Here is a 56357-nt window from a genome sequence, read left to right as displayed (position 1 = left end):
GCAGCACGCGCAGTATCGGCCTGACCGAGGCCGGCAAAATCTACTATCAGGGCTGCCGGCGCATGCTGCAGGAAGTCAGCGAAGTGCATGAGCAGCTGTACGCGTTTAACAATACCCCCGCCGGCACGCTGCGCATCGGCAGCTCATCCACCATGGCGCAAAACGTGCTGGCGAACATGACCGCCGAGATGATGAAAGAGTACCCTGGCCTGACGGTCAACCTGGTGACCGGCATTCCGGCACCGGATCTGATCACCGACGGGCTGGATCTGGTGATCCGCACCGGTGAGCTGCAGGACTCCAGCCTGTTCTCCCGCCGCCTGGGGCAGATGCCGATGGTGGTGTGCGCCGCCAAAAGCTACCTCAGCCAGCACGGCACGCCGCAGAAGCCGAGCGACATGGTCAACTTTTCCTGGCTGGAGTACAGCGTGCGGCCCGACAGCGAATTTGAACTGATGTCGCCGGAGGGCATCACCACGCGCATTTCCCCGCAGGGGCGCTTCGTCACCAACGACTCCTCCACCATGATCCGTTGGCTGAAAAACGGCGCCGGCATCGCCTACGCCCCGCTGATGTGGGTGATCGAAGAGATCAAGCGCGGCGAGATCGAGATCCTGTTCAAAAGCTACCATTCGGATCCGCGGCCGATCTACGCGCTCTATACCGAGAAGGACAAATTGCCGCTGAAGGTACAGGTGTGCATCAACTACCTAACCGACTATTTCGAACGCGTGGCGGCGGTCTATCAGGGCTATCGCTGAGCGGCGCTCAAATAGCGGTGCGCCAGCGCGCCCAGCAGCATCAGCGCCAACATGCCGAGACCCCACAGCAGCCAGACGGCGTAGCCCGCCCAGTTCAGCAGCAGAGGAAAATAGCTCGCCAGCCCACTGCCCAGCTGTTTCAGCCACGGCAGCCAGGCGTCCAGCACCGCCTGCGGCACCAGGCTCAGCGCGCCGTTCACCGGCAGCGATGCGCCGCCGGCCGCTTCCGCCAACGCCGGGAGCCAGGCCAGCACGCCGGCTACGCCCCAGGCCAGCAGCGTCCATAGCGCCATGGCGCCCAGCAGCAGCGCTAGCGTCCAACCGCCCCGGTTCACGGCACACCGCCGCCGCACTGCGGGCAAAAGCGGCTGCCCGGCGGCAGCGGCGCGGCGCACTGGCCGCAGGTGGCGCTCAGCGCGGCAAACGGCTGACCGCAGCGGTGGCAATAACGCGCGCCCGATTTATTCACCGCCTGGCATTCCGGACACTGCGGCCCCGGCTCGCCATGCTGGTTATAGCGGTTGCCATGATGCCCGCCGCCGTGGCCCGCGCGCTGATGACCGCGGTTAATACCGCCTTGCCCCAACAACCTTTTCAGTAAGCTCATCCCGCCTCTCCTCTGTGCATTGACGCTGAAGCTCACTGTAAACCCTGGAGTAACCTCTAGGGTAAAGCCCCGCGAGCAGGCTTTACGTTTCATTACATCGTAAAAGTGGCAAGGCTTTGATGCCGTTAACAAAAGCACCATCGGCATTATCCCACGCCGCCGCGCTGCGTTATGCTGCGGGAACCTCTCCCTGCATCAGGAATAACCATGAAAAAAATCATACTGGACTGTGACCCGGGGCATGACGACGCCATCGCCCTGCTGCTGGCCTGGGGCAATCCGCAGATCGACCTGCTGGCGGTCACCACCGTGGTGGGCAATCAGACGCTGGACAAAGTGACGCGCAACGCGCTGGCGGTGGCGCGCATCGCCAATATCACCGGTGTGCCCTTCGCCGCCGGCTGCCCGCGCCCGCTGGTGCGCAATATCGAAGTGGCGCCCGATATCCACGGCGATTCCGGCCTCGATGGCCCGGTGCTGCCGGAACCTCACCTGCAGCTGGACTCGCGCCACGCGGTGGATCTGATCATCGATACGGTGATGGCCCACCCGCCCGGCAGCGTGACGCTGGTGCCGACCGGCGGCCTGACCAATATCGCCATGGCGGTGCGCAAAGAGCCGCGCATTGCCGAGCGGGTCAAGGAAGTGGTGCTGATGGGCGGCGGCTACCATGTGGGCAACTGGAGCGCGGTGGCGGAGTTCAATATCAAAATCGATCCCGAGGCGGCGCACATCGTGTTCAACGAAAAATGGCCGCTGACCATGGTCGGGCTGGATCTTACCCACCAGGCTTTGGCCACGCCGGCAGTCTGCGCGCGTATCGCCGCCCTCGGCACCCGGCCGGCCGCCTTCGTCGGCGAACTGCTGGCATTCTTTGGCCGTATGTACCAACAGGCGCAGGGCTTCAGCGCCCCGCCGGTACACGATCCTTGCGCCGTCGCCTACGTGATCGATCCGAGCGTGATGACGGTGCGCAAAGCGCCGGTGGATATCGAACTCACCGGCACCCTGACGTTGGGCATGACGGTCGCGGATTTCCGCGCGCCGCCGCCGCCGGACTGCCACACTCAGGTGGCGGTCAAACTGGATCAGGATAAATTCTGGGATCTGGTGGTGGATGCGCTGGAACGGATTGGCGAAGTGGAGTGAGGTCTGTGAAGCGTGGATTAACGCGCTTTTACAGGCGCGTTAATCCGTCTTGCGGCACGGCAACAGGGATAGGGGGATCATCACCCCTTTATTTCCACAGTAACAGAACAATCTTAATAAAATGGATTTAAATAAAATTTAAAAACAACCAATAAAAAACAAGAAGAATCTTAATGAAAATAAATACAGGTTCAATAAAGAAAATATAAAATAAAAATAAAAAACAGCGGTAAATAAAACCACGATCGCCGTGCCGTCATTGGCAACAACGATTTAACAAGAAAATGCTTATCTCATTGGCTACATCGCCTGTCGGCCCAGGCGTTCGTTGTCGTACACACGGCGTTTTACTACATACAAAAAATCCCAATGTTTTGATTTTAATACAAAAATAAAATAAAGGATCAAAAATTGACTGGAGCAAGATGAATTTGAGAAAATGACAACCCTGTTTTTTCAAACAAATAAAACACCCTTTGCAGGCAACTGAAATACGGCTTACCCCTTTTTATATAAACCGTCCCCGCGCTCACAGGGGAAAAACTTATTTATCGCTTCAACAGGAAGTCTTTTCAATTTCCATAAAAAATTTTAGGTATTGAAGCTTCAGCGAATTTAAACACCAGGATAAGGATAGGGAATCCTAATAATATGCATTCAATGATCGATATCGAAACATGGCAGGTTCACCATGACCGATAAAACCGCCATTAACGCGCCGGCTATCGCCGTGCTGCCCCTGCTGCTGATCTGGATGGCGGCGATCCTGCCGTTTTATCACCCCAACATGGGCGGCGGCGGCCTGGCGCTGCCGCAAAACATTCTGGCCTGGAGCGCCATGGCGCTGACCACGCTGCTCGTGACCGCCAGCGTTTGCCTTGGCCGTACCCGTCTTTCGCTTACCCCCACGGCACGCCTGTTGCTGCTCGGCATCGCCGTATTGGCGCTGCCGCTGCTGTATACCCGCGCCGAGTGGCGCGAAGACGCCCTGTGGCGCAGCGCCGGTTTGCTCGGTGGCTGGCTGTTCTATGTCGCCTGCCTGCAGCTGCGCCTCACCACCCGGCAACGCGATCTGTTGCTGTACGGCCTGCTGTTCGCCGTAAGCGTTCAGGCATTGCTGGCGGCGCTGCAACTGTTCGCCCCCGCGCTAGCCTGGGTGGCCCCCAACGGCCACCGGGTCTATGGCGTCTTCCAACAGCCGAACGTGCTGGGCAGCTTTATCGCCACCGGGCTGGCTTTGGCGCTCTGGCTGCTGCTTGCCCCCCTCTCCACGCCGACGCGGCGGCGGCAGCTCCCGCTGCTCGCCCTACTGGCCGCTTTCTCCGCCCTGCTGGTGCTGATCCAGTCACGCGCCGCCTGGCTGGGCGGCGCCTTGGCGGCGGCGCTGCTGCTGTGGCGCTTTGCCCGCCAGCGCCCGGCCGCAAGCTGCTGGGCCGGCGGCGCGCTGCTGTTGGGCGTGGCGATCGGCACCACGGTGTTGTTCACCGGTTTCGGCCTGGATGGCCGCGCGGGTCTGATCGGTCGGGAGCTTTCCAATAGTGCGCGCCTCACCATGCTGCATGACGTCGGCGCCATGATCCTGGCCAAACCGCTGCTGGGCTGGGGCTACGGCGGCTTTGAATACAGCTTCGCGCACTTCCGCCTACAGGCAATGCCCTGGCGAGAAGTGCTGGAAGTCGCCGGGCATCCGCACAATGAAATCCTGCTGTGGTGGGTTGAGGGCGGCCTGCCGGCGCTGGCGGGGATCGTTATCGTCCTCGTCGCCGGCGCGCTGCTGCTGAAACGCGCCTGGCAACGGGATCGCGAGCAACCGGCCGGTGCCCGCGTCGGCCTGTTCCTGGTGCTGCTGCCGATGCTGGTGCACACCCAGTTGGAATACCCTTTCTATCTGTCTACGCCGCACTGGCTGGTGTTTCTGCTGTTGCTGGCGCTGCTGGACGGCCAAACCGGCGAGCCGCGCCCCCTGCCGTTCGCTAAAGCCCTGAGCCTGCCGGTGGCGATGGCGGCAGTCGGCGTGTTGGCGATGGCGGTCTTCACCTGGCAAGGGCGCATGGCGCTCACCCAATCGGAGCGCACCATGCTGGCCACCATCGACAGCATCGAGCAGATGCCGCCGCCGGCCGCCTGGATCTACCGGGAGCGCAAAACGTTCGACGAGCAATCTCACGCGCTGCTGGTCTATAACCAAACGCGTGATGATGCCCTGTTGACCGGCTATCGGCAGTGGGCCAACGCCTATCTGCAACGCCGCATCGATGCCAACGTCTACGCCACGCTAATCATGATCTTGCGCTATCAGGGGGCTCAGGCGGAAGCCGACGCTCGCCTGCGGGAGGCCGCTTTCCTGTTTGCGCGGGATGCGCGATTCAGATAGGAAGAATAAGGTGAGAGCGCATCGCTCTCACCTGCCGTCTTGAGATTAACGCGGCAAAATCGCGCACGTTTTATCCAACAGCGATTCTACCGAGGCGCGGTTGCCGACGTCCCAGCCGCGCTTCGAGGCCAGCAAGATAAAACCCCGTTGGCCGGCAAACGTGGTCGGGACGACGGCCACGCCATACTCCGCCAGCTGCGGCGGCGACAGATGAAAATAATCCGCAAGATCCCTAATCGGGTAGATGCCCATCGCGGCCGGCTGCATCACGCGGCGGGCATAGTAGGTGTGGCGCAGCAGCTTATCCGGCAAGGGGCGCCATTGTTCCTGTATGTAGGGGCGTTCCGCCTGCAGCTGGCGCCGCACATCCTCGCGCAGACAGGTCAGGTGAATGTGCAATTGGTTCTGGCTGCGGCCGTAAGCGGAGTTGATCGCCATGCCCAGCCTGTCGTCCGGCACCGGCCCGCCATACTCGGCGGCCAGCCGGTAACGCATCAGCCATGCATAGCCAAAATAGTCCGTTCGTTCTCCGGCCAGCAGCAGCGGGCTTTCAATGCCGGAAAGCGGCGCCGTCGGCACCAGAATGAAATGATAGGGATAACGCGGGTTTTGCAGCACGCTAAAGCCCTGCGCTTTCCCCTGCGGCATATAAATCTGCTCACACGGGGCCGGATCTCGCTTTTGCTGATAGTTGGCCATGCAGAGCTTATCGACCACGCCCCACAGCGCATCGGAACGGGCGCAGCCCGTCAGGGACAAAACGCCCAGTAACAGCAGCCAACGCTGGATAGAGACACCAAAGCACGCCATCGTCATCTTTCTCGGCATCATCGCCGCACAGCACTCTTTGCGCGGGCGAGAAAAAACGCAACATGGGGAATGAACAAGGAGCCAGCGCGTGGCCCCTTGAGGAAAGATTACGCCGTGCCGCCGACGGTCAGCGTATCCAGTTTCAGCGTCGGTTGGCCGACGCCCACCGGCACGCTCTGGCCTTCCTTGCCGCACACGCCCACGCCTTTATCAAGCGCCAGATCGTTGCCGACCATCGAGATCTGCTGCATCGCCTCGATGCCGGAGCCGATCAGCGTCGCCCCTTTCACCGGTTTGGTGATGCGGCCCTTCTCGATCAGGTAGGCTTCGGTGGTGGAGAACACGAACTTGCCGGAGGTGATGTCCACCTGGCCGCCGCCAAAGTTCGGCGCGTACAGGCCGTACTCGACGCTGGCGATGATCTCTTCCGGCGTCGATTGGCCCGCCAGCATGTAGGTATTGGTCATGCGCGGCATCGGCAGATGCGCGTAGGACTCGCGGCGGCCGTTGCCGGTCGGCGCGACGCCCATCAACCGCGCGTTGAGTTTGTCCTGCATGTAGCCTTTCAGCACGCCGTTTTCGATCAGCACGTTGTACTGGCCCGGTACGCCTTCGTCGTCGATCGCCAGCGAGCCGCGGCGCCCTTGCAGGGTGCCGTCATCCACCACGGTGCACAGCTCGGAAGCCACCAGCTCGCCCATATGGCCGCTGAACACCGAGGTGCCGCGCCGGTTGAAATCGCCTTCCAGGCCGTGGCCCACCGCCTCGTGCAGCAGCACCCCAGGCCAGCCGGCCCCCAGCACCACCGGCATATTGCCGGCCGGCGCCGCCACCGCTCCGAGATTGACCAGCGCCATGCGCACCGCTTCTTTGGCATAGGCATCGGCGCGCACGTCACCGTCGACGCTTTCCAGGAAATAGTCGTAACCGAAACGGCCGCCGCCGCCGCTGGAGCCGCGCTCACGCTTGCCGTCCTGCTCCACCAGCACGCTGACGGAGAGCCGCACCAGCGGGCGAACGTCCGCCGCCAGCGTGCCGTCGGTGGCAGCCACCAACACCTGCTCGTAAACGCCGGTGATGCTGGCGTTCACTTCCTGCACCCGCGCATCGGCGGCGCGCGCCACTTTATCGACGCGGTGCAACAGGGCGATTTTCTCTTCGCGCGGCAGGCTTTGCAGCGGATCGAGCAGCGGGTACAGCGCCCGGTAACCGATTTCGCCCAGGGTGTGCGCCCGCCCGTCGCCCTGCTCGCGCACGATGCTGCGCGCCGCCTGGGCGCTCTGCTGCAGCGCATTCAGGGTGATCTGATCGGCATAGGCGAAACCGGTCTTCTCGCCGCTGACGGCGCGCACGCCGACGCCCTGGTCGATATTGTAAGAGCCATCCTTGATGATGCCGTCCTCGATCACCCAGGCTTCGTGATAGCTGGACTGGAAATAGAGATCGGCGTAGTCGATACGGCGTTCTGCCAGTTGACCCAGTACCTGGTACAGGTCTTGATGACTCAGCTTGTTGGTAGCGAGTAACTGCTCACTGACAAACGTCAGGCTCATAATGGTTTCACTCTTGATTGGAGGATAACGTGTCAGACGGCGCCGTCAGCGACGTCTGGAATCGGTTGTGCTGCAGCACCGGCATCTGTTGCCGCAGGGGCTGCAGGCTTGTGGTGTCCACGCGCACCTTCAGCGCCGCCACGGCGTCCGGGTTCTCGGCCAGCACCTTGCCCCAGCCGTCGACAGCCAGCGTGTGGCCCCACGTGCGGCGGGTCGGCCCGTGGCGCCCCACCTGCGCCGGCGCCAGGATCATGCACTGGTTTTCGATCGCCCGGGCGCGCAGCAGGATTTCCCAATGCGCTTCACCGGTGACCCGGGTAAAGGCCGCCGGCACCGAAATCAGTTCAGCGCCCTGCGCCCGCAGCGCCTGGAACAGCGCGGGGAAGCGCAGATCGTAGCATATGGTCATGCCCAAACGCCCGACCGGCGTATCCACCACCGTCAGATGCTGCCCGTGCTGGTAGGTATCCGACTCGCGGTAGTGGGCGTGCGCGTCGTTGATGTCCACATCGAACATGTGCAGCTTGTCGTAGCGGGCGCGGATCTCGCCCTGATCGTCGAACAACAGGCTGCTGGTGGTGATAAGCTCCGGGTTTTCGCGGCTGATCAAGGGCATCGAGCCCACCAGCAACCACACGCCATAGCGGCGCGCCAGTTCGCGCACCGCGTTCTGCAGCGGGCCATCGCCCTGTTTTTCCGCCTGTTGGCGATAGGCTGCGGAGTTGGCGAACAGCAGCGCGTTCTCCGGCGTCATGACCAGTTTTACCCCGGCATTGAGCTGCTTGATCTGCTGTTCAATCTGGGCCAGGTTATCGCGCACCTGATCGCCACTGCACAACTGCAACAACGCAACGTTAGCATTCCTCATGACGCCTTATCCTCCTTTGCCTTACGAAGTACCTCATTGATCTTCGGCTGGTCGAGATCGCCGCTGATATGGTAACGAATCAGCGAAATCTTGCTCCACAGCGGCCCCAGCACCTGCGAGGCGGCGAACACCGCCGCGCCGACGATCGGGTTAACGACAAACGCAGTGGCCACGCCGACCGTCGCCGAAATCGCCGGCGCCACCACCGCTTCCATATCGATGCGGCGGCGCGCCAGATCGATCTGGCCACTCATGGCGATATCCGCCGCCAGGCCGTCGATCAATAGATTATCAGTATGCATTATGCCATCTTTCAGCCAGGCGGTGCTGCGGATGGAATCAAAGTAGAAGCCTTTACCGAAGGTATCGCTGAAATCGAACTGCAGCTTGCGCAGCAAGGCGTCGAAGCTGACCAGTCGCAGCAGCTGGCCGGCGCGGCCGCCGCCCATGCTGTCGATTTCTCCCTTGCCCATTTTGACCTGCAGCGCACCGCTCAGCGTATTGACCTGCGGCTGCCACGGCGCGCCGCGCCAGTACAAATCGAAGTCCACGTCGTAAGGCGCGCCTTTCAGCGGGATGGTGATGCCGAAGAAGGCGGCGGTTTCATCGATCTTGCCGCCGAGCAGCTTGCCTTTCAGCGAGCTGCGCTCTTCCTGCGCGTTCTGCTTCCACAGACCGGTGGCGCTCATGCGCCCTTTGCCGGTATCGACCAGGCCGTGATCCAGCGTCAGAGTATCGCCCCGATTGCTCAGATCCGCCTCGACCTTGCCGAGGTTCTGCCCCAGCACCCAGCACGACTTGCAGCGCAGCATCAGCGAAGGCCAGTCGCGGAAGCTGACTTTCTCCGGCGGCGGTGGCGGCGAACCCGCCGCGCTTTTCGTTTCGGCGAACTGCGGGTTGTAGTACAGGTAGTTGATATCGGCGCGCCACGGCCCGCGATCGGCCACCCGCAGGCTGCCGTCCACTTCATCGCTCTTGGCGCTCACCACGGTGGCGCCCAGCTGTTTTTCGGCCGACAGCGTCAGCTTATGCCAAGCCTGGCCGCCCAACAGCAGCTGCGGCGTGGTCAGCGCCACGGTGGTGGGGAAGCTGAAACCGCCCACCTGACCGCTGCCGCCGCCCTGTTTCAGCGCCGGCGCCAGCAGCGCCAGCCATTGCTCGCCGTCCAGCGCCGGCAGGTTCAGCGTCATCGACTTGCCGGCCGGCAGCGGTGGCGTGCCGCCACCGTTGGTTCGCCAGGCGGCGCGCGCCAGATTCACCTGTTTTTTGTCGAAGCTCCATTCACTGTTGAAGCGGTTCTGCTTGCCCGCACTGCCGGTCAACATGAAGCCGTTCAGACCGCCTTTGACCTTGACGTTCACCGGCAAGGCTTCGCCCGGCGCCTTGTCCAACGGCGAAGGTAAGTGACTGCTCACTTTCTTCAGATCTGCGTCAAGGCCGATATCGTAGCTGGCCGAGCCCTGATGCGGCAGCGTGATGGCCACCTGGCTCTGCCAGGGCGCACTGCCGCGGAGCGCATCGGCGGCCTCTTTCGGCAGGCCGGGGAACTTGCCCGGCTGCCAGTCGCCCTTCAGGCCGACGTTGACCTTGTAGTCACGCTCGCCTTCCTGAGTGGTGAAGTTGACCGCCACCGGCTGCCCGAACCAGGTGGCCGACAGGGGGTCGCTCTGCAGGTTGCCGTTGTCGAAGCGGAACTTGCCGCTGAGCTTTTGCAGTTCGCTGTCCAGCGGCTTGATCAGCAACGAGTTGTTGTTCAGCGCCACTTCACCGGTGGCTCTGACCTGCTCGCCGTCCAGGGGAATATCGAGATGTAAGCGCCCACTGACATCACCGCCAATCTGCAGCTGATCCAGCGCCGCCCCCAGCGAATCGTGCAGCGGCGTCTGCATGAAGTAGTCATGCACGTCGCTGCCCGCACCCGCGACTTCGGCGTCGATCAGCAGCCGCTCTTTCAGGTAATCGGGGATCACCGCGCTGATATTTTTGCCCGCCACCTTGCCCAGCCGGGTTTGCGGCGCATGCATCCACAATCCTTCGTTAGCGAAGTCGAGGTCGATCGCCAAATCGGTCAGCGCCGGCCAGCCCGGTTGGAACTGGAAAGTGGCGTGACGCAGCGGCACGAAGACTTCGAACTGCCCTTCGTTTTTACGGTACGGGAAGTGCTGCGGATCGCCGGAATAAATCAGCGTGGCGTTATCCACCTGGCCGCCCTGAATGGCGCCGCTCAGGTAGTCCACCAGATGCTTGCCCATCAGCGGTTCCGGGAAATAGCGCCAGGCCTCGGCGCCGTCATACAGGCGGATGCCCGCCAGGATATTCAGCCACGGATCGCCCTTGGCCGGCTGCTGATAACGGAAATCGCCGTTGACCCACAGCGACTTCGCCTTGACGTCCAGCCCCTGGCTCGCCAGCTCCCAGCCTTGATCGTTGTAACGCCAGGTCAGCGCGCCGCGCGCGCTGCTGATTTCAAGCGGCGCACGGAACATATCGCCGTAAGGCAAGGTGCTGCCTGCCAGCCCCAGCGTCAGGCGGCCGTTCTCCACCCCGCCGCTCAACGCGCCGGAGAAGTGGTTGACGCCGGGCAGCAGCTCCCAACGCTGCCAGCTGACATCGCGCCACAGCGCCTGGAAACGGCTCTTTTCCGGCTGCTTCAGCGGGATGTCCAGCGCCAGGGCCTCCATCGTCCCCTGCGGCTGCAGATCGTTCCAGCGATCGAGCACGTCCGGGCTGAGGAACGAGAAGGTCGGCAGCAGCGCCGACAGGCGCTCCAGCTGAAGGTTAGTCGCACGCACCCGCAGCTCTTCATTCTGCGCCGGCCCCATGAACTCGGTGTTTTCCGGCAGCCACAGGGCAGAAAGCGTGCCCTGCGGCCAGGCCTGGCCATCGGTGCTCAACCGCAGCTGCGGCACGTCGAGCTGCCAACCGGTGCCCTGGCGGCGCAGCGACAGCGCCAGATTGTCCACGTCCAGCCGGTGCTGCGCGGCGCCGGTATCCCAGTTGGCCGCCCCCTGCTTGAGCAAAGCATGGCCGCCGGCAATCTCGCCGTTCTGCACCTGCAGCCAGGCCGCCAGGCTGAAGTCGGCGCTTTCCAGCCCGGTGTTGGCGCGCAGCCAGCGGGTAAACCAGGGTTTCATGTCGATGTTATCGGCCTGCAGGTAGACCGTGCCGGTGTCCAACAGGCCCTGATTATCGCGCAGGTCCATGCGCAGCTGCACCACGCCGTGCTGGCCGTTCAGCGTCGACAGGCTGATCTGCCCCTCGGCGCGGTGGCGCTCGCGGCCGTTGAGCCAGGTCAGTTGGGGAATGTCGAATTCGGCGCGCGCGCCGGCAGGCGTCAGGAATGAGATACGGCTGTCGCGCAGATCGAAATGGTCGAGCTGGCGCAGCATCAGATCGCCGATTTTGCCCGGCTCAAGGCCTTCGCCCTGCCGGTCGCCGCCCAGCGTGGCGTTCAGATCGAGGCGGAATTGATAGAAGGTCAGATCGCGGAACTGCCAGCGCCAGTGCAGCAGCGATTGCCACACGTCCAGCGCCAGCGTCACGCGTTCGATATGCACATCGCTTTTGGGCAGCGTGGCGCTCAGGTTGCGCATTTCAAGCTGTGGGCCGAACGTTTCCCAGCTGCCCTGCAGGAAATCCATCTGCACGGGCACGCCGGACAGCTTCTCCACCTGCGCCAGCAGTTGGGGACGATAGTCGTTCAGCTTCGGCAGCATCAGGCGCAGCCCGCTGATCAGCAGCGCCACAATCACGATTAGGGTGGCGCCTGTTGCTAACAGAATCCCAGGCAGTCGCCTCACGCAGTTCTCCTTGCTCCGCTGCCTGGCAACGGGAATATCTATGCTCTGACGGGCCCGGCATGCCGGGCCCTTACGATGTCGGACGGGCTACATCATGACGACGTCGAACTGCTCCTGGCTGTACAACGGTTCGATCTGCACCTTCACCTGTTTGCCGACGAAGATCTCCACTTCGGCCAGCGCATGCGACTCTTCGCTCTTCAACGCTTCGCCGACCGCCGCGGAGGCGTACACCAGGAAGCGATCGGAATCGTAAGCATGGTGCACGCGCACAATCTCGCGCAAGATCTCGTAGCACACGGTTTCCACCGTTTTCACGGTGCCGCGCCCATTGCAAGTAGGACAATCGTGACAGAGCACATGTTCAATGCTTTCACGCGTGCGTTTACGCGTCATTTCAACTAAGCCTAGCTGAGAGAAGCCGTTGATCGTGGTTTTTACCCGATCTTTACTCAACGCCTGCTCCAGCGAGTGCAGCACCCGGCGGCGATGCTCTTCGTTGTTCATATCGATAAAGTCGATGATGATGATGCCGCCCAGGTTACGCAGCCGCAGCTGGCGCGCGATGGCCTGCGTCGCCTCGATGTTGGTATTGAAGATGGTTTCGTCGAGGTTGCGGTGGCCGACGAAGGCGCCGGTGTTGATGTCAACGGTGGTCATCGCCTCGGTCTGATCGATGATCAGATAGCCGCCGGACTTCAGCTCCACCTTGCGCTCCAGCGCGCGCTGGATCTCGTTTTCCACATCGTACAGATCGAAAATCGGCTGGCTGCCGGTATAGAGTTCGAGCTTGTTGGTGATGTCCGGAATGTACTCGCCGGTAAACTCCACCAGCAGATCGTGCGTCAGCCGCGAATCGACGCGGATGCGATCCAACGCCGCGCCGGCGAAATCGCGCAGGATGCGCTGCGCCAGCGCCAGCTCGCCGTACAGCTTGTATTTGGTCTGGTTGCGCTTCTTGCGCTCCATCACCTTGGTCCACAGGCGTTTGAGGAACGCGGCGTCCTGCGCCAGCTCTTCCTCGCCGATGCCTTCCGCCGCGGTGCGGATGATAAAACCGCCCAGCTCGTCGCAGTGCGGCGCAACGATGGCTTTCAGGCGCTCGCGCTCGGCTTCGCTTTCAATGCGCTGCGAAACGCCGACGTGCGCCGCGCCCGGCATGAAGACCAGATAGCGCGAAGGCAGCGTGATGTCGGTGGTCAGGCGCGCGCCCTTGGTGCCGAGCGGATCTTTCACCACCTGCACCATCAGGTCTTGCCCCTGGCGCACCAGCTCAGCGATGTCGCGCACGTGGAAGTTTTTCCGCTCGTCGCCGGCGACGCATTCGGTATGCGGCATGATGTCGGAGGCGTGCAGGAAGGCGGCCTTGTCCAGGCCGATGTCGACGAACGCCGCCTGCATCCCCGGCAGGACGCGGCTGACGCGCCCTTTATAGATATTGCCGACGATGCCGCGTTTGGATTCGCGTTCGATATGGATCTCTTGCAGAATGCCGCCATCGATATAGGCGACCCGCGTTTCAGACGGTGTGATATTAACCAGTAGCTCAGCTGTCATGCCTTCTCCTCAGAGCCGGTCGATAATGGCAGCGCCCATCAACCGGTTCTTACATCACGTAATGCGACAAAATTACTGAGCAGCTCATGTGTTTCGACCAGCGGCAGACCAACCACCGCGTGATAACTCCCGGTTATCGTTCTGACGAAACAACCACCCTTTCCTTGAATTCCATAGGCGCCCGCCTTATCCATCGGTTCGCCCGTAGCAATATAGTCGCGGATATCCTGTTGTGACAGGCTGCGGAACGTCACGTCGGTCACCACCAGCTGGCAGCGCACGTCGTGGCGATCGGCGATCGCCACCGCCGTCATCACCTGATGCTGCTTGCCGGACAGCGCCGCCAGCATTTCCGCCGCATGGGCTTCGTCGCGCGGCTTCTCCAGCACCCGGCCGTTGAGCACCACGATGGTGTCGGCGCCCAGCACCAGCCGATCTTCCTGCGCCAGCGCTACGCCGGCTTTGGCCTTGTCCTGCGCCAGGCGGCGCACATAGGCTTCGGCGGCTTCGCCTTCCCGGCGCTGCTCTTCGGTATGCGTCAGCAAAATGTCGAACGACACGCCGAGCAGGGTCAGCAGTTCACGTCGACGTGGGGAGCCGGAGGCCAGATAAAGCGAAGTCATTGAGATACCCTTACTGTACGGCGAACTGACGGCGGATTTTGCGCATCAACAGGAATAACCACGGCCACAAAATGCCGTTTACCACACTACTCCAGAACACCTCTGGGCGGAAAGAGACGTTGATCACTAAAAACTCAGCCCAGAACACCACCACGTCCATCGACAGCGACAGCAGCACGACGATCAGCGCCTGTTGCCACAGCGCCATATTGCGGAACAGTTGGAATTTGAACGCCACCAGATAGGCGATGATGCCCAGCGCCAGCGCGCGCACGCCCAGCGTAGAGCCGAGGATCAGATCCATGATCAACCCCAGCACGAAGCCGGTGCCGACGTTGACGCGGTGCGGCAAGGCCATCACCCAGTAGATCAGGATCAGCACCAGCCATGAGGGCCGGAACATGTAGATCTGCTCCGGCCACGGCATGATTTGCAGCACCAACGCCACCAGGAACGACAGCCAGATGATCCAGCGCCCGTGGCTGCGGTAGCTGTTCATGGCACCACTCCCGCCGCGGCAGGCTGAGCTTGGGGCTGGACAGAGGCCGGAGCCGCGGTTTGCGGCGCCACCCCGGTGGCCGGAGCCGGCAGCTGCGGCCCGACGGAGCCGGCAGGCGGCAGCACCTGCGGCATCATCTGCATCAGGCGTTCATTGGCCACGCGGTGCACTTCGTCCGGCGGCAGCGGCATGTCGCCGTTGCGATCGGCGCCCCACAGCAGCAGCAGGTAGCGCAAGCGCTGCAGACCGGCGGTCGGCCGCGCCTGAATCACGGTGTAAGCGCGCTGGTTATCGACCTTGACCGAGGAAACCACCGCCACCGGATAGCCTTCCGGGAAGCGGCCGCCGAGGCCGGAGGTGACCAGCACGTCGCCAACGCGGATGTCGGTGTTGTTCGGCAGGTGCTCCAGCTGCAGATCGTCGGCGCAGCCGCTGCCCGCGGCGATCACCCGAATGTCGTTGCGCAGCACCTGGATCGGCAGCGCGTGCGAGGCGTCGCAGATCAGCAGCACGCGGCTGGTGACTTTCGCCACCGCCACCACCTGGCCGACCACGCCCTTGTCGCTGATCACCGGCTGGCCTTCATAGACGCCGTTGTCCGACCCTTTGTCGATCACCACCTGATCGCTGTAAGGATCGGAGCCGGTGGAGATCACCTGGGTGACCATCTTGTGTTCGTCCTGGCGCAGCGGAGAACCCAGCAGCTCGCGCAAGCGGGCATTTTCCTGCTTGAATTGGCCAAGAAGAAGAATATCGCTGTTTTTCAGCAGCAGTTCCTGCCGCAGAGCGCGGTTTTCCAGCTCCAGCTGTTGGCGGGTGGCCAGCGTTTCTGACACGCTGTCCAAAACTTTACGCGGCCCATTGGCCAGAAAATAGAAAGGGCTGACTGCGGTGTCCATGTAGTTGCGTATCTTCACGAACGTGCCGAGCCGGCTGTCGGCAACGATCAGGCCAATGGCCGCAATCACCGCCAAAAAAAGTCGCAGTTGCAGGGAAGGCCCCCTGCTAAAAATCGGCTTCATAAATTATGCGAGTTCCTCGACAACAGAAAGAGGAACCGTACCCGATTCTCGCTGTGCGCATTCATCCGATACGATTCCTCCTTCCAGGGGCTGACTATTCTTCGCTGAACAAATCGCCGCCGTGCATGTCGATCATTTCCAACGCCTTGCCGCCGCCGCGCGCCACGCAGGTCAGCGGATCTTCCGCCACCACGACCGGGATGCCAGTTTCTTCCATCAGCAGGCGATCGAGGTTGCGCAGCAGCGCGCCGCCGCCGGTCAATACCATGCCGCGTTCGGAAATGTCGGAGGCCAATTCTGGCGGGCACTGCTCCAGCGCAACCATCACCGCGCTGACGATGCCGGTCAGCGGCTCTTGCAGGGCTTCGAGGATTTCATTGGAGTTCAGGGTAAAGCCGCGCGGTACGCCTTCGGCCAGGTTACGGCCGCGGACTTCGATTTCGCGCACTTCATCGCCCGGATAGGCAGAACCGATTTCGTGCTTGATGCGCTCGGCGGTCGCTTCGCCGATCAGCGAGCCGTAGTTGCGGCGCACATAATTGATGATGGCTTCATCGAAACGGTCGCCGCCGATGCGTACGGAAGAGGAGTACACCACGCCGTTCAGCGAGATCACCGCCACTTCAGTGGTACCGCCACCGATATCCACCACCATGGAACCGGTCGCTTCGGAGACCGGCAGACCAGCGCCGATCGCCGCCGCCATCGGCTCTTCAATCAGGAACACTTCACGCGCGCCGGCCCCTTGGGCGGACTCGCGGATAGCGCGGCGTTCAACCTGGGTCGCGCCGACCGGCACACAGACCAGCACGCGCGGGCTTGGGCGCATGAAACTGTTGCTGTGAACCTGTTTGATAAAGTGCTGCAGCATTTTTTCGGTCACGAAGAAATCGGCGATCACGCCGTCTTTCATCGGGCGAATAGCCGCGATGTTGCCGGGGGTGCGGCCCAGCATCTGTTTGGCGTCATGACCGACGGCCGCGACGCTCTTTGGGGAGCCGGCACGATCCTGACGAATGGCAACCACCGAAGGTTCATTCAGTACGATGCCTTGCCCTTTAACATAAATCAGGGTATTGGCGGTACCCAAGTCGATGGACAAGTCGTTGGAAAACATGCCACGAAATTTCTTAAACATAACGAAAGGATAATCCTGCAAGCTGGGGGCGGAAAATAAAATCCGCCTACTTTACCAACCACACGAAGCAGCGACAAGGCGCAAAAACGTTCTACTTCGGTGAAAAATAGTCTGTATTGTTTCTGCTCGAATGCACGGAAATTGGATGAGGCCTGAATTCCCTGAACAAAGGCTCAGTTTACCACCCTGTCAACGCACGAAACGGCGTAACACAGCTCATAAAATCTAACATATTCCCTGATTGCCGCCGATGGTAAGCACCTACCAACGCCAACCAGATAAAAGCTGACAAGAGCCTATCTCAAATAGGCGTCGTTGTCGCAGGCAGATTGGAGAAAACTCCAAAATGACGGGTGACATGGCCCAGATGGATCCGGCGCTCATTCTACGTCAATTTTTGTCCGGCAATCAGCTTAAACGCGATAACGACGTGAATATTTTTTACGCCCCGCGTCGATCGGTTCCGGCGGCGCGAAAAAGTCGCCCTGCCCGCCGTGGATCCCTCGCTCTTTCAGCGTCTGCCACTCGTTGCGCGTGCGTACGCCGGCGGCGAACACCTGCGCGCGCGTGCCCGCGCAGGCGCCGGTCAGGCTCTGCACGAACAGCTGGTTTTCGTCCCGCTTATCGATGCTCCGCACCAATCCCGGGTGGAGCTTGACGATCTCCACCTGCAGCGACTTGATATAGGACGTACTGACCACGGTTAAACCCGCTTTGGACACCGCGAGGCGGCAGCCCAGCCCTGACAACAGCCTCAGCACCGGACGCAAACGGTCGATATGTTGACACACATCTGCCTCCGCAAGTTCAATCAGAATTCGCCGACGTTGACTTTTTTCGCACTGCAGCAATGTATCACGCAGCCAGCGCTGGAAAGAGCGCTGCAAAATCGAGTCCACGCACAGCGGAAACGCCAGCGTTTCCTCGGGCCACTGCGTCAACAAGGGAATGATGCGGCTCACCTGTTGGCGATCGTAACTTTCCGCCAGCCCGAGCTGCTGCACCAGCGGCATATATTCCGCCGGCAGCAATTCCTGGGTGCCGTCATAGATCCGGCTCATGATCTCGCGATGGTGCACCTCGCCCCCCACGGTCACCGCCGGTTTCTGATACAGCCGCGGGCCGCCGCGCGCCAGCACCTGTTCCAGCAGCGTGCGCCATTTGACGCTGCCGCGCCCCTTTTCCGGCACCTGGCTGTCGTACACATACCACCCGTTTTCGCCCTGCAGCGTAGCGTGGCGCGTCGCCTGCTCCGCATAATCGATCACCTGCTCGGTGGTTTGACCGCTGCGGTACGCCACGATGCCGATGTGCAGGAAGGCCTCGCGGTCGATCAGCGCCGTGGAAGGCAAGGCATCGATGGCGTTGACCAGCTGTGAGGCGATGCCGTCGGCCTCCTTCAGGGTTCGATGCGGCAACAACACGGTAAAATCGCTGTGGAAGTAGCGCGCCAGCAGCGCCGACGGATAGCGCATCACGAAGGTAGACAGCAGATTGACCAGCGAATACATCAGCTCCTGCACCGCCACGCTGCCGTGCGTCTCGCGCAGGGTCTCGAAATCGGGCAGCCGCACCATCATCACGATGCCGTGCGAGCCTTCGTCTTCCAGCTGAGTGGTCAACTGGTTATCGAAGAACAGGCGATTATTCAGCCCGGTTTTGGCGTCCTGCGCGGCAAAGGCGCGGATCAGCGTATCGACCCGGCTGCGCTCTTCCCGCGCTTCCGCCAGATCGGCCAGCAGGCGGTCGAGCGCGCCGCTGACATTGGCCGGCCACTCACGCACGTCGCCCTGCATGACGTTTTCGCGTTCGCCGTTCAGAATGCGCCGTGCGCGGCGTTCCAGACGATCTTCGCCGTCGGCCTGCTCACGCAGCCAGCGCAGGCTGAACAGCAAAACCACCACCATCACGACGATCGACAGCGTGACGGCGGCGGTGGATTGCAGCGTGCGCACGTCGCTGGCGAAGGGGTCGCGGTAGGTGATGTGCAGCGTGCTGCCCGGATGCTGCAACAGGGGACGCGAGACCTGACGATAGCCGTTCAGCGCATCCCAGTGCTCTTTTTCCTGCGTGGGCAATTGATAGTCGAGCAGTTGGCTGCTACCGGCCTCTATGCGGATCGACACGATGCCGAGCGTGCGCATGACGATCGGCAACCATTTTTCCTGCTCCTGCGGCGGCTCGCTCAGCATGGCTTGATCGAGAGTGGTGACCAGCGAATCCAAGCGGCGCTCCTGGCGATCCTGGGTAACGTAAAAGAAGCTGTATGAGCATCCCATCAGCATCAAAAACATCGCCAGCGCGACCAACAGAGTGATCAATGCAGAGAGTTTGGTGGTAAATCGCATCCCTGTGCCTTGTCCGCTATGGTTAAGTGAGTGTTCACCCTTTAGCTAAAAGGGGCCGTCCAACCCTAACAAGCCTTGCCGAGGAATTAAACCTGCAAGCGCCATTTTTGTCCTTTATCAGGACTTGGGCCGCTTATTATGCATATAGTCAAATAACTGTGATTCAGCCATTGATAGAAAAGTGTAAACGAGAGGAAGAGTGACATGCGTGCACTGTTATTGGAACAACAAGACGACCAAACTCTGGCTCATATCAAAGATATCGACAGCGATCGGTTGCCGGAAGGCGATGTCACCGTCGACATCAACTGGTCCAGCCTGAACTACAAGGACGCGCTGGCGATCACCGGCAAAGGCAAGATCGTGCGCAACTTCCCGATGGTGCCGGGCATCGACTTCGCCGGCACCGTGCGCCACAGCCGCGACGATCGCTTCAAAGAGGGGCAAAGCGTGGTGCTCACCGGCTGGGGCGTGGGCGAACACCACTGGGGCGGGTTGGCCGAGCAGGCGCGCGTCTCCGGTGAGTGGCTGGTGCCGCTGCCGAACGGCCTGGATGAGCGCAAGGCGATGATCATCGGCACCGCCGGCTTTACCGCCATGCTGTGCGTGATGGCGCTGGAGGAAGGCGGCGTGCACCCTGACGACGGCGATATCCTGGTCACCGGCGCCAGCGGTGGCGTGGGCAGCACCGCCATCGCCCTGCTGGCGGCGCTGGGTTACCGGGTGACCGCCATCAGCGGCCGCGACAGCAATACCGACTACCTGAAAGCGCTCGGCGCCAAAGAGGTGATGCCGCGCGATGGCTATATCGACACGCCGCGCCCGCTGGAGAAACAGCTGTGGGCCGGCGCGGTGGACACCGTCGGCGACAAACTGCTGGCGCGGGTGCTGGCGCAGATGAACTATAACGGCACCGTCGCCGCCTGCGGCCTGGCGGGCGGTTATCAGCTGCCGACCACCGTGATGCCGTTCATTCTGCGCAACGTGCGCCTGCAGGGCGTGGATTCGGTGCATACGCCGCTGCACCGCCGCCAAACCGCCTGGGAACGGCTGGCCGGCATTCTGCCGGACAGCTTCTATCAGCAGGCCACGCACGAAATCTCCCTCGAGCAGGCGCCGGCCACCGCTGCCGCGCTGTTGAACAACCAAATCACCGGCCGCACCCTGGTGAAAATCCGCTGACCTTCTCCCCCCGGCGACGGGGGGAGCGCCCGCTTCTGCGAAATTTCATATTTTCCCGCGTCCCCTCGCTTCCGGCCGCCTTTAGCGCCATGCTTATTTCATGAAGACCCGTCAGCCGCTCGCGAACGGCGGGAATCAGTCGCGGAGAACATAAGCATGAACAAACACCCGAAATTGACCGAGGCCGACGTCACGCCGGAGAGCGTATTCCACCAGCGGCGCAAGGTGCTGCAGGCGCTCGGTATCACCGCCGCTTCGCTGGCGCTGCCCACTGGCGCACAGGCGGACCTGCTGTCGTGGTTCAAGGGCAACGATCGCCCCAAGGCACCGCCGGGCAAAGCGCTGGAATTCAGCAAACCGGCCGCCTGGCAGGCGCAGCTGGCGATGACGCCGGAAGACAAGGTCACCGGCTACAACAACTTCTATGAGTTCGGCCTCGACAAGGCCGATCCGGCCGCCAACGCCGGCGGGCTGAAAACCGAAGGCTGGAAAGTGCGCATCGACGGCGAAGTGGCGAAGCCGATAACGCTGGATATCGACGATCTGATGAAGCGTTTCCCGCTGGAACAGCGCATTTACCGCATGCGCTGCGTCGAGGCCTGGTCGATGGTGGTGCCGTGGATCGGTTTCGAGCTGGGCAAGCTTCTCAAGCTGGCCGAGCCGAACGGCAACGCGCGCTACGTGGCCTTCCAGACGCTGTACGATCCGGAGCAGATGCCCGGCCAGAAAGATCGCTTTATCGGCGGCGGCCTGAAATACCCCTACGTCGAAGGGCTGCGGCTCGACGAGGCGATGCATCCGCTGGCGCTGCTGACCGTCGGCGTGTACGGCAAAACCCTGCCGCCGCAAAACGGCGCGCCGCTGCGGCTGATCACGCCGTGGAAATACGGCTTCAAAGGCATCAAATCGATCGTGCATATCCGTTTGGTGCGCGATCGGCCGCCGACCACCTGGAACCAATCCGCACCGAACGAGTACGGTTTTTACGCCAACGTGAATCCGCACGTCGATCATCCGCGCTGGTCGCAGGCCACCGAGCGTTTCATCGGCTCCGGCGGCATTCTCGACGTCAAACGCCAACCGACGCTGCTGTTCAACGGCTATGCTGACCAGGTGGCGTCGCTGTATCGCGGCATGGATCTGCGGGAGAATTTCTAAGTGCGCCTGACGCCTGTTCATATCAAATGGCTGAAAGCCGCCCTGCATCTGGCGGCGTTTCTGCCCTTTCTCTGGCTGGTGCTGGCGGTGGATCAAGGCTGGTTCAGCGCCGATCCGTCCAAGGACATCCAGCATTTTACCGGCAGGATGACGCTGAAACTGCTGCTGGCCACGCTGGCTATCGCCCCGCTGGCGCGCTACACCCGCCAGCCGCTGCTGATCCGCTGCCGCCGCCTGGTGGGGCTGTGGTGCTTTGCCTGGGGCACGCTGCACCTGATAAGCTACTCCACGCTGGAACTGGGGCTAAGCAACCTCGGCCTGCTGGGCAGCGAGCTGGTGAACCGCCCTTATCTGACGCTCGGCATCCTCACCTGGCTGATCCTGCTGGCGCTGGCGGCCACCTCGACGCTGTGGGCGATGCGCAAACTGGGCGCCAAATGGCAACTGTTGCACAACTTCGTCTATCTGGCGGCGATCCTCGCCCCCATCCACTACCTGTGGTCGGTCAAAACGTTTTCCCCCCAGCCGTTCATCTACGCGCTGCTGGCGGTGGCGCTGTTGGGCCTGCGTTACAAGAAATTCCGCGCCTGGTGGCGCTGAACTACGCGGCGGCGCGCGTTATTGGTACGGAAAAACGCGCGCCGCCGGCGGGAACTTTTTCTGTGTTCCAGCGCTCATATTCCTGTCACGGATCCCCGAGTTCGTCGATTTGGGGTTGAATATCTTCGCTGATAAGACCAGTATTTAGCTGCGAATTGCTACGATATCGTTATAATGCCCGACCTTGTTTCTGTTCTCAGGGTGAATTTGCCCCTTAACAGGTGACAAATCGATAACATCGGGTTATTTTCTACGATGATGGTTTTATTGCCGGAGATACCAGCACAATGGCGGATAAGTTTCACATTTTGCTTCTGAACGGCCCCAATCTCAATCTGCTGGGGACGCGTGAGCCGGAGAAGTACGGCAGCACGACGCTGACAGAGATTGTTAACGGATTGGAAAACCAGGCATCCGCATTGGATATTACCCTGAGCCATCTGCAGTCCAACGCCGAGCATCAGCTGATCGATCGCATCCATCAGGCGCGCGGCAACACCGATTTCATTCTGATAAATCCGGCGGCGTTCACGCACACCAGCGTGGCGTTGCGCGATGCGTTGCTGGCGGTGCAGATCCCGTTCATCGAGATCCACCTGTCCAACGTGCACGCCCGCGAACCTTTCCGCCATCACTCTTATCTCTCGGACGTAGCGGTAGGCGTGATTTGCGGCCTCGGCGCGGATGGCTACGCTTTCGCTTTACAGGCAGCGGTTAACCGTCTGTCGAAAACCCACTAATTGCTCCACAAAAAGAGTACGGAATCACACTCATGGATATTCGTAAAATCAAGAAACTGATCGAACTGGTTGAAGAATCAGGCATTTCTGAACTGGAAATCTCTGAAGGCGAAGAATCGGTTCGCATCAGCCGTGCCGCACCGGCGCAGGCTTATCCCGTCATGCAGCAGGCCTACGCGATGCCGGCACAGCAGCAGCCAGCCCTGGCTAACGCCGTTGCCACCGCGCCTGCGGCAGAAACCCCTGCAGCACCGGCGGCCGTGAGTGGCCACGTCGTTCGTTCCCCAATGGTAGGCACCTTCTACCGCACCCCAAGCCCGGACGCGAAAGCCTTCGTTGAAGTGGGCCAGAAAGTGAACGCCGGCGATACCCTGTGCATCGTTGAAGCCATGAAAATGATGAACCAGATCGAAGCGGACAAGTCCGGCGTCGTGAAAGCCATCCTGGTGGAAAACGGCCAGCCGGTCGAATATGACGAGCCGCTGGTCGTCATCGAATAACGAGGCGCCCCCATGCTTGATAAAATTGTTATCGCCAACCGCGGCGAGATCGCGCTTCGCATCCTGCGTGCCTGTAAAGAACTGGGCATCAAGACCGTTGCGGTTCACTCCGCGGCCGACCGCGATCTGAAACACGTGCTGCTGGCCGACGAGACCGTCTGCATCGGTCCTGCGCCATCGGTAAAAAGCTACCTGAACATCCCGGCCATCATCTCGGCGGCGGAAATCACCGGCGCGGTGGCGATCCACCCGGGCTACGGCTTCCTGTCCGAGAACGCCGACTTCGCCGAGCAGGTTGAACGCTCCGGCTTCATCTTCATCGGCCCTAAAGCCGAGACCATCCGCCTGATGGGCGACAAGGTTTCCGCGATCAACGCCATGAAGAAAGCCGGCGTGCCGTGCGTACCTGGCTCCGACGGCCCGCTGACCGACGACATGGATAAAAACCGTGCCTTCGCCAAGCGCATCGGTTATCCGGTGATCATCAAGGCCTCCGGCGGCGGCGGCGGTCGCGGCATGCGCGTGGTGCGCAGCGACAAAGACCTTGAGCAGTCCATCAACATGACGAAAGCGGAAGCCAAAGCGGCTTTCAACAACGACATGGTGTACATGGAAAAATACCTGGAGAATCCGCGCCACATCGAGATTCAGGTATTGGCCGACGGCCAGGGCAACGCCATCTATCTGGCCGAGCGCGACTGCTCCATGCAGCGCCGCCACCAGAAAGTGGTCGAAGAAGCGCCGGCGCCGGGCATCACCAGCGAAATGCGCCGTTACATCGGCGAGCGCTGCTCGAAAGCCTGCGTGGAAATCGGCTACCGCGGCGCGGGCACCTTCGAGTTCCTGTATGAAAACGGCGAGTTCTATTTCATCGAAATGAACACCCGTATTCAGGTAGAGCACCCGGTTACCGAAATGATCACCGGCGTGGATCTGATCAAAGAGCAGCTGCGCATCGCTGCCGGTCAGCCGCTGTCGATCAAACAGGAAGAAGTGAAGATCCACGGCCACGCGGTAGAATGCCGCATCAACGCCGAAGATCCGAACACCTTCCTGCCGAGCCCGGGCAAGATCACCCGCTTCCACGCGCCAGGCGGTTTCGGCGTGCGTTGGGAATCTCATATCTACGCCGGTTATACCGTACCGCCGTACTATGACTCCATGATCGGCAAACTGATCACCTTCGGCGAAAACCGTGACGTGGCGATTGCCCGCATGAAAAACGCCCTGGCTGAACTGATCATCGACGGCATCAAAACCAACGTTGAGCTGCAGCAGAAGATCATGAACGACGAAAACTTCCAGCACGGTGGCACCAACATCCACTATCTGGAGAAGAAGCTGGGTCTGCAGGAAACCTAAGGCAGCACGCAGCATCGTCTGACGAAAGGCCGGTTAATCACCGGCCTTTTTCTTTGGCGTTGCCGCCAGTAACGGCTTGGCAAAACGCCGTCATGCCGTAAAATTCCCTACCTTTGATGAATCCATCACCGTAAACCTATGGGAGACACGGATGGACAAACGCTTTATTCAGGCGCACCGCGAAGCGCGCTGGGCGCTGGGGCTGACGCTGCTCTACCTGCTGGCCTGGGGGCTGGCGGCCTATCTGCCGGACAGCGCCGTCGGCGTCACCGGCCTGCCGCACTGGTTCGAAATGGCCTGCCTGCTGGTGCCGCTGCTGTTCATCGGCCTGTGCTGGCTGATGGTGCGCACGGTGTTCCGCGACATTTCGCTGGAGGACAGCGATGCAAACTGAAGTGATCCTGCCGCTGGTCGCCTACCTGCTGCTGGTATTCGGCCTGTCGGTATACGCCTATCGCCGCCGTCAGAATGGAAATTTCCTCAGCGAATATTTCCTCGGCAACCGCTCGATGGGCGGCTTTGTGCTGGCGATGACCCTGACCGCCACCTACATCAGCGCCAGTTCGTTTATCGGCGGCCCCGGCGCCGCCTACAAATACGGCCTGGGCTGGGTGCTGCTGGCGATGATCCAGCTGCCGGCGGTGTGGCTGTCGCTCGGCGTGCTGGGCAAGAAATTCGCCATCCTGGCGCGGCGCTACAACGCTATCACCCTCAATGACATGCTGTATGGCCGCTACCAAAGCCGCCTGCTGGTGTGGCTGGCCAGCCTCAGCCTGCTGGTGGCGTTCCTCGGTGCCATGACGGTGCAGTTTATCGGCGGCGCACGCCTGCTGGAAACCGCCGCCGGCATTCCTTACGACACCGGCCTGCTGATCTTCGGCATCAGCATCGCACTGTACACCGCCTTCGGCGGCTTCCGCGCCAGCGTGCTGAACGACGCCATGCAGGGGCTGGTGATGCTGCTCGGCACCGTGCTGCTGCTGGTGGCGGTAATCCATGCCGCCGGCGGACTGGACAGCGCAGTCAGCAAACTGCAGCAGATCGATCCGGCGCTGGTGTCGCCGCAGGGCGGCGATCAGATCCTCAGCCTGCCGTTTATGGCGTCGTTCTGGATCCTGGTGTGCTTCGGGGTGATCGGCCTGCCGCACACCGCCGTGCGCTGTATCTCCTACAAGGACAGCAAGGCGGTGCACCGCGGCATTCTGCTCGGCACAGTGGTGGTGGCGGTGCTGATGTTCGGCATGCACCTGGCCGGCGCGCTCGGCCGCGCGGTGTTGCCGGATCTCAAGATCCCCGATCAGGTGATCCCGACGCTGATGATCACCGTGCTGCCGCCGTACGCCGCCGGGATTTTCTTGGCGGCGCCGATGGCGGCGATCATGTCGACCATCAACGCCCAACTGCTGCAATCCTCCGCCACCATCATCAAGGATCTCTACCTTGGCGTACGCCCACAGCAGATCCACAACGAGCGGCTGATCAAGCGCTTCTCCAGCCTGACCACGCTGATCCTCGGCCTGTTGGTGCTGTTGGCGGCCTGGCGGCCGCCGGAGATGATCATCTGGCTCAACCTGCTGGCTTTCGGCGGGCTGGAGGCGGTGTTCCTGTGGCCGCTGGTGCTGGGCCTGTACTGGGAACGCGCCAATGCTCAGGGAGCGCTTAGCTCAATGGTGTCGGGTGCGGTATGCTATACGCTATTGGCCAGCTTCAACCTGCAGCCGGCGGGGCTGCACCCTATCGTGCCTTCGCTGTTGCTCAGCCTGTTGGCGTTTTATCTCGGTAACGTCGTCGGCGAAAAGCGCCGGACGGCGTCATCATTACCCTCTTGAAGAGAATTGCTATGCCTTGGATCCAACTCAAACTGAACACCACCGGCAGCCAGGCGGAAGACCTGAGCGACGCGCTGGTGGAAAGCGGCGCCGTGTCGGTGACCTTCCAGGACACCCACGACAACCCGGTGTTCGAACCCTTGCCGGGTGAAACCCTGCTGTGGGGCGATACCGACGTGATCGGCCTGTACGACGCGGAAACCGATATGGCCGAGGTGGTGGCGATGCTGGAACAGCACCCGCTGCTGGGCGCCGGTTTCCGCCACAAGATAGAGCAGCTGGAAGATAAGGACTGGGAGCGCGAATGGATGGATAACTTCCACCCGATGCGCTTCGGCGAGCGTTTGTGGATCTGCCCGAGCTGGCGCGACGTGCCGGATCCCGATGCGGTCAACGTGATGCTCGATCCGGGCCTGGCGTTCGGCACCGGCACCCACCCGACCACCGCGCTGTGCCTGCAGTGGCTGGACGGCCTCGATCTGGCCGGCAAAACCGTCATCGACTTCGGTTGCGGTTCCGGCATCCTGGCAATCGCCGCGCTGAAGCTGGGTGCGGCGCGCGCTATCGGCATCGACATCGATCCCCAGGCCATTCAGGCCAGCCGCGACAACGCGCAGCGTAACGGCGTTTCAGAGCGTCTGGAGCTGTATCTGCCGAAAGACCAGCCGGCGGACCTGCTGGCGGACGTGGTGGTCGCCAACATCCTCGCCGGCCCGCTGCGCGAGCTGGCGCCGCTGATCGGTTGCCTGCCGAAGGCCGGCGGCCATCTGGGGCTGTCCGGCGTGCTGGCCAGTCAGGCGAGCAGCGTTGCGCAAGCCTACGAAGAGAAGTTCACGCTCGACCCGGCCGCCGAGCGTGAAGAGTGGTGCCGCATCACCGGCCGCCGCAAGTAAGCGTCACGGTCTATTGCTCCCTCATCCACCGGCCCTGCGCCGGTGGATTTTTTTTGCCTGGCGATCGGCCCGCGGGCGAGACAAAATTTTATGCAATTTTTCGCCGTTCAACGACGGATCGCCCTGACAATGCGCCTTCCAGGCAGGCTATCCCGGCAAAAAACGCGGGTGAATGCAGATAATATTCTGCGCAAAGGCGAATATTTTACCGCACACAAAATAAGCACTTTTCGTCAACTCATTGTAAAATATATACAATATTTTTATGAATCACTGCGCAGCGCATTTTTTGCCCTAATATCGCGCCAATTGGTTAAAGTTTGGCCTTTCATCTCGGCGCAAAAATGCGTAATATACGCGCCCTTGCGGACACAGTATGGTCACTCTTTGTCTATGCGCATTGGACACCACCAGCTTACTAATTGCCTGATTGCGGCCCCGATGGCCGGTATTACAGATCGCCCGTTCAGAACCCTCTGTCATGCAATGGGTGCTGGGATGGCTGTATCCGAGATGCTCTCCTCCAACCCGGAGGTGTGGCGGACGGATAAGTCGCGTCTGCGTATGGTGCATAGCGATGAACCAGGGATCCGCTCCGTGCAGATTGCCGGATGCGATCCTGATGATATGGCCGCCGCCGCGCGTATCAACGTGGCCAGCGGCGCGCAGATCATCGACATCAATATGGGATGCCCGGCCAAAAAAGTGAACCGGAAGCTTGCCGGGTCCGCCTTGTTGCAGTACCCGGATCTGGTTAAACGGATCCTCCACGCGGTGGTTGACGCGGTGGATGTGCCGGTAACGCTGAAGATTCGCACCGGCTGGGCGCCAGAGCATCGTAACTGTGTAGAGATTGCCCAACTGGCCGAAGACTGTGGTATTCAGGCCCTGACGATTCACGGCCGAACCCGCGCCTGTCTGTTTAACGGCGACGCGGAATACGACAGCATTCGGGCAGTTAAGCAGAGTGTTTCCATTCCGATTATCGCGAATGGGGATATTACTGACCCGCATAAAGCCAGAGCAGTGCTCGACTACACCGGGGCCGATGCCCTGATGATAGGCCGCGCTGCTCAGGGGAGACCCTGGATCTTCCGGGAAATCCAGCATTATCTGGACACTGGGGAGTTGCTGCCGCCGCTGCCGCTTGGCGAGGTGAAGCGCTTGTTGATTGGGCACATTCGGGAATTGCACGGCTTCTATGGCCAAGGCAAGGGATTCCGGATTGCTCGTAAGCACGTGTCCTGGTATCTCCAGGAACACGCTCCGAATGACCAGTTTCGGCGCACATTCAACGCCATAGAGGATGCCAGCGAACAGCTGGAGGCGTTGGAGGCATATTTCGAAAATCTTAGCGTAAAAAAAGAGCTGACAGAACTATGTTCGAACAACGCGTAAATTCTGACGTACTGACCGTTTCTACCGTTAACTCACAAGATCAGGTGACTCAAAAGCCTCTGCGTGACTCGGTTAAACAAGCACTGAAGAACTATTTTGCTCAACTGAACGGTCAAGACGTAAATGACCTGTATGAGCTGGTACTGGCTGAAGTTGAACAGCCACTGTTGGACATGGTGATGCAATACACCCGTGGCAACCAGACCCGCGCAGCCCTGATGATGGGCATCAACCGCGGCACGCTGCGCAAGAAGCTGAAAAAATACGGCATGAACTGATACTAGTCAGTTAACGTGTTGATAAAAGGCGCTTTATCTATTTTGATAAGCGCCTTTTTCTTTTGTGTTTATACAAATGTTTATACAGTTTCAAGCGAACAAATAAAAAAGCATCAGAACAATGCTGATGCTTTATGGGTGGCGTCTCATTATCTATGCGGTGTCGGCTTCTTCCATTCGTAAGCCGGTGCGTTCATGCGTCGTCTGTGCCTCTCCTTCGCCGCCAGGGTCGCGGATACACGGGTGCGAATAAGCAAACGATCCTGCCCATTAACATTGTGGCCCTGCTGCCGGGCAATTTCTTCCACAGCAGCAACAATTACCGATGATTTCAAACGGGCGCTCATTACTGTTGATCCTCCGAGTAGATGCCCGCTGAAATGATTGCGCCGCCGATCCGCCGTTTACCGTAGCCAATCGGAATCGGGTTTCCCTGGGCGATGGTGTTCACCGGGCCGCCGAATGCGTAAGAAGGTTTGTTGTCTGGGTCTTCGCGCCGTGCTAATCCGCCCTGCATGGGCGACAGCATTTGAACAACGCCCCCCAGCACCATACCCGCACCAGATGCAACGAGCGGCGCGCCCATTGGCGTAGCCCATAGAAGGGCCCCAGCAACCACCAGCACCGCGCCGAGGATGGTCTGGAACATACCGGCCTTTTTGCTGCCGATGATAACCGGAACGATTTTGATCTCTTCCACACCGCTAAAATTCAGCTCGTCGCGATCTATGTTGCGCTTACCGTTGAAAATCGCAAAGGTTAGCCCCCGGCGCTTGCTGGTCTGCATGAAAGTTTCAAAGCCAGGCAGCACGGTACACAGCGCCTTAATCGCCTCCTGCGGCGTGTTCACGCACAGCTTGATTACCCCTTTGCGGTTGTCCTTGATGAACTGGCGCAACGGCCCATAAACGCGGATGGTTCTGTATTTATTTTCAGTCAGTTGCATCATGTTCACCTGCTATTGCTGATCTTCGGTGTAAATCCCTGCGGAGATGATCGCCCCGCCGATTTCGCGTGTGCCGTACAGCACGCCGACAGGATTACCCTGCGCGGTCGTGTTCACTGGCCCGCCAAAGGCATAGCTCGGCTTGTTGTCCTGGTCTTGGCGCATACGTAGGCCACCCATTTGTGGGGAGAGCATTTGAACCACACCACCAAGGGACATTGCTGCACCTGCATAAGCCATAGAAGTCCACCCACCCGTTGCCGAAAACACACCAAGCCCAGCAGGTGAAAACGCTATGGCGGCACCAATCAAGGCAACGCCCAGCACGGTCTGGAACAAGCCTGCGCGTTTACTGCCGATAATCACCGGCACCAGATGAATATCTTCCGTGCCTTTCGTCAGCTCCAGCTCGTCCTGGCCAACGTTGCGTTTACCCACAAAGACGGCAAAGGTCAGCCCCCGCTTGTGAGCCTCCAGCATGTAGCGCTCAAAGCCGTCCAACAGATTTTTCATCGCCTCGAGCGCCTTTGGCACGTTATGGGCGCGATACTCAAACTTCGGCCCAAAGATGTCTACCATCGGGCCGTGGAAGCGTACTGTTCTCAGTGGAACCTCAATAAAAGCCATAAATCCTCCGTTAAATACCGTCGAACGCCGCAAGGCGCTGTTGCTGCTCGTCGCTCATGTCGAACGCAAATTCTTCATGCTGGAGCTGATAAGTACCAAAGCTCATGAGGAAGGCGATTGCCGGGTCTATCTTGTTGGCGGCCTTCTTCTTGTTCGGCTTGATGTTGGCGTTGGCGTCGGTTTCCATCACCACGTTAGCCATCGCCCAGGCCAGCACCGGATCGCCGTTGTGCTCAATCACCTTGCGGTTAACGAACACTTCCGCCGATTTCGCTACCGGGCTGAACTTCATAAAGGTTTGCGGGAACGGCTCCACATCGAGGCCTGCCCCCTGTAACTGGGTGCGCAGGTGTGTGGCATTCCAGGTGTCAAAGCCCACCAGCTCGATACTGAAACGCTCGGTATCGGCAAGCACATCATCGCGGATACGGTCATAGTCGATGCAATCGCCCGGCGTGGTACGCAGCCAGCCCTGTTTTACCCACTGGCGGTACAAGGCGCGGTTTTTGTTGGCGGGGTTATGCAATTGGGCTTCGGGGATATAGTGGCGCGTCAGCAGGCGCACACCGCGCTCAATCGGGAAGGTGTAGCACACGCTGGTAATATCACTGGTGGAGGACAAATCCAGCCCGGCATAACAGGCCAGCCCTTCGAGGTCGGATTCCGTGTATTCCGCCTTGCAGGCTTTCCAGGCACCTTCCCCCATCCACGGTGTTTCCCCCTGGCACCAGATGTTAAAGCGCTTGGTCAGCATCTCTACCCACTGCGAAGGGATGCCACGGGCCTTCTGAATGGTATCGGCCAACGCGGCGGCATCGACGGAAATATGCAGGTTGGGGTTAGCCTTGGCCCACTGGCTCGGCTCGTCCACTTCCTTCTCGTCGTCCAGCTCGTAGATCAGCGCAAACAGCGACGCATTCTCTTCTTCACCGGCGAGGATTTGGCAACAATAATCATAATGCTGCTTGCAGGCCGATACGATGTTGCTGCCGGCGGTGGTAATGGCGAACAACACACCTTCGGGCCGTGCGCCCATACCCAGCTCAAGCGCGGAATACACGCCGTTATCCGGGTGGAGGTGATATTCATCGACTATCGCCAGGCTGGGGTTAGTTCCTTCAATTGTCGCCGCCTTGGCCGCCAGCGGCTTTAACAGGCTGTTGGATTTGGCGTAAACCAGCTTATGCTGCTGGATTGCCAGGCGCTTACGCAGCGGTTTGGACAGCAGGCACATCTGGCGGGCATCGTCGAACACGATACGGGCCTGATCGCGACTCACTGCGGCGGTGTAAATATCCTGCTGGCCGTGCTCCATCACCAGGAACCAGTTAGCCAACATCGCGGCCACCGTCGATTTGGCGTTCTTGCGCGGTACCTGAATGTAGGCGCTGCGGTATTTGCGGCGGCCGGTTGCCACCACCTTGAATCCCAGCAGGTTAGCAAAGGCGAACTGCTGCCACGGCTCCAGCGCGATAGGCTGGCCGCGCAGGGGGCCTTTGACGTGCGGACAGAGGCGAGAAAAAGCGATAAAGCGCTCTACCACCGCCGTATCGAACACATAAAGCGGGTCGTTAAGGTCGGAAAAATACCGGTTCACCGCCTGTTTTAGCCGCTTACACGCCGGGATTTCACCGCTTTTTATCGCTTCTGCGTACTCATGCCAGGCGGTCAAGTTCGTCTTCCTCGTCAGTTTCCACCGGGTTGCGGCGGCGGGATACGGGGTCAAAGCCCAGCAGGGCCGACATTTTGATCATGATTTTCTCGGCGTCAGCCTTGGCGCTCAGCGACGGATTGCGACTTTCCCCGCCCTGGCTGTTCACAATGCTGAACCCGCGCTCGGCCAGGTCGGCAACGGCGCGGCGGTACATGGAATAGTTGACGCAAAATAATTCGAGGTTGCCCCAATCCGCCGGGGTCAGGTCGTCCCGTTCGGCCAACTGTTTGGCGCGGGCTTTCCATTGCTGGCTGGCGATTTCATCCAGATAACTGGGGGCTTTCGGTGGTCTTGCCATAACTTACTCATTTCCCATTGGTTTTATTTTCAAAAAAATCACCGCGCATAAAAATCTGAGGGAGGCGTGGTTCCAAAGCCGAGAGGGGTTGTCCTCAAACCTCCCCCCACCCGGTCTCGGCGGCTTGCGCCTCCAATGCTCGGAACTGTCCTGCCCGGCGCTGCTGTTTGGTCACAGGGTCTTGCGTGGTGGTCTTGCGACTGTGGCAGCTATGGCATAACCCTTGGTGATTGCTGGCAGGCCAGAACAACACATCGCGTTCGCCGTCAATCGGGATGACGTGATCGACAATCGTGGCTGGCGTGTGGATACCACGCTTGGCACACTCCACGCACAGCGGGTGGGCCTTGAGATACATCAGGCGATACTTACCCCAGCGGTTCGAATAGCCACGCTCGGTGCGCGTGCCACGGCTGGTGTTAGCCTCCTGCCGGTGTTCAGGGCAACGCCCAGACTTAACGCGGTTACGGCAACCGGGGTAGCTACAACGTTTAAGTGGGTGCCAGGGCATCAGTACACTCCAGGCTCACGGTAAACGTTCCACAGGCAGGCGATACTGAACGGGACTTCTTTCAACTCGGCATCGCTCACCATCTCGCGGTTATCATTCAGCAGGCCGATGTACATCAGGCAGCCCACCTTGATTGCGGCGTTGAACTCCAGGTCGCTATCAAAACGTTTACCGATATGGGTCTGGCAGACCTCCAGCGCAGCGGCGGCGAACCCTTGAAGCAAGGTGTCATCGTCGTTGAAGTCCAGCTCGATACGGCAGTGGCGCTTAATCTCGTCGAGGCTGATTTCTGGCTTGGTCACTTGACACCTCCCTGACACAACAGCTCAAGGCGGGTACGTTTGGCATCGGGGATAATCGCCTTGATACCGTATTCGTTACCCCGCACGCCGGGCATCTGGTGAAGTATCGTGCAGTCATAATCCACATCTGACCGATAGCGCATCCAGATTCGGAGAGTGGCGGCGGATTTAAGCTGCCCGGTAAAGGCCCCGCTGGTGACAAGCTCCCGCCCGCTGATACCCTTGACCTCGGCCCAGACCGTGGCAATTTCAACAACCCGCCAAAGCTGTTGGCCGGTCTGAGGGTCACGATAGCTTTCACGCTTTTGGATTTTTATCCTGTCGCGCAAACGTCCTGCTTTCATGCTTTCTCCTTATCGTTCTTACCCTTAACCTCAACAGTCTGTTTCCATGCCTGGCTGAACTCGTCGCCGCCTTCGCGTGGAGGCATCCCCTCACGTTCGCGGGCTTCATTCGGGCACATCACGCCGGACTTGATCGCCGTCTCATAGCTTTGGAAGCGGTCTTGCGGATTGGCGCGTAACAGGTCAGCGGTATCAAACTCCACCTGGTAGCGAATACCGGGTGTGCCCGATGCCACCAGCAACGCGGCCTTAAGCTGCTGCTCAAAGTTGGTGAGCCAGGGGCGCATGGTCATGGTGAGAAAAGCGCGGCTCGCTTCGCTGAAGTTGCTGTAGGTGCTGTTGGAATACTCCTGCAGAAAGATCGGGCTGATATTGAAAATCCGGGCAATGTCTTCAATGGTGAAACGGCGAGAGGACAACCATTCGGCATCCTGGTTGCTCATAGCCAACTGCTTGTAATCCATCCCACCTTCAAGGATTGGCGTCTTACCGGCATTTCTGGCCCCCTTGTAGCGCTCCAGGGCATCCAGCGCTTTCTGGCCTTTGGCCTTGTCGAACCACTCGGCGGTAGTAATGACGCCTGCGGCCATCATGCCGTCTTTCATCACACTGGCGCCGTGACGCTGCTGAGCAATCCCCAGCCCCAGGGTTTCACGGCAGATAGTGATCGGCGAACGAGATAAGAAACCATCGTCAGTGGCATAACGCAGGTGCAGGACTTCTTCTTGCAGATAGGTACGCACCCGGCCGCTGAATGGCTCGGTAATGGTGTAGGCGTAGCGGTGTTCGTCCAGGCGCTTCGGCACAACGGCATGAGGCGGATACGGGTGTAATGATTGTGGTTGCCCGTCTTTGCCCCACTGGATCACCGCATAAGCGTTACCGTTCAGCAGACAATGGCGCATCATGGTGCGCTTGAACTGGTATGGGGTCTGGCAGTCGTTCGGGCGTTCATTGAGCAACGTATCAACAGGATGATCTGCCAGCCAGGTACGCGCCTCACGCTGGTTGCTGTGCGTTACCCGGTACAGGTAGCACGGCATCGACGCCACCGCCTCACTGATTACGGCCACGGCGTTGAGAACGGCGGGAAGCCCCTCAGCTGTTGTAGGTGAGACGTATTCGCCCGAGTTGGTATTAGGGACGCCCAGCATAGACAACAACTCGTCAATGCTCATGCTGCGGGTTTCAGTCTTGCGCTTGAACGGCCACATATCACAACCCCGCCAGATAAGCCCAATGGGCGCGCAAATCCACCAGCTCAGGGTGCTGGGTCAGTAATGAACGCTTGGCGATCTGAATATCGGTTTCACGGTAGGCCGGTAAGCTGGTTACCGTGATTTCGCGCAGCTCGGCAGCCAGCACGGTACGCACATACGGCTGTTGGGTACTGTCCCACTGGTCTTTCAGCGCCCGGAACCCAAAGGACATGCCGGAAATATCGCCACGCTCTACCAGCGTCAGCACATCGCGGCCCAACTGGGTATCGGGCGGCGTCAGCTCGAAACGCAGGCCGGTAGCATCCTCGCTTAACATTAAGGTGCCGGAAGTGTTGCGACCCAGCAGCGCGGTGTAGTCATGCTCGTACAGGGCGCGAACATCAGCACCGGACGCCAGGCTATCTTTGAAGGCGTTGGGGGCGAACTGCTCTACAAACTCGTCCCACAGCACTTCGGAGCGGCTATTCCATTTCACGGCATAACCCACCAGCTTTTTATCGTCGGCGGAGAGCGTCGCGGTGCGGATTTCAAAATCGTTTTCTTTCATCGGTGAACTCCATCAGACAGAAAAGGGGCCGTAGCCCCTGTGGATTACTTCGCTGCCTTGATTTCCAGCACCTTGATGGCGTTGGAGTCCACCAGCCCGCCGCCCAGGTACTTATCGGTGTGCACCTTGTAGAAGCCTGGCTCGGTGATGTTGTCCGGGCGGGTACGGGTGCCGGTTTCGTGATCGACGATGAAGTAACCGCGCTTGAAGTCACCCACGGCCAGCACCGGCTTACCGGCAGCGGCATCCGGCATGTTCTCCAGGTAATGCACCGGTTTACCCAGCAACATATCCGGGTCGCCTTTCTGCATACCGTCGCGCCAAATGTAATCACCGTTGCCGTTCTTCAGCTTTTGCAGGCTGGCGGCGGTGTTGGAGTTCATCACCCATACGGCGTTTTTGCGGTATTTTTTCTTGAGCTTGAACAGCAGGTCGATAAGTTCATCAGCGGCCACGGTCGCCCCTGCGGCGTCCATCTTCTCCAGTGTGCCGAATGGGCGGGTTTTGTCTGCGGTTGCCGCGCGAGGGCAGGACAGGAAGCCTTTTGCCTTTTTGCTGCCGTCACCGGCTACCAGGTCGGTTTCTTCGGTTTCAACAAAGGTGTCGCTGATCTCTTCGGTCAGCCAGCCCAAAATATCTACGTCGCTGAAATCCAGAATTTCCTGGGTGGTTTTGGGGTAAGCGTAGATCGGGAACAGTTTGATACTGACCTCTTCCAGCTTCGGCGTCGCGGTTTCGCTACGGGCTTCACCTTCTTCACCGTGAGCTACCGCCGCGCCGCCAACGGACACGAGCTTTTTATATTCGTTGCTGCTGGTCGTCTTAACCGTACAGATTTGGCGCATCTCCGATTCATCAGAGAGCTGGCGCATAATATCTTTATCCAGGTCGGGAATGACCGTAAAACCACCGTCAGCAGGAACACCGGTAGACAAGGAGCGGGTGTCGCCGGTCATGATGTAGTGGCGCAACTCGGCATTGGTCACTTTCTTGCCATCGGTCGCGGGCTTGGACTTATCGCCCTGGCTGCGTTCTTCATCGGCAATCGCTTCATAGCGGACAATATCGGCCTGAATGGCGTCGGTCTGGGTGCGCAATTCGTCGAACTGTTTGGATTCGTCGGCGTTGAGGCTGCGCTTCTCTTCTTCCGCCTTGGTCAGCAGGGAGCGCATTTGGGTGGCTAATTCGGTTTTCTTCTGGCGGAGTTCAAGCAATTTTTTCATGTGTGGTTTCTCGCAGTAATGATTAACGTGACGTGAAACCAGCACTAAATAGGGGGTGGCCGTCCGACTGGAGTCCGTATGTCAGCGGAATATCGAACGGCCTGTGGCGGCTCACGTCTGAGTGCCACTCTTCAAGATATACATTAATGTCTCAGAGTAAACAGGCTGTTTTTGTCCCAAAAAACAATAAACAGCGGCGAACAAATAATTTACAAAACCCATATAGATATAGTTTATGATAGTCGTTTGGTATCTGTGATAAAACGTTCTTCCGGGGGGAGAGTATGACGGTTCTGTTAACAGTCTTTTCAGGTGTAATGGTCTACGTTATTGGGCAAATAATCATGAAAATGCTTATTGAACCAGTGAGTGAGCAAAGAAAGGTGATATCCAAGATAACGTATGACTTAAGATTTTACGCAAATAAGCTTAGCAATCCCAAAGGTACTGATGATGATGAAATGGTTGAAGTATGTAAAATTATGCGCCAACACTCATCTCAACTACATGCTGCAACCAACTTAATACCCGCATATGGTTCATGGTGTTATGTATTTGGTCTTCCAAAACCAGATAAAATCAAGGATGCGACTGGTAACTTAATCAGACTTTCACATGGCTTTAGTAATGGTCCTTTAGCACATCAAGACATACTTAATGCCTATGCAATGCAAAAAGTTAATCTTGCTTTAGGAGTTTCCATTCCTCCAGATGAGCTGCTTGATCCTGACAACGAGAAACATTTCATTAAAGCTAGGTAGCCCTGCATTGCAGGGCTTTATACTCTACTCACTGAGACGCTTCGGCGGCATCGGCATTTTCTCGCGATAGCCCTGTAAATGTTCAATCATGGCATCGAGTTGTTCGCGGTTAGTTGCAAATATCTCCTCCGAAAATGTGCTACGCACAAAATCATGATGGTCAATCCAGAATAACGCACCTTCATCAAGCACCCGGCGATAATCGTTTGTGTGCATGGTGTCGAGGTTATTAATTCCATAATAATCTTTGTGCGCTTTAATTTCTTTAATAACACGCTTGGAGCGTTCAATATCAACCTTTAATTTATCGTTCATAGCTTTTCCTCATTTGAAAAATACAGTCACCAATTTGTGCCCTACAGGCGCTTCAAATGGCACGGCCTCACCATTAACTTTAATGCATGGCATTAATCGCTTTATTGGTTCATCGCTGTAGATGTGCCAATAGTTCACATCGACATAGCTGATAACGTCATGCACGGCGACCACTTCTTTTGTTTTGCGGTTCACGACCTCAACAATGATGCCTGGCAGAGCCGGGTGCATATCCAGAATTTCGATGCCCGATTTTCGCTTTTCAGTCTGACTCATAGATAATCCTCAACGAACAAAAAATTTTTTTACCCCTAAAACTGTCCACACTGTCCACCGTGTTAATTTCTCTATATATAACATTAGGTTAAAAGGTGGAGAGTTAAAGCCAAACTGTCCACTACTCTCCACTCAAACCCTCCACCGGCGGTGGACAGTGGACACTTAAAATCAAACTACCCACCAACTATCCACCGAGATAACTATATGTAATTTATATAATTTCCCCTTTTCGGTGGACAGTTGACAGTTTAAAGGTAAAAAAAACTATTCTTTGTGGTGGTTGGCTCCTTTCTCTCCTCCTGTCGCACTTGGCAGCCACTCCTCAGCATCATCACTCAGCAAAACGTTTGACTGGACGTGCCCTTTGCTTGGCCCCTTGGTAGAGCGTTCTTTCTTGTACTCCGCACCATATTCAGCCATGGCCCCCGGCATATCCCTGCCAAAGCGGGTTAACGATACCGGCTTGCCAAGACCGTGTGCCGACATGTAGGCCATGTAGGCGTGATACAGGTAACGCCGTGGCGCAAAGGGGATGATTTCAGCGTTGCCGATAAACATACCCTCACACCCCACCAGCGCCATAAGATACCCGCAGAAGTCCACCAGCGAATCGCCTTCGCGCTTAATCGCTAATGCCTCCTCGGATTTCTGCTGCTCATGCAATAGCTGCTTAGCCTGCCGTTGGTCAGCAAAACGATTAAGTAAGTGCCGGATGATTACCGGCAACTCAGCACCAATCTTTTCAGCCAGGAACGGATCACGTTCGTTCTCCTGAACAACCTCCGTGAAATTAAATATGACTCGGCGGCGGCTAATCCCTCCGCTACGGTCACTGAACGTCATTGAGTTGTTGTTCACCGCTAACACCACAGCCGGTATACGCATCGAATACGGCGTTTTGTATTTCGGGTTGATGGCAACCTTATCCCCGCCGGTTATCGCCTTGATGCCTGCGCCGTCGCCTGCGTATCGCGCCATGTCGGACATAACGATTAACGAACAGCCTACGAGTATTTCCCGCTCCTTTGGGTTCTCCAGACATGACATGCTGGCCGATGCCGTATTGTTTTTCCCTGCCAACATTTCGCAGATGTCTGCAAATACGCTTTTCCCACTCCCGCCGGGGCCGGTAAGTTCAAGGAATAGCTGCCAGTCGTACCGGTTCGCCATGACCATATACAACGCTGCCAGAACGCGGTCAGCTTTGCGGGTGTTGTTCGCTACTGAATGGCAGAGCCACCGCCAGAAGCTCGGTGCATGGCTCGCCAGCGTCTCCCCCTCTACGGCTGGGCTAAATTCGACGTTGCTGGCAATCAGCAGCCAATCTTCTTGGCGGTGTGGCCGGAATTCACCGGCCTTGGTATCAAATACGCCATTGACGAAACCGATCAGATTACGGGCGGTAGTCCCCATCATCGGCAAACTCAACTTCATCGTATCCACTGCCGATTTAATGCTGGGCTGTGAATACGCTATCTCCGCCTCCCGGAATATTGAGGACATAACCCGCTGTAAGTCCTTGTCAGAAATTGGCGACCAAACAACGCCGTTATAGTGGTGAACGGTGTCAGAGTCGCCATGAATAGCAAGTGCGTTGCCGTAGTGTGCCTTGAGCACATCCCCCCGCTGGCTCGGCCCCATGCGTGACAGGTCAGTAACACCACCGCTATATGCGACCACCGGTTGGGATGAAAGCCGCTCAAGGCTCTCTGTCCAATCCTCCAGCAGCTCACCGGCTTCACTGTATAGCCGCGCCTGCTTGATGCCTGCCGCCGCCAGTTTCTGCGCAATCAGCGTTAGCTTTGACTGATCCACCAGCCCCGCCTGGTAAACACGGGCATACATGCGGCCCTTGTCGATGATTTTCAGGTTATCCAGCTCACTGAGCTGTTGGTGATCAAGAACTATCGGCGGTACATCGTCGCCGTTTTTATTCCCGCCCTGATAAGCCTTTGCCAGCTCCCAGGCCTTAGTCCCAGCAAAGATTACCGCCTCAGTGCCTTTATCCTTCGGCAGGTGCTTTAAATTTGGGGCATTCTTCATGCTGATGCCTCCGGCACAAACTTAAACTCAGACATAAAACGAACTACTGGAACGACACAAGGAGCCGGATACCCTTCGCGAATATACTCAACGCGGTTAAAGGCACAGGATTTTACCGTGACTAACTTACCGCTTTTGTCCTTATAGCGGCTGTTAGGCATTGGATTGTTCATCACTGGCCTCCTTATTTAAATCTGCGATAATATTGTTGTTGGCATCGCAGGCTATAGTTATTAAATCAATAACAACCTTTGATACATTTTCGCTATATGCTGCATTAATAATTACCTCAAAAAGCGAGCTATTAAGCGTTGCACGGTATAGCGCCATATCTAATGCAATTGTGCCAGGGCGGTTACGCATGGTTAGCCTCCCTAACTTTTTGTTCATCATTAAGCCAGGCTGATATCCGTATAGATAAATCTTTGGCAAGGGAAATTAAACTTTCCATCTCTGTCTGTTCTAAAGCGTCAACATTATCTTCCAGTACCATAAGAAGTGATATAAGTTGATCTGTTCTGCGGATAGCGGAATTAAACTCCATTTCATGCTGATTCATGGCGCACCTCCTGCAAAATCGTTCTTGTCAGGCGGATATAGCGGAATCCATCTTCTTCTGCCCGTTTTTCAGCCTCGATAACGGCCTGAAGACCGTCTGCTGATTGCACATCGTAAAAAATACCGATGGTGTTACCGCGCTTATTTACGGCGTAGCCTGATACTTGGAAATACTTAAGCATGGGCCACCTCCAAAATTTCCGCTTCGCAGGTGATAACCGCGTTAACCCCATCTGGTTTAAAAGCGTAGCGGTAGCCTGATGCCGCTTTTTCTGCACCTGAATAAGTTTTGTAGCGGTTGCCCGGCGTAAATACCTCGACCGTATCAGTCTGATGGTCAGTGACGGTAATCTTGAGCTTAAACATTACGCACCTCCTGAACCATTGCGCTGTCGAACTCCCAGCCCTTACGGGTGGCGTAATCGAAGAATGCAACTCGGCAAGGAGCTTGAGTGCGGATTTTCGCTGCAAACACCAGCTCCCAGCCTGGGAACGCTGCTCGAGCGGCCGCCTCAGTGTCAGCATCAAAGCGCAGCACAACAGGTGTGCATTCCGGTGTGTGGTCAGGTGTGGCCAGGAATAGGAATGTAAATTTAGTGCGAGTTTGGGTAGACTGAGTGTCAGCCATGATCGTTACTCCGATTAACGTTATGGTTAGAGGCCCGGCCAGTGCTGCTAACACTGCCGGGCTTCGCGCTTTCATGGTGTATGTCACCATTACTTTTAACGCTACACTCAAGTGAAATACACTTCAAGCCTTTTTTTATCATTTTTTTTGCGTATACTGACATACACCAATCATAAGGAGAGCCAACAATGGCAACCGGTGCAAAGAACGCAAAATCACAAATGACAACTATTAGAATCCCGCATGAAGTAATGGACGATATAGAGCTGCTGAAAGAGGATGGAGAAAGCACGGCTGGTTTTCTCGTAACGGCAGCCAAAGGCGAGATCAAGCGCCGACAGCGCAAGCAGGCCCGCCAGGATAAGCCGTCAGACTCGGAATGATTTAAGCCATTGACCTGATCGATCAGCGTGCTATTCTGACTGCGTACCAGTTTTGTGTAGTAGCATTGGCGGCCCGGCATGGCCGCCTTTGTTTTATTCAGCATCTGGAGCGCTCCCTGGCAGGTTTAGCGAAAGCTGGCTTAAGCTGCTAACCAAGTGTTCAGCCCTTTCCAGCAAAATAAGATCGCCTTGCCGCTTTTTCAGACGCCGACCTGCATCACTTGAATCCTCGTCGGAATACTGGCGAGCAGAAGCCACAATGTTTTGCAGCTCGCCAATGGTGTAGCCCAGATAGCCGCCTTTCTGGTGATCCAATTCCTCCATGTAGTCATACACCGCCGCCTGAAGCTCATAGCTGTAGCTCATTGCCATCAAACAGGCTTCGCGTTTAGGGAAGCGATAAATATCACGTTCAACCTTGCCGCCGGTGCCATTGATGAAAACATCAACTGCAAAAAATTTTGCAGCTGCCTCGCCAAGTACCTTTGGCACTTTAGCCATTAAACTTCGATGCTCCAGCTTGCGATATTTCTTGCAGGGGAAATCCATTCCTTCCGCCTGGGCCTTCCCTTTTCGCTCCGCGTTGATGTAATCGACCATTTTAAGGCTGCTCATCGTCGCTACAGAAATATCTTTCCGGCTGTTTTCAGGCTGATCGAATCCCTGCCCGCCAAGGGCATTTATTTTTTTCATCTCTGATTACCTATGTTGAATTAAGCGGAACGGCGGCTATATGGATTGTTGACGTTTTCCACGGCTGGCGGATTACGAACCCACCACAACACATCGCTGAGAAGCCAGGCGCAACTATTACGACCAAAGTGGCAGCGAGGCGGGAACTTGCCTTCATTCTCAAATTGCCAGCGTGTTGTGCGGGATAAGCTGGTTATCTCAAGGCATTCGCGTTCACGGATGCGCTTATCGTAGATGAAGCCGTATTCCGCAAGGATGGTACGGCGTTGTGCTGGGGTAGGTGATGTAAAGGTAGCTTTAGGCATGTTGCCTCCACTGTTCATATGTTGTGGAGGCTATTTTGGATTCACTGAATCAAACCTGCACTAGACAGGAAAAAATGATTCTTTCTCATAGAAAATAGAGAAAATTACTTATTAGATATTTCATGCTCGATTTTCTCTATACTTTTGTAGTCAAGAATTGATTCAATAAATGGCTTTATGGTTTGAGCAATGTTTATAGAGTCATAGTCACCATCGGGGAAGAGGGACACAGCTAAAACACCATTAGTTATTTTATTACCCGTAGATTTTTCCCACATCATTAAATCAATCAATGGGAATACGGAATAGGAAATTATCTTATCCTTTATTACAGGCCATCCATTTTTAATTAATGGTATTGGCTCTGGTATTCCAAGTTGCTTTCTCCACATTTTAACAAGAGTCAAAAACTCAGACATAATAATGGCATCTTGCTTTAAGATGTCCACCTTACAATAAAAGCCATCGAAAAAAAATGAAATGTCACTCATTGCTGATATATGCTGATAGGAGTCCATGAATTCATCATCAACCCTATCATTAATATCAATATCATTATTATCCTTCAAGTCTCTAGCAATAAATTTAACATCTCTTACAGACAATGGGGAGATTGATGAGCTTTTGCTTAAGAACATAGATTTATCATAATCTTCCCTCACCCAAAATGGAATTATATGGTCATCCACATTGAAATATAATCCATTTTTTAATCTATCCCCAAAGAAACCATCGTTCTTATATTCCTCAACCATCATAGCATTGCAACGACATGATAATTGATGCACTATTTCATCGTCTGACATCACCTTATAGCAGTCATAGTCAGCTAACTTAAACCATTCAGGCAGATTTTGTTTTTTATCAATTCTCATTTTCCACCAGCCTTTAAAAGAATAACGTTTTCATGATTTCCCGCCAATACCTCAAGACGGTCTATCCACTTGTTCAGCGCATCCAACTTCTCCGGTAGATACTGGCTGCGATTATAGATCGCCATAACTCCGGGCATCGTATGCCCCAGCAGCTGCTCAACCACGTGGGGAGCGATACCTAACTCATTAAGTTTGGTTGCAAAAGAACGACGCAAATCGTGTAAAGTCCAAGGCTCCGCATGGTTTAGCCGTTTATGCATATTTCTACCAGTCTGGCTTACTGCTTCTGACTTTTTCACTAAACCCAACAGATACCCGCTCTGTTTATTATGGCTGCTAAGTTCTGTAATAAATTCACGTAGCTGCAGAGGAACCGGTCTAATGATTTTCTCACCTGACTTGCTATGCTCTTTTGGCACAGTCCATAGCCATTGCTCTAAATCCCATTCTTTCCATTCGGATAGACGGGCCTCTTGTGAACGACAGCCAAAAACAATCAATATAACTAACAATGAAGAATAATATGATGAAAACAATTCATCACTATTAGAAAAATTCCATAATTGCCCTATCTCACTATCAGTTAGCACCCTATCTCGTTTTTGTTGTTTTTTACCTACGTCAGGGATAGTTAAATCATCCAAATGGTTACTCACTGCGTATCGGCGTACTCGACAAAACTTTAGAGCCTGCTTACACATTTGGAAAATATAACCGGCGGCGACAGGCGATTCACGTTTGATGCGGTCAAAACATTTAAGCCAGTACCGTGTTTCACAATCAGAAAGCGCCATACCGCCAATGTAAGGATAAATATGCTTTTCGAGCTGTGCCTTGTGCCTCTCAACATTAGCCCTATTATCGGTGGCATACTCAGTAATCCAGTATTGCAATGCATCTTTCACCGTTACAGGTTTAAGGCTTGCTTCCATAGTCAGATTAAACTGCATTTTTGGATCTTTGCCATCAGCCAACCAAGAGCGGCACTTGTCCCTGGAGTCACGAGCTTGTTTAAGGCTCATATCAGGATAGTTACCCAAGGTAAGTCGGTGCAGTTTTGCGCCTACCAATCGGTAGGTGAACACCCAGCTGATCCCACCAACCTTCGAAAGCTTGGCACTCAGACCAGCACCATCAGCAAAGAACTCTATCTTTTGGCGTGGCGTGCCTTGTAGGTTTCTGAGCCGCTTATCACTCAGCTTATTGAGTTCTCCCGCCATACCTGCCCTAAGTATTTATACAAATGTTTATACACATTGTGCCGCAACAAAAGCAAAACGTCAAAAAACACTGGAACAATATACAGCAAATAAAAATCGCAACACATTGAATTATATGTTTATTTTAAAATAACACGAAAGCATAAGAACTATAATTCTGAACCTACGGCATGAACTGATACTAGTCAGTTAACGTGTTGAAAAGGCGCTTTATCTCATTTGATAAGCGCCTTTTTCTTTTGGGGCGCCCCCGGTTTGCGGGCAATAAAAAAGGCCGCAGCGCGGCCCTTGTGGCAAAGCGGCGACCTTATTCGGTCACTTTGTTCTTGAGGCTTTCCGCCCCTTGCTTGGTCTTGTCCCAAGCCTTCTCTGAACCTTGCTTGGTGGAGTGCCAGGCCTTTTGCGAGCCTTCGCTCACTTTGCTGCCGACGCTGTCGCTCTTGCCTTCGGCGGCGTGCTTGGCTTTCAGCTTCAGCTCTTCACCCTTGTCCTGAGACTGGTGCAGCTTTTCTTTGGCGGTATCCGCTCCTTTGTGCGCTTCGGCAACGACCTCGTTGCTGGCGTGAGCGGCGGTGTCGGTCGCGGTCTCAGCGGCGAACACCGGGGAAGCGAGCAGCAGTGCAGACAAGGCAATGATTGATTTCTTCATAAGTCCCTCTTTTCTCAGATACGTGCCATTCTTCATGAAATAAGATGGCACACAATCCCGTTAAAGAAACCTAAGAATAGTACGAAAACCAAAAATACCAACATAAAATATCAACACTCACATCTTAATTAACTTTTCATGCCATCTACGTTCAACAATGGCGAAATGGCACGAAAAAGTTAAATTTTATCTGTCACAAAACTATAATTTTTACGTTTTTTACCTCGTAATAATCAGTAATGACAGGGATGGATTCTATGGTTGCCGTCATCATTATAGGCGTTTTTATCGTCAGCTTCCTTTACGCACACTCCCGCGGCAAGGAGAAACAAAAGCTTACCCGCCAACTGTTCGATCACTCCACCTTTATGGGGCCGATCAATATGTTTATGACCGGTTTCTCCCGTTTGCCCGCCAGGCAGCCCTATTTCGACGAAAAAGTTTTCCCGGAGCTGCAGACGCTGACCGACAACTGGCAGGTGATCCGCGAGGAAGCGGTGCGCTTGCAGCATCACATCAAAAAGGCGCAGTCGCACAACGATGCGGGGTTCAACACCTTCTTCAAACGCGGCTGGAAACGTTTCTATCTGAAGTGGTACAGCGACAGCCACCCTTCGGCGCAGACGCTGTGCCCAAAAACCGTCGAGCTGCTCAACCGCATCCCGTCGGTCAAGGCCGCGATGTTCGCCGAGCTGCCGCCCGGCAGCCATTTGGGTAAACACCGCGATCCTTACGCCGGCTCGGTGCGCTATCACCTGGGGTTGATGACGCCCAACGACGATCGCTGCTTCATCGAGGTGGACGGCGAGCAGCACAGCTGGCGCGACGGCGAGGCGGTGATCTTCGACGAAACCTACGTGCACTGGGCGCAGAACGCCACCGATCAGACGCGCATCATTCTGTTTTGCGACGTCGAGCGGCCGATGAAATGGCGCTGGGCGCAGGCGGTCAACCACTGGGTCGGCACCACGCTGATGTCGGCGGCCAGCTCGCCAAACGACGATCAGGACCGCACCGGCGGCATCAACCGCATCTTCAAATACGTCAACGCGGTGCGCGATGCCGGCCAGCGCCTGAAGGCGCGCAACCGCCGCGGTTACTACCTGCTGAAATGGCTGGTGATCGCTGCGATTTTCGCCGCGATTATCATTCCCAGCCTATAAAACGAGCCAATCTTCAACTCAGGGGCAACGCGAATGAGAATATTCGCATGCCCCTCTTCCTCTGTACCCCGTACCCTGTGTTAACATACACGTTCCTAGAGCCGCCTCCGCTGGCCAACAGCTATCCCTCCGAAGCCTGATAGCAGCGCAAACCGCCCTTCGAATGTAAATGTTTAGTCAATTATGGAATTCCGACTAAACCCTGGCCGTACTTGGGTGTCTGAGTGTTGTATCGCAATCGAGTGGATCCTTTATGCGTTACAGGTTGCTACCCCCTAACGCATAAACGAGCTGCTATGAAACGCCAAAAGAGATTTCAACTTTCCTTGCTGCACCCGCGCTACTGGCTGACCTGGTTCGGCCTGGCCCTGCTGTTCCTGCTGGTACAGCTCCCTTACCCGTTGCTCAATCGGCTGGGGGTGTGGATGGGGCGCACTTCGATGCGTTTTCTTAAGCGTCGCGTCACCATTACCCGCCGCAACCTCGAACTGTGCTTCCCCGAGATGGACGAAGCGCAGCGCGAACGTAAAGTGGTGGGCAACTTCGAATCGCTCGGCATGGGCCTGCTGGAAACCGGCATGGCCTGGTTCTGGTCGGATAAACGCGTCAAGCGCTGGTTCAACGTCTCCGGCATCAACCACCTCAAAATGGCGCAGCGCGACGATCGCGGCGTGCTGGTGATCGGCGTGCACTTTATGTCGCTGGAGCTGGGCGGCCGGGCGATGGGCCTGTGCCAACCGATGATGGCGATGTACCGCCCGCACAACAACAAGGCGATGGAGTGGGCGCAGACCAAGGGCCGCATGCGCTCCAACAAGGCGATGATCGATCGCAAGGATCTGCGCGGCATGGTGCACGCGCTCAAGCGCGGCGAGGCGGTATGGTTCGCGCCGGATCAGGACTACGGCCCGCGCGGCAGCGTATTCGCGCCGCTGTTCGCCGTCGATCAGGCCGCCACCACCAGCGGCACCTTCATGCTGGCGCGCATGGCCAACCCGGCATTGGTGCCGGTGGTGCTGATCCGCCGCGAAGGCGGCCGCGGCTACGACCTGCTGATTCAACCGGCCCTGGAAGACTACCCGCTCAGCGACGAACAGGCGGCGGCGGCTTACATGAACAAAGTGATCGAGAAAGAGATCATGCGGGCGCCGGAGCAATACATGTGGCTGCACCGCCGCTTCAAAACCCGACCGGCCGGCGCGCCCTCGCTGTACTGACCCTCTTTTTTCCAGCCCGGCCAACGCCGGGCTTTTTTGTGCGCCACGTTTAAAAAGCGGCGGCTCGACACTCTACTTTCCTGTAATCTCCTTTTTTACCCGCACAGGAAAGGAAATGATGAAAGCTCAAGTTCGCATTGCTCTGGTCGGTGATTACAACCCGCAAGCCGTGGCCCATCAGGCTATCCCCGTGGCGCTCCAGCTCACCGCCGCCCATCTCGACATCGACGTGCAGCCCCAATGGCTACCGACAGAAACCCTGACCTCCCCCGACGTGCTGCAAAATTTCGACGCCATCTGGGTGGTGCCGGGTAGCCCGTATCGTTACGACGACGGCGCCTTTATGGCGATCCGCCATGCGCGGGAAAACGACGTGCCGTTCCTCGGCTCATGCGGCGGTTTTCAATACGCCATCGTCGAGTACGCCCGCAACGTGATGGGCTGGCACGACGCCGGCCATGCGGAAACCGACAGCGGCGGCCGATTGGTGATCGCCCCGCTGAGCTGTTCGCTGGTGGAAAAAACCGGCGACATCGCTTTTCAGCCTGACACCCGCGTCGCGCAGGCCTACGGTAGCCTGAACACCCATGAAGGCTACCACTGCAACTTCGGCGTAAATCCGGAGTTCGTCGCCGATCTTGAGCGCTTCCCGCTGATCGTCAGCGGCCACGACACCGAAGGCGACGTGCGCGCCATCGAACTGCCGGGCCGGCGTTTTTACGTCGCCACGCTGTTCCAGTCGGAACGCGCCGCGCTGCGCGGCGAGCTTTCACCGCTGGTGGTGGAACTCGTCAAAACCGCCGCCAACGGGTAAAAAAAAGCCCTCTTGCGAGGGCTTTCTCATCGGATACATCTCGCCGGCTTACGCCTGTCCGAGCTCGCGCAACGCCAGGTTGAAGTGTTGCCCCAGTTCACGCCGATGAACCGGATGCTCCATCATCGACACATGGTCGCCGTTGACCTGGCTGACGCGGACGGTCGCCGGCGGCAGCAGCTTATCCCATCCCAACGCGGAAGCGTCTTCGCGGCAATATCCCGCCTGCTTGATCCTCTGCCAATACGCCTGGAACTGTGCGTTCTGCGAATTGACGGAAACCTGCTCCTGCTTCGCCTTGAACAGATGGATTTTCAGCGATGCGGGCTGCACCAGGGTCGCTTCCACCAGTTTGGCGTAGTGGTGTCGCTGCTGCCAGAGCGCCGCCTCGTCGGCCACTTCCTCACGCTGAGTCTTGATCCCGGCGCGTTGCACGGCCGCGATCGCCTCCGGCAACGGCAGCTCGGCCAACTGCTGACAGAACTGGGGATCCGGCCTTTCCTGCGTTGACTCCACCCAGTTCAGCAACAGCTGGACCGGGCTGTGCATCGCCTCCACCGGCCGCAACGTGTCGATCAACCCCAGGAAGGCGACCGCTTCCCCGGCCGATTGCAGCTGCTCGGCGATGGCATAGGCCAACACCCCGCCGGAAGAGTACCCCGCCAGATGGTATGGCCCCTGCGGCTGCACTTCGCGAATCAACGCCACGGCGCTGGCGGCCATATCGGACATGGTGGCCGGCTTCTCCTCCATCGCCGGCCACGGCACGGCGTAGACCGGGAAGGTCTTGTCGATCTCCTTGGCCAATTCAAACACGTAGGAGTGGTCGCCAAAGCCGGTCGGAACGAAGAATAGCGGCGGCCGGCTGCCGCTGCTGCGAGCCGGCACCGCCTTGCGCATCGGAGCCTCTGCGGTGCGACGATCTATCCGCTCGGCCAGCTCGGCCAATATCGGATGGTTGAAGATCGCCTGTACCGGCAAGGTGATGCCTTGCTGACGCAGCTGGCTGGAAAGACGTACCGCCAGCAGCGAATGGCCACCGAGCTCGAAGAAATTGTCGTGGCACCCTATCTGGCCAATCTCGAGCAGCTCGCACCATACCCGCGCCAGCGTCGTTTCGGTCTCCCCCTGAGGCGCCACATACTCCCGAGTGCCGACTGCCGCGCGCTCCGGCTCCGGCAAGGCACGCCGATCCAGCTTGCCGTTGGCGGTCAACGGCAGCGCATCCAGCCAGACATAAGCCGACGGCACCATGTACTCCGGCAAACGTTCGCTCAGATAGGCCCGCAGCTGTCCCTGCAACGCGCTGCGGTCAACGTCGGCCGTCGGTACGATCCAGGCGACCAGGCGCGGATGATGTTCCGTCGAACAAACCTGCACCACCGCTTCCCGCACCCACGGGCTCGCCGCCAGCTGCACCTCAATCTCGCCCGGTTCGATGCGGAACCCGCGCAGCTTGATCTGCTGATCGCATCGCCCCTGGTATTCAAGACTGCCGTCCGGTAAATAACGCGCCAGATCGCCGGTGCGATACATGCGGCCGCCGCCGACCGGATTGAACGGATCACTCAGAAAGCGCTGTGCCGTCAGTTCCGGTCGGTTCAGGTAGCCCAACGCCACCCCCACGCCGCCGATATGCAATTCCCCCACCGCCCCCATCGGCACCGGGCGCCCGCGGGCGTCCAGCAAGTAAGCGCGGGTATTGCCGATCGGTTTCCCAATCGGCAAGCGCGCCTCCCCTTCAGCCCGCTCGATACGTGCCGTTGTCGCAAAGGTGGTGGTCTCCGTCGGCCCATAGGCATGGATCAGGTGCACCGGCCCCCGCTCTTGCAACAACCGCGCATAAGCGCCCGGATCCTCTTTCTCCCCTCCGCTAATCAGATATTTCAACTGCGCCAGTGCGCCACTGATGCTGTGCACATACTGATTGAACAGCGCAGTGGTCAAGAACAGCGTGGTGATGCGATGGCGTTGCAGTTCGGCCGCCAGACGCTCGGCCTCCATCATCACCTCCGGCGCGATCACCACCAGCGCACCGCCATTCAACAGGGCGGCCCAAACCTCCATCGTGCTGGCATCAAATGCCGGATTGGCGGCAAAGGCAATGCGGTCGTCGGCGTCAAAAGCGGCGTAGCGGTTGTTGCGCACCAAACGCGTGATCCCCTGGTGCGGCGTCATGACGCCTTTCGGCGTACCGGTCGAGCCGGAGGTATACATGATGTAGGCCGTCGCGCCGCTCGACACGCGCAACGCCGGGTTACCGTTATGATCTTCAGCTTCGCGATCCTCGACCGTCAGCTGCGGGATCTCCTCGTCGCCGATGGCGTCCGTCAGCATCAGGCAGGCGCCGCTGTCATCGGCGATCCACGCCTGACGCGCGGCCGGCAGTTGCGGATCGATGGGCACATACGCCGCCCCGGCCTTGATTACCGCCAATTGGGCGCAGACCAGTTCGATGCTGCGCGCCAGCCGCACCGCGACCCGGTCGCCCGGTTGTACGCCGCGCTCAATCAGCCGATGCGCCAACCGGTTGGCGCGCGCATTCAACTGTGCGTAGCTGAGCCGTTGCGCATCCTGGATCAAAGCGATGGCCTGCGGCGTCAGCCGCGCCTGCTGTTCAAACAGTTCGTGCACGCAGGTATCCGCCGGGTAAGCTTCCGCCGTATGATTCCAGCGGCACAGCTGCAGCGCATACTCTTCATCCGGCATCACCTCCAGTTCACAGACCGGTGTCTGAGGCGCCTGCTCCAATGCCTGCGCCAATGCGCTCAACGCCTGCGCCATATAGCCACACACGCGCTGCGCTTCAATCGGCTGCCTGACCTGCGCCGTCAGGCCCAGCGAATCACCGCCGTCCTCGACTGACAGCACGAACGGATAGTTGGTGCGTTCCTGGCTATCGAGCAGCGTCACGCCGGTCGGCAATGCGGTGTCCTCGCCACTGTTATGCCGGTAGTTCAGCAGGGCACTGAACAGCGGCGTGCCCGCGGCGACGCCGCTGCAGCGCTGCGCCAACGCCAGCGGCGCATGCTCATGGGCCAACAGCCCGCTCAGCCGGATGTGCGCCTGCAACACCGCCGATTCCGCGCCGACCTCGTTGACATCCAGCCGCAGCGGCAACGTATTGATAAACAATCCGAGCGCCCGTTCCGCCCCGTCTCCGGCCTGCATGCGGCCCAACAATACGGTGCCGAATACCACCTCATCGCGGCCGGTAGCGCGCGCCAACACCTGCGCCCAGGCCAGGTGGCACAGGCTGGCCAGGCTGACGCCCAGCCGCCGCGCCTGCCGCCGCAGCTGTTGGTTGAGCGCAGGCGGTAAGGCCAGGTGCGCCGTCGAGATATCCCGCCCTTCGCCATGCACGTCGCTCAGGCCGAACGGCAGCGACGGTTCATCGATATCCGCCAGCATAGTGCGGAAGAACCGTTCGTGTTCTGCCTTGCTGACGCCGAGCCTTGCCTGCGCCACCGCGTTGCGGAACGGCGGTGCCTTGGCCAGTTCGTCCCCGCGCCCGGCCAGGATCAGGTTGATCTCCTCCTGCATCACCGCCAGGGTCGAGTGGTCGCCGATCAGGTGATGCCACTGCTGGAGCACGCACCAACTGCCTTCTTCCCCCTGTGCGGCGACAAAGCTCAGCAACGGTGCGCGCGTCAGATCAGGCCGCACGCGGCGCGGATCAAACAACGCCGTCAGCCGCGAACCGATCTCGCCCTCCTCCGGATTGAGCCGCAGTTCTCGCAGCGACAACTCGGCCTTGCGCCACACCACCTGCACCGGTGATGACACGCCCTGCGTGATGAACGCGGTGCGCAGAATGTCATGGCGATCGATCACCTGCTGCATCGCCGCCAGCCAGGCGTCCAGGCGCGCACGGCTGTCGAAACGCAACACCGCGGACAGCTGGTACGGGTCGCCCCGTTCCGCCAGCAGATGGTGGAACAAAATCCCCTCCTGCAGCGGCGACAAGGCGTAGATGTCCTGTACGTTGGCCACGCCGCCCGGCACCTGCGCCACCACCGCGTCGATCTCCGGCTGACTCAGCGTCGCCAGCGGCAACATCTCCGGCGTAATGGCTACGCAGCCCGGCAGGATACCGTTGGCCGGCACGCTCACTTCCTGCTGCGTGACCAACGTCTGCGCCAGCGTTGACAGCGTCGGCGCGGTGAACAGCGTTTGCACCCCGGCGCTCAGCCCGACACGGCGCAGCTGCGCCATCAACTTCACCGCCAGCAGCGAGTGGCCGCCCAATTCGAAGAAGTTATCGTGGCGCCCGACCCGCTCAATGCCCAGCAGCTCGCGCCAGATCCCCGCCAGCAGCGTTTCAAGTTCGCCTTCAGGTTCGGCGTAAACCTCACGCACGTAGGCGTCCTCCTGCGGCTCAGGCAGCGCGCGCCGATCCAGTTTGCCGTTCGGCGTCAGCGGTAGCGTATCCAGCGCCACCCAGGCCGCCGGCAGCATAAACTCCGGCAACATCCCCGCCAGATACTGTCGCAGCGTCACCGCCAACGTCTGGCGATCCGCGTCAGCCTCCGGCACCACCCAGGCTACCAGTCGCTTATTGTCCGCTTCGCCGAGGACATCCACCACCGCTTCGCGCACCGCCGGATGACCGGCCACTCGCGCCTCGATCTCACCGCATTCGATGCGGAAGCCGCGAATTTTCACCTGCCGATCGTTGCGTCCCAGGTAGTCGATATTACCGTCCGCCAGATAGCGCGCCAGATCGCCGGTGCGATACATCCGCTCGCCTGGGTTAAACGGATCCGCCAGGAATCGCTCTGCCGTTAACTCTGCGCGGTTGAGATAACCCAGCGCCACCCCGGGGCCGGCGATGTAGATCTCGCCGGTCGCGCCGAGCGGCACCGGTTGCCCGTGCTCATCCAGCAGATAAATCCGGGTATTGCCGATCGGCCGCCCGATAGGCAAACGCTGCCATGGATCCACTCGCTCGATCGTGGCCGTCGTGGCGAACACCGTACACTCGGTCGGCCCATAAGCGTTGATCAGCCGTACCGGCCCAGCCTCTTTCAGCATGCGGGCAAAGGCGTGCGGATCCGCCGCTTCACCGCCGCTCAGCAGATATTTCAACTGCGCCAGCGTCGCGGCGATGCTATGGGCATATTGGTTAAACAACGAGGTGGTCAGGAACAAGACGTTAATCCCTTGCCGCGCCAGCGCCGCCGCCAACGCCTCGGCTTCCGTCAACACTTCCGGCGCAATGATCGCCAGACTGGCGCCATTCAACAGGGCTCCCCACATTTCCAGCGTGCTGGCGTCAAACGCCGGATTGGCGGCGAAAGCGAAGCGATCGCCGCGTTCAAACGACGCAAAACGATTGTTGATCGCCAGCCGGAGGATGCCTTGGTGCGTCACCATGACGCCTTTAGGCGTACCGGTCGAGCCCGAGGTATACATGATGTAGGCCGGCGCGCCGCCGGCGCGAGGCACCGCCGGATCGTGGGTCGGATTCTGCCGCAGCCGATCGATACGCAGGCAGGCGATCTCGCCGGCTATCTCGCGGTCGATATCGCGATCGCACAGGATCAACGACGCCCCGCTGTCGCCGATGATCCACGCCTGCCGCGCAACGGGCAGGTGCGGATCGAGCGGCACATAAGCGGCCCCCGCCTTGAGGATCGCCAGCTGGGCGATGACCAGAGAAACGCTGCGTTCAAGCGACGTGGCCACGCGATCGCCCGGGCGCACGCCCTGTGCGATGAGTTGGTGCGCCAGTTGGTTGGCGTGGGCGTTCAATTGGGCGTAGCTCAGGCTGTCCCGATCGTTCACCACCGCAACGGCGTCCGGCGTGCGCTGCACCCACTGTTCAAACAGGACGTGGGCACAGCTCTGCGCCGGATAAACTTCCGCGGTTCGGTTCCAGCCGTACAACAACAGTTCGCGCTCGGCAGCCGGCAGCAGATCGAGATGCGACGCAGGCTGCGTAGCATTTGTCGCCATCGCCCGCAGCACCTGCACCAGGTAAACGCCGTAACGTTCGGCGGTAGCGCGGTCGAACAGCGCCGTGGCGAAGTTCAGCGTACCGCTGATTTGCTCGTCGCGCTCCGCCAGATCGAGCGTCAAATCATACTTGGCGATCTGATAGCCCAACTCGGCGCTCTCGGCCTGCAGCCCAGGCAGCGAGATATCGCGCACCGAGCCGTCCTGCCAGGCCAACATCACCTGGAACAGCGGGGTATAACCCAGGTGGCGCGGCGGATTGACCAGCTCCACCACCTGCTCGAACGGCAGATCGCGATTTTCCCGTGCCGCCAGCACCGCGTGGCGGATCCGCGCGATCAGCGTCGGCAGATCCGGATCGTCGCGAAGATCGATGCGCAGCGCCAGCGTGCTGACGAAGAAGCCGACCAGCGATTCGGTTTCCAGCCGGCCACGGTTGGCCTCCGGCGTGCCGATCACCAGCTCCTGCTGCCCGGCCATGCGCGCCAGCACCAGGCTCCAGGCCGCCAGCACCGTCATGAACAACGTGCCGCCATGCTGCCGGCTGAACTGCCGCAGCGCCTGCGTCAGCTCGGCGTCGATCGCGATCGGCACCTCCCCGCCGCTGAAAGACTGCACCGTCGGACGCGGCCGGTCGGTCGGCAGCGTCAGCAACGCCGGCGCATCGCTCAGCGTTTCGCGCCAGTATTGCGCCTGCGCCGCCAGCCGCTCCGGCGTCAGATAGCGACGCTGCCAGGCGGCGTAATCCGCGTATTGCAGCGTCAGCGGCGGCAGCGGATCGGCATCGCCGCGACGCAAAGCGCCGTACAACGCCCCCAAATCACGCAGCAGAATGCCGGTCGACCAACCGTCGGAAATGATGTGATGACAGGTGAGCAGGAACAGGTGCTCCTCATCCGCCAGGCGGATCAGCGCGGCGCGCACCAGCGGCCCCTGCGTCAAATCAAAAGGCGCCTCCGTCAGGCGCTGCGCCAGTTGCCGCGCCTGGCTCTGAGCATCCTGCCGCCCACGCAGATCGTGCACCGTCAACGGCAGCGCGTCTGCCGGCAGAATGTGCGCCTGCGGCTGCCCCTCGACGGTGACAAACCGGCTGCGCAACGCTTCGTGGCGGGCATAGAGCGCATCCAGGCTCTGCCGCCAGGCGGGCAGATCCAGCTCGCCGCGCAGGCTCAGCGCCAGGGGAATATGGTAAGTTTCACTCAGGCCTTCCAACTGCGTCAGGAACCACAAACGCTGCTGAGCAAACGACAGCGGCAACGCGGCGCCGCGTGGCATAGCCTCGATTGGCGGCAGCGCCTCATCGGTTCTCCGCAGTTGCTGCGCCAATGCCAGCAGCGTCGGGTTGGCGAACAGGACCTGCAACGGCAGCTGCCATTCCATCTGCTGCAGACGGTTGGTCAGACGCACCGCCAGCAGCGAGTGGCCCCCCAGCTCGAAGAAGTTATCGTGGCGCCCGACCCGCTCCACGTTCAGCAGCTCGCGCCAGATCGCCGCCAGCAGCGTTTCGTGTTCACCCTGCGGCGCTTCGTACGTTGCCTGGCTCTGCGCCCCCTGCGGCTCCGGCAACGCCCGCCGATCCAGTTTGCCATTCGGCGACAGCGGCAACGCCGCCACCACCACCCAGGCCGACGGCACCATATAGTCCGGCAGCGCCGCGCTCACATGCTGCCGCAGCGCGCCCGCCAGCGTTTCTTCCGCCACGTCCGCGGCCGGCA

At 58.6% G+C, this 56357-nt stretch carries 57 protein-coding genes (1 of these 57 running past the window's edge); 19 read left to right on the top strand and 38 right to left on the bottom strand.

Going from position 1 to position 56357, the window contains the following annotated elements; genetic code table 11:
* Window positions 1-761, top strand: partial view of an HTH-type transcriptional activator AaeR gene (gene aaeR / locus ACSBQQ_RS19870; RefSeq protein WP_033636163.1) — the 3' portion only. It extends 151 nt beyond the left edge of the window; the window shows 761 of its 912 coding nt (coding positions 152-912); its start codon lies beyond the left edge, outside the window; the stop codon is at window positions 759-761.
* Here the strand turns inward: aaeR and ACSBQQ_RS19865 are convergent.
* Both ACSBQQ_RS19865 and ACSBQQ_RS19860 read right to left on the bottom strand, forming a co-directional pair.
* Window positions 752-1096 carry a hypothetical protein gene (locus ACSBQQ_RS19865; RefSeq protein ID WP_033648980.1) on the bottom strand — a complete coding sequence of 115 codons (345 nt, stop codon included), beginning with the start codon at window positions 1094-1096 and terminating at the stop codon, window positions 752-754. The genes aaeR and ACSBQQ_RS19865 overlap by 10 nt on opposite strands.
* Entirely contained in the window at window positions 1093-1368 is a 276-nt protein-coding gene (locus tag ACSBQQ_RS19860; RefSeq protein WP_033648979.1) for a zinc ribbon domain-containing protein, read from the bottom strand. The genes ACSBQQ_RS19865 and ACSBQQ_RS19860 overlap by 4 nt, the downstream gene beginning before the upstream one ends.
* Before the next feature lie 207 nt (window positions 1369-1575).
* On the opposite strand from ACSBQQ_RS19860, the gene ACSBQQ_RS19855 reads away from it, so the two are divergent.
* Window positions 1576-2517, top strand: coding sequence for a nucleoside hydrolase (locus ACSBQQ_RS19855; protein ID WP_033636166.1), 942 nt, complete (start codon window positions 1576-1578; stop codon window positions 2515-2517).
* Window positions 2518-3208: 691 nt separating this feature from the next.
* Window positions 3209-4891: a PglL family O-oligosaccharyltransferase gene (locus ACSBQQ_RS19850; RefSeq protein ID WP_033648978.1), complete on the top strand. Its 1683-nt coding sequence runs from the start codon at window positions 3209-3211 to the stop codon at window positions 4889-4891.
* Between the two features lie 45 nt (window positions 4892-4936).
* On the opposite strand, the gene ACSBQQ_RS19845 is transcribed toward ACSBQQ_RS19850, so the two are convergent.
* From ACSBQQ_RS19845 to csrD, 10 genes are all read right to left on the bottom strand, one after another.
* Complete coding sequence (locus ACSBQQ_RS19845; protein ID WP_033649104.1) at window positions 4937-5701, bottom strand: CDP-diacylglycerol diphosphatase; 765 nt, start codon at window positions 5699-5701, stop codon at window positions 4937-4939.
* Between the two features lie 107 nt (window positions 5702-5808).
* On the bottom strand, window positions 5809-7254 hold the full coding sequence (gene tldD / locus ACSBQQ_RS19840) for a metalloprotease TldD (protein WP_033648977.1): 1446 nt from the start codon (window positions 7252-7254) through the stop codon (window positions 5809-5811).
* A 7-nt stretch (window positions 7255-7261) separates the two neighbouring features.
* Complete coding sequence (gene nit1, locus ACSBQQ_RS19835; protein WP_033636170.1) at window positions 7262-8122, bottom strand: deaminated glutathione amidase; 861 nt, start codon at window positions 8120-8122, stop codon at window positions 7262-7264.
* Window positions 8119-11922 (bottom strand): AsmA2 domain-containing protein YhdP, encoded by a 3804-nt coding sequence (gene yhdP / locus ACSBQQ_RS19830; RefSeq protein ID WP_033648976.1) that lies wholly within the window; start codon window positions 11920-11922, stop codon window positions 8119-8121. The genes nit1 and yhdP overlap by 4 nt, the downstream gene beginning before the upstream one ends.
* A gap of 87 nt (window positions 11923-12009) precedes the next feature.
* The gene (gene rng / locus ACSBQQ_RS19825) at window positions 12010-13479 is read right to left on the bottom strand and encodes a ribonuclease G (protein ID WP_016930237.1); all 1470 of its coding nucleotides are present in this window, start codon (window positions 13477-13479) and stop codon (window positions 12010-12012) included.
* Window positions 13480-13517: 38 nt separating this feature from the next.
* The gene (locus ACSBQQ_RS19820) at window positions 13518-14102 is read right to left on the bottom strand and encodes a Maf family protein (RefSeq protein ID WP_043148080.1); all 585 of its coding nucleotides are present in this window, start codon (window positions 14100-14102) and stop codon (window positions 13518-13520) included.
* A gap of 10 nt (window positions 14103-14112) precedes the next feature.
* A complete protein-coding gene (gene mreD, locus ACSBQQ_RS19815) occupies window positions 14113-14601 on the bottom strand; it encodes a rod shape-determining protein MreD (RefSeq protein ID WP_004936918.1) in 489 nt (162 codons plus the stop codon).
* Window positions 14598-15623 carry a rod shape-determining protein MreC gene (gene mreC / locus ACSBQQ_RS19810; RefSeq protein ID WP_033636173.1) on the bottom strand — a complete coding sequence of 342 codons (1026 nt, stop codon included), beginning with the start codon at window positions 15621-15623 and terminating at the stop codon, window positions 14598-14600. Before mreC ends, mreD begins: the two co-directional genes overlap by 4 nt.
* Window positions 15624-15717: 94 nt before the next feature.
* On the bottom strand, window positions 15718-16761 hold the full coding sequence (mreB, locus tag ACSBQQ_RS19805) for a rod shape-determining protein MreB (RefSeq protein WP_003855260.1): 1044 nt from the start codon (window positions 16759-16761) through the stop codon (window positions 15718-15720).
* 413 nt (window positions 16762-17174) lie between these two features.
* Window positions 17175-19109 carry an RNase E specificity factor CsrD gene (csrD, locus tag ACSBQQ_RS19800; protein ID WP_033636174.1) on the bottom strand — a complete coding sequence of 645 codons (1935 nt, stop codon included), beginning with the start codon at window positions 19107-19109 and terminating at the stop codon, window positions 17175-17177.
* 204 nt (window positions 19110-19313) lie between these two features.
* Between csrD and acuI the strand changes: the two genes are divergently transcribed.
* The 11 genes from acuI (at window position 19314) to fis (ending at window position 29049) form a co-directional block, all read left to right on the top strand.
* Window positions 19314-20291: an acrylyl-CoA reductase (NADPH) gene (gene acuI / locus ACSBQQ_RS19795; protein ID WP_033648973.1), complete on the top strand. Its 978-nt coding sequence runs from the start codon at window positions 19314-19316 to the stop codon at window positions 20289-20291.
* 156 nt (window positions 20292-20447) lie between these two features.
* Complete coding sequence (msrP, locus tag ACSBQQ_RS19790) at window positions 20448-21449, top strand: protein-methionine-sulfoxide reductase catalytic subunit MsrP (protein ID WP_033648972.1); 1002 nt, start codon at window positions 20448-20450, stop codon at window positions 21447-21449.
* Window positions 21450-22049 carry a protein-methionine-sulfoxide reductase heme-binding subunit MsrQ gene (msrQ, locus tag ACSBQQ_RS19785; protein ID WP_033648971.1) on the top strand — a complete coding sequence of 200 codons (600 nt, stop codon included), beginning with the start codon at window positions 21450-21452 and terminating at the stop codon, window positions 22047-22049.
* Window positions 22050-22336: 287 nt separating this feature from the next.
* Complete coding sequence (gene aroQ / locus ACSBQQ_RS19780) at window positions 22337-22789, top strand: type II 3-dehydroquinate dehydratase (RefSeq protein WP_004936891.1); 453 nt, start codon at window positions 22337-22339, stop codon at window positions 22787-22789.
* A gap of 32 nt (window positions 22790-22821) precedes the next feature.
* Window positions 22822-23289 carry an acetyl-CoA carboxylase biotin carboxyl carrier protein gene (gene accB / locus ACSBQQ_RS19775; RefSeq protein ID WP_033636178.1) on the top strand — a complete coding sequence of 156 codons (468 nt, stop codon included), beginning with the start codon at window positions 22822-22824 and terminating at the stop codon, window positions 23287-23289.
* A gap of 12 nt (window positions 23290-23301) precedes the next feature.
* Window positions 23302-24651 (top strand): acetyl-CoA carboxylase biotin carboxylase subunit, encoded by a 1350-nt coding sequence (gene accC, locus ACSBQQ_RS19770; RefSeq protein WP_004936886.1) that lies wholly within the window; start codon window positions 23302-23304, stop codon window positions 24649-24651.
* A gap of 151 nt (window positions 24652-24802) precedes the next feature.
* Window positions 24803-25045, top strand: coding sequence for a YhdT family protein (locus tag ACSBQQ_RS19765; RefSeq protein ID WP_033636179.1), 243 nt, complete (start codon window positions 24803-24805; stop codon window positions 25043-25045).
* The gene (gene panF / locus ACSBQQ_RS19760) at window positions 25035-26480 is read left to right on the top strand and encodes a sodium/pantothenate symporter (protein ID WP_033636180.1); all 1446 of its coding nucleotides are present in this window, start codon (window positions 25035-25037) and stop codon (window positions 26478-26480) included. Before ACSBQQ_RS19765 ends, panF begins: the two co-directional genes overlap by 11 nt.
* Before the next feature lie 11 nt (window positions 26481-26491).
* Window positions 26492-27373 carry a 50S ribosomal protein L11 methyltransferase gene (gene prmA / locus ACSBQQ_RS19755; protein WP_033648970.1) on the top strand — a complete coding sequence of 294 codons (882 nt, stop codon included), beginning with the start codon at window positions 26492-26494 and terminating at the stop codon, window positions 27371-27373.
* A gap of 393 nt (window positions 27374-27766) precedes the next feature.
* Window positions 27767-28771, top strand: a complete 1005-nt coding sequence (dusB, locus tag ACSBQQ_RS19750) for a tRNA dihydrouridine synthase DusB (RefSeq protein WP_004936856.1) — start codon at window positions 27767-27769, stop codon at window positions 28769-28771.
* The gene (gene fis / locus ACSBQQ_RS19745; protein ID WP_000462905.1) at window positions 28753-29049 is read left to right on the top strand and encodes a DNA-binding transcriptional regulator Fis; all 297 of its coding nucleotides are present in this window, start codon (window positions 28753-28755) and stop codon (window positions 29047-29049) included. The genes dusB and fis overlap by 19 nt, the downstream gene beginning before the upstream one ends.
* A 149-nt stretch (window positions 29050-29198) precedes the next feature.
* On the opposite strand, the gene ACSBQQ_RS19740 is transcribed toward fis, so the two are convergent.
* The 11 genes from ACSBQQ_RS19740 to ACSBQQ_RS19690 form a co-directional block, all read right to left on the bottom strand.
* Window positions 29199-29396, bottom strand: a complete 198-nt coding sequence (locus ACSBQQ_RS19740; RefSeq protein ID WP_122019555.1) for a hypothetical protein — start codon at window positions 29394-29396, stop codon at window positions 29199-29201.
* Complete coding sequence (locus tag ACSBQQ_RS19735; protein ID WP_435013472.1) at window positions 29396-29995, bottom strand: tail assembly protein; 600 nt, start codon at window positions 29993-29995, stop codon at window positions 29396-29398. Before ACSBQQ_RS19735 ends, ACSBQQ_RS19740 begins: the two co-directional genes overlap by 1 nt.
* A gap of 12 nt (window positions 29996-30007) precedes the next feature.
* Window positions 30008-30508, bottom strand: coding sequence for a tail assembly protein (locus ACSBQQ_RS19730; RefSeq protein ID WP_435013471.1), 501 nt, complete (start codon window positions 30506-30508; stop codon window positions 30008-30010).
* Window positions 30509-30632: 124 nt separating this feature from the next.
* A complete protein-coding gene (locus ACSBQQ_RS19725; protein ID WP_435013469.1) occupies window positions 30633-32294 on the bottom strand; it encodes a terminase large subunit in 1662 nt (553 codons plus the stop codon).
* Window positions 32278-32634 carry a phage terminase small subunit P27 family gene (locus ACSBQQ_RS19720; protein WP_122019561.1) on the bottom strand — a complete coding sequence of 119 codons (357 nt, stop codon included), beginning with the start codon at window positions 32632-32634 and terminating at the stop codon, window positions 32278-32280. The genes ACSBQQ_RS19725 and ACSBQQ_RS19720 overlap by 17 nt, the downstream gene beginning before the upstream one ends.
* 94 nt (window positions 32635-32728) lie before the next feature.
* The gene (locus ACSBQQ_RS19715) at window positions 32729-33145 is read right to left on the bottom strand and encodes an HNH endonuclease (RefSeq protein ID WP_198774333.1); all 417 of its coding nucleotides are present in this window, start codon (window positions 33143-33145) and stop codon (window positions 32729-32731) included.
* Complete coding sequence (locus ACSBQQ_RS19710) at window positions 33145-33447, bottom strand: head-tail connector protein (RefSeq protein WP_122019566.1); 303 nt, start codon at window positions 33445-33447, stop codon at window positions 33145-33147. The genes ACSBQQ_RS19715 and ACSBQQ_RS19710 overlap by 1 nt, the downstream gene beginning before the upstream one ends.
* Entirely contained in the window at window positions 33444-33791 is a 348-nt protein-coding gene (locus tag ACSBQQ_RS19705; RefSeq protein WP_122019569.1) for a phage head closure protein, read from the bottom strand. The genes ACSBQQ_RS19710 and ACSBQQ_RS19705 overlap by 4 nt, the downstream gene beginning before the upstream one ends.
* Entirely contained in the window at window positions 33788-35023 is a 1236-nt protein-coding gene (locus ACSBQQ_RS19700; protein WP_373275546.1) for a phage portal protein, read from the bottom strand. Before ACSBQQ_RS19700 ends, ACSBQQ_RS19705 begins: the two co-directional genes overlap by 4 nt.
* A complete protein-coding gene (locus ACSBQQ_RS19695; RefSeq protein WP_156866284.1) occupies window positions 35007-35558 on the bottom strand; it encodes an HK97 family phage prohead protease in 552 nt (183 codons plus the stop codon). The genes ACSBQQ_RS19700 and ACSBQQ_RS19695 overlap by 17 nt, the downstream gene beginning before the upstream one ends.
* Window positions 35559-35602: 44 nt before the next feature.
* Entirely contained in the window at window positions 35603-36781 is a 1179-nt protein-coding gene (locus ACSBQQ_RS19690) for a phage major capsid protein (RefSeq protein WP_435013468.1), read from the bottom strand.
* A gap of 284 nt (window positions 36782-37065) precedes the next feature.
* On the opposite strand from ACSBQQ_RS19690, the gene ACSBQQ_RS19685 reads away from it, so the two are divergent.
* Window positions 37066-37542, top strand: a complete 477-nt coding sequence (locus ACSBQQ_RS19685) for a hypothetical protein (RefSeq protein WP_435013467.1) — start codon at window positions 37066-37068, stop codon at window positions 37540-37542.
* Between the two features lie 24 nt (window positions 37543-37566).
* Here ACSBQQ_RS19685 and ACSBQQ_RS19680 read toward each other — a convergent pair whose 3' ends face one another.
* The 9 genes from ACSBQQ_RS19680 to ACSBQQ_RS19640 all read right to left on the bottom strand — a co-directional run bounded on the left by ACSBQQ_RS19680 (window position 37567) and on the right by ACSBQQ_RS19640 (window position 41365).
* The gene (locus ACSBQQ_RS19680; protein ID WP_435013466.1) at window positions 37567-37857 is read right to left on the bottom strand and encodes a hypothetical protein; all 291 of its coding nucleotides are present in this window, start codon (window positions 37855-37857) and stop codon (window positions 37567-37569) included.
* Window positions 37858-37866: 9 nt separating this feature from the next.
* Entirely contained in the window at window positions 37867-38133 is a 267-nt protein-coding gene (locus ACSBQQ_RS19675) for a hypothetical protein (protein WP_435013465.1), read from the bottom strand.
* A gap of 267 nt (window positions 38134-38400) precedes the next feature.
* Window positions 38401-40179, bottom strand: coding sequence for a DNA primase family protein (locus tag ACSBQQ_RS19670; RefSeq protein WP_435013464.1), 1779 nt, complete (start codon window positions 40177-40179; stop codon window positions 38401-38403).
* Entirely contained in the window at window positions 40176-40340 is a 165-nt protein-coding gene (locus ACSBQQ_RS19665; protein ID WP_435013470.1) for a DUF4222 domain-containing protein, read from the bottom strand. The genes ACSBQQ_RS19670 and ACSBQQ_RS19665 overlap by 4 nt, the downstream gene beginning before the upstream one ends.
* Window positions 40333-40542: a hypothetical protein gene (locus tag ACSBQQ_RS19660; protein WP_435013463.1), complete on the bottom strand. Its 210-nt coding sequence runs from the start codon at window positions 40540-40542 to the stop codon at window positions 40333-40335. Before ACSBQQ_RS19660 ends, ACSBQQ_RS19665 begins: the two co-directional genes overlap by 8 nt.
* Window positions 40535-40738 (bottom strand): hypothetical protein, encoded by a 204-nt coding sequence (locus ACSBQQ_RS19655; RefSeq protein WP_145958040.1) that lies wholly within the window; start codon window positions 40736-40738, stop codon window positions 40535-40537. Before ACSBQQ_RS19655 ends, ACSBQQ_RS19660 begins: the two co-directional genes overlap by 8 nt.
* Window positions 40725-40919 (bottom strand): hypothetical protein, encoded by a 195-nt coding sequence (locus tag ACSBQQ_RS19650; protein WP_250601890.1) that lies wholly within the window; start codon window positions 40917-40919, stop codon window positions 40725-40727. The genes ACSBQQ_RS19655 and ACSBQQ_RS19650 overlap by 14 nt, the downstream gene beginning before the upstream one ends.
* Window positions 40912-41103, bottom strand: a complete 192-nt coding sequence (locus ACSBQQ_RS19645; RefSeq protein ID WP_089186567.1) for a hypothetical protein — start codon at window positions 41101-41103, stop codon at window positions 40912-40914. Before ACSBQQ_RS19645 ends, ACSBQQ_RS19650 begins: the two co-directional genes overlap by 8 nt.
* A complete protein-coding gene (locus ACSBQQ_RS19640; protein WP_145958039.1) occupies window positions 41096-41365 on the bottom strand; it encodes a host cell division inhibitor Icd-like protein in 270 nt (89 codons plus the stop codon). Before ACSBQQ_RS19640 ends, ACSBQQ_RS19645 begins: the two co-directional genes overlap by 8 nt.
* A 188-nt stretch (window positions 41366-41553) precedes the next feature.
* On the opposite strand from ACSBQQ_RS19640, the gene ACSBQQ_RS19635 reads away from it, so the two are divergent.
* On the top strand, window positions 41554-41748 hold the full coding sequence (locus ACSBQQ_RS19635; RefSeq protein WP_183096732.1) for a YlcI/YnfO family protein: 195 nt from the start codon (window positions 41554-41556) through the stop codon (window positions 41746-41748).
* A 93-nt stretch (window positions 41749-41841) separates the two neighbouring features.
* Here ACSBQQ_RS19635 and ACSBQQ_RS19630 read toward each other — a convergent pair whose 3' ends face one another.
* From ACSBQQ_RS19630 to ACSBQQ_RS19610, 5 genes are all read right to left on the bottom strand, one after another.
* Complete coding sequence (locus ACSBQQ_RS19630) at window positions 41842-42441, bottom strand: Rha family transcriptional regulator (RefSeq protein ID WP_435013462.1); 600 nt, start codon at window positions 42439-42441, stop codon at window positions 41842-41844.
* 20 nt (window positions 42442-42461) lie between these two features.
* The gene (locus ACSBQQ_RS19625) at window positions 42462-42746 is read right to left on the bottom strand and encodes a helix-turn-helix transcriptional regulator (protein WP_156866296.1); all 285 of its coding nucleotides are present in this window, start codon (window positions 42744-42746) and stop codon (window positions 42462-42464) included.
* Between the two features lie 104 nt (window positions 42747-42850).
* On the bottom strand, window positions 42851-43621 hold the full coding sequence (locus tag ACSBQQ_RS19620) for a DUF6387 family protein (protein ID WP_435013461.1): 771 nt from the start codon (window positions 43619-43621) through the stop codon (window positions 42851-42853).
* Window positions 43618-44841 (bottom strand): tyrosine-type recombinase/integrase, encoded by a 1224-nt coding sequence (locus ACSBQQ_RS19615; protein ID WP_435013460.1) that lies wholly within the window; start codon window positions 44839-44841, stop codon window positions 43618-43620. The genes ACSBQQ_RS19620 and ACSBQQ_RS19615 overlap by 4 nt, the downstream gene beginning before the upstream one ends.
* A 307-nt stretch (window positions 44842-45148) precedes the next feature.
* On the bottom strand, window positions 45149-45490 hold the full coding sequence (locus tag ACSBQQ_RS19610) for a hypothetical protein (RefSeq protein WP_004936850.1): 342 nt from the start codon (window positions 45488-45490) through the stop codon (window positions 45149-45151).
* A 257-nt stretch (window positions 45491-45747) separates the two neighbouring features.
* Here ACSBQQ_RS19610 and lpxO point away from each other — a divergent pair, with 257 nt between their 5' ends.
* The 3 genes from lpxO to ACSBQQ_RS19595 all read left to right on the top strand — a co-directional run bounded on the left by lpxO (window position 45748) and on the right by ACSBQQ_RS19595 (window position 48684).
* Window positions 45748-46653, top strand: coding sequence for a lipid A hydroxylase LpxO (gene lpxO / locus ACSBQQ_RS19605; RefSeq protein WP_033648969.1), 906 nt, complete (start codon window positions 45748-45750; stop codon window positions 46651-46653).
* Window positions 46654-46949: 296 nt separating this feature from the next.
* Window positions 46950-47870, top strand: coding sequence for a kdo(2)-lipid IV(A) palmitoleoyltransferase (lpxP, locus tag ACSBQQ_RS19600; RefSeq protein WP_033648968.1), 921 nt, complete (start codon window positions 46950-46952; stop codon window positions 47868-47870).
* Between the two features lie 115 nt (window positions 47871-47985).
* Entirely contained in the window at window positions 47986-48684 is a 699-nt protein-coding gene (locus ACSBQQ_RS19595; protein WP_223182220.1) for a CTP synthase C-terminal region-related (seleno)protein, read from the top strand.
* 48 nt (window positions 48685-48732) lie between these two features.
* On the opposite strand, the gene ACSBQQ_RS19590 is transcribed toward ACSBQQ_RS19595, so the two are convergent.
* Complete coding sequence (locus ACSBQQ_RS19590) at window positions 48733-56343, bottom strand: amino acid adenylation domain-containing protein (RefSeq protein ID WP_435013459.1); 7611 nt, start codon at window positions 56341-56343, stop codon at window positions 48733-48735.
* Window positions 56344-56357 lie beyond the last annotated feature (14 nt).

The organism is Serratia sp. G204Y (assembly GCF_051172435.1).
Classification (GTDB): domain Bacteria; phylum Pseudomonadota; class Gammaproteobacteria; order Enterobacterales; family Enterobacteriaceae; genus Serratia; species Serratia sarumanii.
This window is presented reverse-complemented; position numbering and strand designations above follow the sequence as displayed.

Excerpts from the sequence above, each read along its gene's own strand:
- acuI (WP_033648973.1), top strand. The coding sequence starts at position 19,314 with ATGCGTGCACTGTTATTGGAACAACAAGACGACCAAACTCTGGCTCAT.
- ACSBQQ_RS19740 (WP_122019555.1), bottom strand. The coding sequence starts at position 29,396 with ATGAGCGCCCGTTTGAAATCATCGGTAATTGTTGCTGCTGTGGAAGAA.
- accC (WP_004936886.1), top strand. The coding sequence starts at position 23,302 with ATGCTTGATAAAATTGTTATCGCCAACCGCGGCGAGATCGCGCTTCGC.
- ACSBQQ_RS19850 (WP_033648978.1), top strand. The coding sequence starts at position 3,209 with ATGACCGATAAAACCGCCATTAACGCGCCGGCTATCGCCGTGCTGCCC.
- ACSBQQ_RS19720 (WP_122019561.1), bottom strand. The coding sequence starts at position 32,634 with ATGGCAAGACCACCGAAAGCCCCCAGTTATCTGGATGAAATCGCCAGC.
- ACSBQQ_RS19665 (WP_435013470.1), bottom strand. The coding sequence starts at position 40,340 with ATGCCTAACAGCCGCTATAAGGACAAAAGCGGTAAGTTAGTCACGGTA.
- ACSBQQ_RS19685 (WP_435013467.1), top strand. The coding sequence starts at position 37,066 with ATGACGGTTCTGTTAACAGTCTTTTCAGGTGTAATGGTCTACGTTATT.
- ACSBQQ_RS19620 (WP_435013461.1), bottom strand. The coding sequence starts at position 43,621 with ATGAGAATTGATAAAAAACAAAATCTGCCTGAATGGTTTAAGTTAGCT.
- ACSBQQ_RS19845 (WP_033649104.1), bottom strand. The coding sequence starts at position 5,701 with ATGGCGTGCTTTGGTGTCTCTATCCAGCGTTGGCTGCTGTTACTGGGC.
- aroQ (WP_004936891.1), top strand. The coding sequence starts at position 22,337 with ATGGCGGATAAGTTTCACATTTTGCTTCTGAACGGCCCCAATCTCAAT.
- ACSBQQ_RS19680 (WP_435013466.1), bottom strand. The coding sequence starts at position 37,857 with ATGAACGATAAATTAAAGGTTGATATTGAACGCTCCAAGCGTGTTATT.
- rng (WP_016930237.1), bottom strand. The coding sequence starts at position 13,479 with ATGACAGCTGAGCTACTGGTTAATATCACACCGTCTGAAACGCGGGTC.
- ACSBQQ_RS19820 (WP_043148080.1), bottom strand. The coding sequence starts at position 14,102 with ATGACTTCGCTTTATCTGGCCTCCGGCTCCCCACGTCGACGTGAACTG.
- ACSBQQ_RS19615 (WP_435013460.1), bottom strand. The coding sequence starts at position 44,841 with ATGGCGGGAGAACTCAATAAGCTGAGTGATAAGCGGCTCAGAAACCTA.
- ACSBQQ_RS19670 (WP_435013464.1), bottom strand. The coding sequence starts at position 40,179 with ATGAAGAATGCCCCAAATTTAAAGCACCTGCCGAAGGATAAAGGCACT.
- lpxP (WP_033648968.1), top strand. The coding sequence starts at position 46,950 with ATGAAACGCCAAAAGAGATTTCAACTTTCCTTGCTGCACCCGCGCTAC.
- ACSBQQ_RS19695 (WP_156866284.1), bottom strand. The coding sequence starts at position 35,558 with ATGAAAGAAAACGATTTTGAAATCCGCACCGCGACGCTCTCCGCCGAC.
- ACSBQQ_RS19660 (WP_435013463.1), bottom strand. The coding sequence starts at position 40,542 with ATGCGTAACCGCCCTGGCACAATTGCATTAGATATGGCGCTATACCGT.
- ACSBQQ_RS19715 (WP_198774333.1), bottom strand. The coding sequence starts at position 33,145 with ATGCCCTGGCACCCACTTAAACGTTGTAGCTACCCCGGTTGCCGTAAC.
- ACSBQQ_RS19855 (WP_033636166.1), top strand. The coding sequence starts at position 1,576 with ATGAAAAAAATCATACTGGACTGTGACCCGGGGCATGACGACGCCATC.
- ACSBQQ_RS19690 (WP_435013468.1), bottom strand. The coding sequence starts at position 36,781 with ATGAAAAAATTGCTTGAACTCCGCCAGAAGAAAACCGAATTAGCCACC.
- nit1 (WP_033636170.1), bottom strand. The coding sequence starts at position 8,122 with ATGAGGAATGCTAACGTTGCGTTGTTGCAGTTGTGCAGTGGCGATCAG.
- ACSBQQ_RS19730 (WP_435013471.1), bottom strand. The coding sequence starts at position 30,508 with ATGAAAAATCTGTTGGACGGCTTTGAGCGCTACATGCTGGAGGCTCAC.
- ACSBQQ_RS19640 (WP_145958039.1), bottom strand. The coding sequence starts at position 41,365 with ATGGCTGACACTCAGTCTACCCAAACTCGCACTAAATTTACATTCCTA.
- tldD (WP_033648977.1), bottom strand. The coding sequence starts at position 7,254 with ATGAGCCTGACGTTTGTCAGTGAGCAGTTACTCGCTACCAACAAGCTG.
- accB (WP_033636178.1), top strand. The coding sequence starts at position 22,822 with ATGGATATTCGTAAAATCAAGAAACTGATCGAACTGGTTGAAGAATCA.
- dusB (WP_004936856.1), top strand. The coding sequence starts at position 27,767 with ATGCGCATTGGACACCACCAGCTTACTAATTGCCTGATTGCGGCCCCG.
- msrP (WP_033648972.1), top strand. The coding sequence starts at position 20,448 with ATGAACAAACACCCGAAATTGACCGAGGCCGACGTCACGCCGGAGAGC.
- ACSBQQ_RS19675 (WP_435013465.1), bottom strand. The coding sequence starts at position 38,133 with ATGAGTCAGACTGAAAAGCGAAAATCGGGCATCGAAATTCTGGATATG.
- fis (WP_000462905.1), top strand. The coding sequence starts at position 28,753 with ATGTTCGAACAACGCGTAAATTCTGACGTACTGACCGTTTCTACCGTT.
- csrD (WP_033636174.1), bottom strand. The coding sequence starts at position 19,109 with ATGCGATTTACCACCAAACTCTCTGCATTGATCACTCTGTTGGTCGCG.
- mreC (WP_033636173.1), bottom strand. The coding sequence starts at position 15,623 with ATGAAGCCGATTTTTAGCAGGGGGCCTTCCCTGCAACTGCGACTTTTT.
- prmA (WP_033648970.1), top strand. The coding sequence starts at position 26,492 with ATGCCTTGGATCCAACTCAAACTGAACACCACCGGCAGCCAGGCGGAA.
- ACSBQQ_RS19630 (WP_435013462.1), bottom strand. The coding sequence starts at position 42,441 with ATGAAAAAAATAAATGCCCTTGGCGGGCAGGGATTCGATCAGCCTGAA.
- panF (WP_033636180.1), top strand. The coding sequence starts at position 25,035 with ATGCAAACTGAAGTGATCCTGCCGCTGGTCGCCTACCTGCTGCTGGTA.
- ACSBQQ_RS19595 (WP_223182220.1), top strand. The coding sequence starts at position 47,986 with ATGATGAAAGCTCAAGTTCGCATTGCTCTGGTCGGTGATTACAACCCG.
- ACSBQQ_RS19625 (WP_156866296.1), bottom strand. The coding sequence starts at position 42,746 with ATGCCTAAAGCTACCTTTACATCACCTACCCCAGCACAACGCCGTACC.
- lpxO (WP_033648969.1), top strand. The coding sequence starts at position 45,748 with ATGGTTGCCGTCATCATTATAGGCGTTTTTATCGTCAGCTTCCTTTAC.
- ACSBQQ_RS19650 (WP_250601890.1), bottom strand. The coding sequence starts at position 40,919 with ATGCTTAAGTATTTCCAAGTATCAGGCTACGCCGTAAATAAGCGCGGT.
- mreD (WP_004936918.1), bottom strand. The coding sequence starts at position 14,601 with ATGAACAGCTACCGCAGCCACGGGCGCTGGATCATCTGGCTGTCGTTC.
- ACSBQQ_RS19655 (WP_145958040.1), bottom strand. The coding sequence starts at position 40,738 with ATGAATCAGCATGAAATGGAGTTTAATTCCGCTATCCGCAGAACAGAT.
- ACSBQQ_RS19860 (WP_033648979.1), bottom strand. The coding sequence starts at position 1,368 with ATGAGCTTACTGAAAAGGTTGTTGGGGCAAGGCGGTATTAACCGCGGT.
- ACSBQQ_RS19610 (WP_004936850.1), bottom strand. The coding sequence starts at position 45,490 with ATGAAGAAATCAATCATTGCCTTGTCTGCACTGCTGCTCGCTTCCCCG.
- mreB (WP_003855260.1), bottom strand. The coding sequence starts at position 16,761 with ATGTTTAAGAAATTTCGTGGCATGTTTTCCAACGACTTGTCCATCGAC.
- ACSBQQ_RS19645 (WP_089186567.1), bottom strand. The coding sequence starts at position 41,103 with ATGTTTAAGCTCAAGATTACCGTCACTGACCATCAGACTGATACGGTC.
- ACSBQQ_RS19635 (WP_183096732.1), top strand. The coding sequence starts at position 41,554 with ATGGCAACCGGTGCAAAGAACGCAAAATCACAAATGACAACTATTAGA.
- ACSBQQ_RS19765 (WP_033636179.1), top strand. The coding sequence starts at position 24,803 with ATGGACAAACGCTTTATTCAGGCGCACCGCGAAGCGCGCTGGGCGCTG.
- ACSBQQ_RS19735 (WP_435013472.1), bottom strand. The coding sequence starts at position 29,995 with ATGCAACTGACTGAAAATAAATACAGAACCATCCGCGTTTATGGGCCG.
- ACSBQQ_RS19705 (WP_122019569.1), bottom strand. The coding sequence starts at position 33,791 with ATGAAAGCAGGACGTTTGCGCGACAGGATAAAAATCCAAAAGCGTGAA.